The 54,483-nt window shown below is 70.1% G+C and carries 55 protein-coding genes and 1 tRNA gene (2 of these 56 running past the window's edge); 37 read left to right on the top strand and 19 right to left on the bottom strand.

Going from position 1 to position 54,483, the window contains the following annotated elements:
• A protein-coding gene (locus WG922_RS01905) for a hybrid sensor histidine kinase/response regulator (protein ID WP_340280252.1) crosses the window boundary here: on the top strand, positions 1-1,285 show its 3' portion. 851 nt of this gene lie to the left of the window's left edge; 1,285 of the gene's 2,136 nt are visible here — the last part of the coding sequence; its start codon lies beyond the left edge, outside the window; it ends in the stop codon at positions 1,283-1,285.
• A 151-nt stretch (positions 1,286-1,436) separates the two neighbouring features.
• Here WG922_RS01905 and WG922_RS01900 read toward each other — a convergent pair whose 3' ends face one another.
• Both WG922_RS01900 and WG922_RS01895 read right to left on the bottom strand, forming a co-directional pair.
• The gene (locus WG922_RS01900) at positions 1,437-2,420 is read right to left on the bottom strand and encodes a Bug family tripartite tricarboxylate transporter substrate binding protein (RefSeq protein ID WP_340280250.1); all 984 of its coding nucleotides are present in this window, start codon (positions 2,418-2,420) and stop codon (positions 1,437-1,439) included.
• A 36-nt stretch (positions 2,421-2,456) separates the two neighbouring features.
• The gene (locus WG922_RS01895) at positions 2,457-3,662 is read right to left on the bottom strand and encodes a CaiB/BaiF CoA transferase family protein (RefSeq protein WP_340280249.1); all 1,206 of its coding nucleotides are present in this window, start codon (positions 3,660-3,662) and stop codon (positions 2,457-2,459) included.
• Positions 3,663-3,738: 76 nt separating this feature from the next.
• Here WG922_RS01895 and WG922_RS01890 point away from each other — a divergent pair, with 76 nt between their 5' ends.
• Both WG922_RS01890 and WG922_RS01885 read left to right on the top strand, forming a co-directional pair.
• Positions 3,739-4,659, top strand: a complete 921-nt coding sequence (locus WG922_RS01890) for a LysR family transcriptional regulator (protein ID WP_340280248.1) — start codon at positions 3,739-3,741, stop codon at positions 4,657-4,659.
• Between the two features lie 223 nt (positions 4,660-4,882).
• Positions 4,883-6,307 carry an ATP-binding protein gene (locus WG922_RS01885; RefSeq protein ID WP_340280247.1) on the top strand — a complete coding sequence of 475 codons (1,425 nt, stop codon included), beginning with the start codon at positions 4,883-4,885 and terminating at the stop codon, positions 6,305-6,307.
• Here the strand turns inward: WG922_RS01885 and WG922_RS01880 are convergent.
• From WG922_RS01880 to WG922_RS01860, 5 genes are all read right to left on the bottom strand, one after another.
• A complete protein-coding gene (locus WG922_RS01880; RefSeq protein ID WP_340280246.1) occupies positions 6,234-7,442 on the bottom strand; it encodes a PP2C family protein-serine/threonine phosphatase in 1,209 nt (402 codons plus the stop codon). The genes WG922_RS01885 and WG922_RS01880 overlap by 74 nt on opposite strands.
• 56 nt (positions 7,443-7,498) lie before the next feature.
• Positions 7,499-8,386 carry a patatin-like phospholipase family protein gene (locus WG922_RS01875; protein WP_340280245.1) on the bottom strand — a complete coding sequence of 296 codons (888 nt, stop codon included), beginning with the start codon at positions 8,384-8,386 and terminating at the stop codon, positions 7,499-7,501.
• Positions 8,383-8,727, bottom strand: coding sequence for an STAS domain-containing protein (locus tag WG922_RS01870; RefSeq protein WP_340280244.1), 345 nt, complete (start codon positions 8,725-8,727; stop codon positions 8,383-8,385). The genes WG922_RS01875 and WG922_RS01870 overlap by 4 nt, the downstream gene beginning before the upstream one ends.
• On the bottom strand, positions 8,708-9,214 hold the full coding sequence (locus tag WG922_RS01865; RefSeq protein WP_340280242.1) for an ATP-binding protein: 507 nt from the start codon (positions 9,212-9,214) through the stop codon (positions 8,708-8,710). The genes WG922_RS01870 and WG922_RS01865 overlap by 20 nt, the downstream gene beginning before the upstream one ends.
• A 111-nt stretch (positions 9,215-9,325) precedes the next feature.
• A complete protein-coding gene (locus tag WG922_RS01860; RefSeq protein WP_340280241.1) occupies positions 9,326-9,715 on the bottom strand; it encodes a response regulator in 390 nt (129 codons plus the stop codon).
• Between the two features lie 237 nt (positions 9,716-9,952).
• On the opposite strand from WG922_RS01860, the gene WG922_RS01855 reads away from it, so the two are divergent.
• Both WG922_RS01855 and WG922_RS01850 read left to right on the top strand, forming a co-directional pair.
• Complete coding sequence (locus WG922_RS01855) at positions 9,953-10,534, top strand: GNAT family N-acetyltransferase (RefSeq protein ID WP_340280239.1); 582 nt, start codon at positions 9,953-9,955, stop codon at positions 10,532-10,534.
• 103 nt (positions 10,535-10,637) lie between these two features.
• Complete coding sequence (locus WG922_RS01850) at positions 10,638-11,306, top strand: ankyrin repeat domain-containing protein (protein WP_340280238.1); 669 nt, start codon at positions 10,638-10,640, stop codon at positions 11,304-11,306.
• A gap of 205 nt (positions 11,307-11,511) precedes the next feature.
• On the opposite strand, the gene WG922_RS01845 is transcribed toward WG922_RS01850, so the two are convergent.
• Positions 11,512-12,354 (bottom strand): NAD(P)H-binding protein, encoded by an 843-nt coding sequence (locus tag WG922_RS01845; RefSeq protein WP_340280237.1) that lies wholly within the window; start codon positions 12,352-12,354, stop codon positions 11,512-11,514.
• 157 nt (positions 12,355-12,511) lie between these two features.
• Here WG922_RS01845 and WG922_RS01840 point away from each other — a divergent pair, with 157 nt between their 5' ends.
• The 3 genes from WG922_RS01840 to WG922_RS01830 are packed head-to-tail and all read left to right on the top strand — an operon-like array spanning position 12,512 to position 14,597.
• Entirely contained in the window at positions 12,512-12,871 is a 360-nt protein-coding gene (locus WG922_RS01840) for a DUF3703 domain-containing protein (protein ID WP_340280236.1), read from the top strand.
• Between the two features lie 12 nt (positions 12,872-12,883).
• Complete coding sequence (locus tag WG922_RS01835) at positions 12,884-13,309, top strand: FixH family protein (RefSeq protein ID WP_340280234.1); 426 nt, start codon at positions 12,884-12,886, stop codon at positions 13,307-13,309.
• Between the two features lie 7 nt (positions 13,310-13,316).
• Entirely contained in the window at positions 13,317-14,597 is a 1,281-nt protein-coding gene (locus WG922_RS01830; RefSeq protein ID WP_340280232.1) for a cytochrome-c peroxidase, read from the top strand.
• Here the strand turns inward: WG922_RS01830 and WG922_RS01825 are convergent.
• From WG922_RS01825 to WG922_RS01815, 3 genes are all read right to left on the bottom strand, one after another.
• Positions 14,585-15,403, bottom strand: coding sequence for an AraC family transcriptional regulator (locus WG922_RS01825; protein ID WP_340280230.1), 819 nt, complete (start codon positions 15,401-15,403; stop codon positions 14,585-14,587). The genes WG922_RS01830 and WG922_RS01825 overlap by 13 nt on opposite strands.
• 176 nt (positions 15,404-15,579) lie before the next feature.
• Positions 15,580-16,179: a glycine zipper 2TM domain-containing protein gene (locus tag WG922_RS01820; protein ID WP_340280227.1), complete on the bottom strand. Its 600-nt coding sequence runs from the start codon at positions 16,177-16,179 to the stop codon at positions 15,580-15,582.
• 211 nt (positions 16,180-16,390) lie between these two features.
• Positions 16,391-17,083 (bottom strand): GntR family transcriptional regulator, encoded by a 693-nt coding sequence (locus WG922_RS01815; RefSeq protein ID WP_340280225.1) that lies wholly within the window; start codon positions 17,081-17,083, stop codon positions 16,391-16,393.
• Between the two features lie 170 nt (positions 17,084-17,253).
• Here WG922_RS01815 and WG922_RS01810 point away from each other — a divergent pair, with 170 nt between their 5' ends.
• The 5 genes from WG922_RS01810 to WG922_RS01790 are packed head-to-tail and all read left to right on the top strand — an operon-like array spanning position 17,254 to position 21,720.
• Positions 17,254-18,234, top strand: a complete 981-nt coding sequence (locus WG922_RS01810) for a Bug family tripartite tricarboxylate transporter substrate binding protein (RefSeq protein WP_340280222.1) — start codon at positions 17,254-17,256, stop codon at positions 18,232-18,234.
• Between the two features lie 5 nt (positions 18,235-18,239).
• Entirely contained in the window at positions 18,240-19,199 is a 960-nt protein-coding gene (locus WG922_RS01805; protein WP_340280220.1) for a sugar ABC transporter substrate-binding protein, read from the top strand.
• A gap of 27 nt (positions 19,200-19,226) precedes the next feature.
• Positions 19,227-20,630: an MmgE/PrpD family protein gene (locus tag WG922_RS01800; protein ID WP_340280217.1), complete on the top strand. Its 1,404-nt coding sequence runs from the start codon at positions 19,227-19,229 to the stop codon at positions 20,628-20,630.
• Positions 20,631-20,680: 50 nt separating this feature from the next.
• Positions 20,681-21,115, top strand: a complete 435-nt coding sequence (locus tag WG922_RS01795; RefSeq protein ID WP_340280214.1) for a hypothetical protein — start codon at positions 20,681-20,683, stop codon at positions 21,113-21,115.
• Positions 21,112-21,720 carry a glutathione S-transferase family protein gene (locus WG922_RS01790; RefSeq protein WP_340280211.1) on the top strand — a complete coding sequence of 203 codons (609 nt, stop codon included), beginning with the start codon at positions 21,112-21,114 and terminating at the stop codon, positions 21,718-21,720. Before WG922_RS01795 ends, WG922_RS01790 begins: the two co-directional genes overlap by 4 nt.
• Positions 21,721-21,931: 211 nt before the next feature.
• Here WG922_RS01790 and WG922_RS01785 read toward each other — a convergent pair.
• Together WG922_RS01785 and WG922_RS01780 are read right to left on the bottom strand one after the other, a co-directional pair.
• A tRNA-Met gene (locus WG922_RS01785) sits at positions 21,932-22,008 on the bottom strand.
• 34 nt (positions 22,009-22,042) lie between these two features.
• A complete protein-coding gene (locus WG922_RS01780) occupies positions 22,043-22,822 on the bottom strand; it encodes an enoyl-CoA hydratase (RefSeq protein ID WP_340280208.1) in 780 nt (259 codons plus the stop codon).
• A gap of 115 nt (positions 22,823-22,937) precedes the next feature.
• On the opposite strand from WG922_RS01780, the gene WG922_RS01775 reads away from it, so the two are divergent.
• From WG922_RS01775 to WG922_RS01760, 4 genes are all read left to right on the top strand, one after another.
• Positions 22,938-23,741, top strand: coding sequence for an enoyl-CoA hydratase-related protein (locus WG922_RS01775; RefSeq protein WP_340280206.1), 804 nt, complete (start codon positions 22,938-22,940; stop codon positions 23,739-23,741).
• Positions 23,738-24,199: a hydroxyphenylacetyl-CoA thioesterase PaaI gene (paaI, locus tag WG922_RS01770; protein WP_340280204.1), complete on the top strand. Its 462-nt coding sequence runs from the start codon at positions 23,738-23,740 to the stop codon at positions 24,197-24,199. The genes WG922_RS01775 and paaI overlap by 4 nt, the downstream gene beginning before the upstream one ends.
• Positions 24,196-25,500, top strand: coding sequence for a phenylacetate--CoA ligase PaaK (gene paaK / locus WG922_RS01765; RefSeq protein ID WP_340280202.1), 1,305 nt, complete (start codon positions 24,196-24,198; stop codon positions 25,498-25,500). The genes paaI and paaK overlap by 4 nt, the downstream gene beginning before the upstream one ends.
• Positions 25,501-25,592: 92 nt before the next feature.
• Positions 25,593-26,174 (top strand): restriction endonuclease, encoded by a 582-nt coding sequence (locus tag WG922_RS01760; protein ID WP_340280200.1) that lies wholly within the window; start codon positions 25,593-25,595, stop codon positions 26,172-26,174.
• On the opposite strand, the gene WG922_RS01755 is transcribed toward WG922_RS01760, so the two are convergent.
• On the bottom strand, positions 26,138-26,542 hold the full coding sequence (locus WG922_RS01755) for a cupin domain-containing protein (RefSeq protein WP_340280198.1): 405 nt from the start codon (positions 26,540-26,542) through the stop codon (positions 26,138-26,140). The genes WG922_RS01760 and WG922_RS01755 overlap by 37 nt on opposite strands.
• Before the next feature lie 171 nt (positions 26,543-26,713).
• Between WG922_RS01755 and WG922_RS01750 the strand changes: the two genes are divergently transcribed.
• Both WG922_RS01750 and WG922_RS01745 read left to right on the top strand, forming a co-directional pair.
• Entirely contained in the window at positions 26,714-27,061 is a 348-nt protein-coding gene (locus WG922_RS01750) for a four-helix bundle copper-binding protein (protein WP_340280195.1), read from the top strand.
• A 148-nt stretch (positions 27,062-27,209) separates the two neighbouring features.
• On the top strand, positions 27,210-27,569 hold the full coding sequence (locus WG922_RS01745; RefSeq protein ID WP_340280193.1) for a hypothetical protein: 360 nt from the start codon (positions 27,210-27,212) through the stop codon (positions 27,567-27,569).
• Here the strand turns inward: WG922_RS01745 and WG922_RS01740 are convergent.
• Positions 27,555-28,604 carry an AraC family transcriptional regulator gene (locus WG922_RS01740; RefSeq protein WP_340280191.1) on the bottom strand — a complete coding sequence of 350 codons (1,050 nt, stop codon included), beginning with the start codon at positions 28,602-28,604 and terminating at the stop codon, positions 27,555-27,557. The genes WG922_RS01745 and WG922_RS01740 overlap by 15 nt on opposite strands.
• Before the next feature lie 104 nt (positions 28,605-28,708).
• Here WG922_RS01740 and WG922_RS01735 point away from each other — a divergent pair, with 104 nt between their 5' ends.
• The 10 genes from WG922_RS01735 (at position 28,709) to WG922_RS01690 (ending at position 37,677) form a co-directional block, all read left to right on the top strand.
• On the top strand, positions 28,709-30,316 hold the full coding sequence (locus WG922_RS01735) for a carboxyl transferase domain-containing protein (RefSeq protein ID WP_340280188.1): 1,608 nt from the start codon (positions 28,709-28,711) through the stop codon (positions 30,314-30,316).
• 47 nt (positions 30,317-30,363) lie between these two features.
• Positions 30,364-30,912: a DinB family protein gene (locus tag WG922_RS01730; protein ID WP_340280187.1), complete on the top strand. Its 549-nt coding sequence runs from the start codon at positions 30,364-30,366 to the stop codon at positions 30,910-30,912.
• Entirely contained in the window at positions 30,899-31,681 is a 783-nt protein-coding gene (locus tag WG922_RS01725; protein WP_340280186.1) for an enoyl-CoA hydratase/isomerase family protein, read from the top strand. Before WG922_RS01730 ends, WG922_RS01725 begins: the two co-directional genes overlap by 14 nt.
• Positions 31,682-31,692: 11 nt before the next feature.
• Positions 31,693-32,337 carry a DUF4126 domain-containing protein gene (locus WG922_RS01720; RefSeq protein ID WP_340280185.1) on the top strand — a complete coding sequence of 215 codons (645 nt, stop codon included), beginning with the start codon at positions 31,693-31,695 and terminating at the stop codon, positions 32,335-32,337.
• A 4-nt stretch (positions 32,338-32,341) separates the two neighbouring features.
• Positions 32,342-34,342, top strand: a complete 2,001-nt coding sequence (locus WG922_RS01715) for an acetyl/propionyl/methylcrotonyl-CoA carboxylase subunit alpha (RefSeq protein WP_340280184.1) — start codon at positions 32,342-32,344, stop codon at positions 34,340-34,342.
• Between the two features lie 38 nt (positions 34,343-34,380).
• Positions 34,381-35,301 (top strand): 2-hydroxyacid dehydrogenase, encoded by a 921-nt coding sequence (locus tag WG922_RS01710; RefSeq protein WP_340280183.1) that lies wholly within the window; start codon positions 34,381-34,383, stop codon positions 35,299-35,301.
• Positions 35,302-35,376: 75 nt separating this feature from the next.
• Positions 35,377-36,285 carry a hydroxymethylglutaryl-CoA lyase gene (locus WG922_RS01705; RefSeq protein WP_340280181.1) on the top strand — a complete coding sequence of 303 codons (909 nt, stop codon included), beginning with the start codon at positions 35,377-35,379 and terminating at the stop codon, positions 36,283-36,285.
• 2 nt (positions 36,286-36,287) lie between these two features.
• Positions 36,288-36,788, top strand: coding sequence for a YbaK/EbsC family protein (locus tag WG922_RS01700; RefSeq protein ID WP_340280485.1), 501 nt, complete (start codon positions 36,288-36,290; stop codon positions 36,786-36,788).
• Positions 36,785-37,042 carry a DUF1289 domain-containing protein gene (locus tag WG922_RS01695; RefSeq protein ID WP_445322777.1) on the top strand — a complete coding sequence of 86 codons (258 nt, stop codon included), beginning with the start codon at positions 36,785-36,787 and terminating at the stop codon, positions 37,040-37,042. Before WG922_RS01700 ends, WG922_RS01695 begins: the two co-directional genes overlap by 4 nt.
• Positions 37,039-37,677 carry a 2-hydroxychromene-2-carboxylate isomerase gene (locus WG922_RS01690; protein ID WP_340280180.1) on the top strand — a complete coding sequence of 213 codons (639 nt, stop codon included), beginning with the start codon at positions 37,039-37,041 and terminating at the stop codon, positions 37,675-37,677. The genes WG922_RS01695 and WG922_RS01690 overlap by 4 nt, the downstream gene beginning before the upstream one ends.
• A gap of 31 nt (positions 37,678-37,708) precedes the next feature.
• On the opposite strand, the gene WG922_RS01685 is transcribed toward WG922_RS01690, so the two are convergent.
• Both WG922_RS01685 and WG922_RS01680 read right to left on the bottom strand, forming a co-directional pair.
• The gene (locus WG922_RS01685) at positions 37,709-38,356 is read right to left on the bottom strand and encodes a 3'-5' exonuclease (protein WP_340280178.1); all 648 of its coding nucleotides are present in this window, start codon (positions 38,354-38,356) and stop codon (positions 37,709-37,711) included.
• A complete protein-coding gene (locus WG922_RS01680; protein ID WP_340280177.1) occupies positions 38,353-40,281 on the bottom strand; it encodes a DUF294 nucleotidyltransferase-like domain-containing protein in 1,929 nt (642 codons plus the stop codon). The genes WG922_RS01685 and WG922_RS01680 overlap by 4 nt, the downstream gene beginning before the upstream one ends.
• A gap of 180 nt (positions 40,282-40,461) precedes the next feature.
• Between WG922_RS01680 and WG922_RS01675 the strand changes: the two genes are divergently transcribed.
• The 4 genes from WG922_RS01675 (at position 40,462) to WG922_RS01660 (ending at position 43,819) form a co-directional block, all read left to right on the top strand.
• Positions 40,462-40,737: a hypothetical protein gene (locus WG922_RS01675; RefSeq protein WP_340280176.1), complete on the top strand. Its 276-nt coding sequence runs from the start codon at positions 40,462-40,464 to the stop codon at positions 40,735-40,737.
• Positions 40,728-41,312: a tetratricopeptide repeat protein gene (locus tag WG922_RS01670; RefSeq protein ID WP_340280175.1), complete on the top strand. Its 585-nt coding sequence runs from the start codon at positions 40,728-40,730 to the stop codon at positions 41,310-41,312. Before WG922_RS01675 ends, WG922_RS01670 begins: the two co-directional genes overlap by 10 nt.
• A gap of 127 nt (positions 41,313-41,439) precedes the next feature.
• The gene (locus tag WG922_RS01665) at positions 41,440-41,697 is read left to right on the top strand and encodes a DUF4212 domain-containing protein (protein ID WP_340280173.1); all 258 of its coding nucleotides are present in this window, start codon (positions 41,440-41,442) and stop codon (positions 41,695-41,697) included.
• 4 nt (positions 41,698-41,701) lie between these two features.
• Positions 41,702-43,819, top strand: coding sequence for a sodium:solute symporter family protein (locus tag WG922_RS01660; RefSeq protein WP_340280171.1), 2,118 nt, complete (start codon positions 41,702-41,704; stop codon positions 43,817-43,819).
• 338 nt (positions 43,820-44,157) lie between these two features.
• Here WG922_RS01660 and WG922_RS01655 read toward each other — a convergent pair whose 3' ends face one another.
• Complete coding sequence (locus WG922_RS01655) at positions 44,158-44,418, bottom strand: hypothetical protein (RefSeq protein ID WP_340280170.1); 261 nt, start codon at positions 44,416-44,418, stop codon at positions 44,158-44,160.
• A 199-nt stretch (positions 44,419-44,617) separates the two neighbouring features.
• Between WG922_RS01655 and WG922_RS01650 the strand changes: the two genes are divergently transcribed.
• The 4 genes from WG922_RS01650 to WG922_RS01635 all read left to right on the top strand — a co-directional run bounded on the left by WG922_RS01650 (position 44,618) and on the right by WG922_RS01635 (position 54,291).
• Positions 44,618-46,300, top strand: coding sequence for a CHASE domain-containing protein (locus tag WG922_RS01650; RefSeq protein ID WP_340280169.1), 1,683 nt, complete (start codon positions 44,618-44,620; stop codon positions 46,298-46,300).
• Between the two features lie 129 nt (positions 46,301-46,429).
• Positions 46,430-52,279, top strand: a complete 5,850-nt coding sequence (gene uvrA / locus WG922_RS01645) for an excinuclease ABC subunit UvrA (RefSeq protein WP_340280167.1) — start codon at positions 46,430-46,432, stop codon at positions 52,277-52,279.
• Between the two features lie 86 nt (positions 52,280-52,365).
• Complete coding sequence (locus WG922_RS01640) at positions 52,366-53,337, top strand: tripartite tricarboxylate transporter substrate binding protein (protein WP_340280165.1); 972 nt, start codon at positions 52,366-52,368, stop codon at positions 53,335-53,337.
• A gap of 192 nt (positions 53,338-53,529) precedes the next feature.
• Positions 53,530-54,291: a gamma-glutamyl-gamma-aminobutyrate hydrolase family protein gene (locus WG922_RS01635; protein ID WP_340280163.1), complete on the top strand. Its 762-nt coding sequence runs from the start codon at positions 53,530-53,532 to the stop codon at positions 54,289-54,291.
• A 145-nt stretch (positions 54,292-54,436) separates the two neighbouring features.
• On the opposite strand, the gene WG922_RS01630 is transcribed toward WG922_RS01635, so the two are convergent.
• Positions 54,437-54,483: the final stretch of an HAD-IIB family hydrolase gene (locus WG922_RS01630; RefSeq protein ID WP_340280162.1), read on the bottom strand. 757 nt of this gene lie beyond the right edge of the window; only the last 47 of its 804 coding nucleotides appear in the window; its start codon lies beyond the right edge, outside the window — the gene reads right to left on this strand; it ends in the stop codon at positions 54,437-54,439.

Genomic DNA, 54,483 nt, shown 5'->3' with positions numbered 1-54,483 from the left:
CCAGCCGGTGCGCAATACCGACGGCGCGGTGACGGGCATTTTTGCCCAGGGACACGACGTGACCGAGCAGGTGCTTGCCGTCAATGCGCTCAAGGAGGCGGACCAGCGCAAGGACGAGTTCCTTGCCACGCTCGCGCACGAGCTGCGCAATCCGCTGGCACCCATCCGCCAGGCCGTCGCGGTCGCCAAGTCCCCCGCGGCCGACGAGGCCCGCACCGCGTGGGCGCTGGCGGTGATCGATCGGCAGGTGTCGCACATGGCGGTGCTGCTGGAGGATCTGCTCGACGTGTCGCGCATATCGCGTGGGCGCCTGCATCTGCGCATGCAGGGCGTCGTGCTCGCCGAGGTGGTCCAGGCGGCGCTGGAGGCCGTGCAGCCGATGATCGACGCCAAGGGCCATCACCTCGCGATCGCACTGCCCGAGCAGCCCGTGCGCCTCGTCGCGGACCCCGTTCGGCTGGCGCAGGTGCTGTCCAACCTGCTGTCGAATGCCGCGAAGTACACCGATGCCGGCGGCCGCATCACGCTCGAGGCGCACGCCGGGGAGGGGTGCCTGACGCTGCGCGTGCAGGACACCGGCATCGGCCTGAGCATCGACTCGCAGGACGAGATCTTCGAGATGTTCTCCCAGGTCGCAAGCGCGCTGCACCGCTCGGAGGGCGGCTTGGGCATCGGCTTGGCACTGACGAAGGGAATCGTCGAACTGCACGGCGGCTCGTTGCGGGTCCACAGCGAAGGCCTCGGCCATGGTTCGGTGTTCACGGTGTCGCTTCCGCTGCCGGCTGCGGAAGCGGTCGAGGCCGTGGAGGGTGGCGCCGGTGCTGCGCACCCGCAGCCGACCACCCCGGCAGACACCCCCGCGCCCACGCAAGCGCCGGCCGCATCCGACGGAGTGGAAGGTGCGGAAAGTGCGGCCGAAGGAACGCTCGTCCTCGTGGCCGACGACAACGCCGACGCACTCGACAGCCTGGCGGCGCTGCTGGAGCTGAACGGCCATCGGGTGGTCAAGGCGCGCGACGGCCGCGAGGCGCTCGAGATCGCGCGGCGCGTGCGGCCGCGCGTGGCGATCCTCGACATCGGCATGCCCGACCTGAGCGGCTTTGAAGTCGCGAGGCAGATCCGCGCGAGCGCCTGGGGCGCCACCATGCCGCTGGTCGCGCTTACGGGCTGGGGCCAGCCGGAAGATGCGAGGGCGGCGCTCGACGCGGGCTTCACCCATCACCTGACCAAGCCGGTGGCGCCCGCGGTGCTGGGTAGCCTCGTGAGGGCTGTCACGGCGAACTGAATGCTGGCGGGGCTGCGTGTGCTGGTTGCCTGCTGACCGCGTGCTTGCGTGCCGTGTCCCGACGCGCGGCCAAGCTCGGTGGCTCCCGGGGTTCGCTGCACCGCGCGGGCGGCGCAGCGGCGGCGAGCGAGCCGCGCGTCAGCGTCGCGGCTCAGTCCACCTTGACGCCGCTCTCGCGCACCATCGTTCCCCAGCGTGCGTGTTCGGCGCGCAGGAACTCGCCGAAGTCCTGGACGCTCCCGGGGCGCGGGATGGCGCCCATCGCGCGCAGCTTCTGCTGGAATTCGGGCGTCTTGAGCGCCGTTTGCACCGCCTCGTTGATGCGCTGGCGCCACTCGAGCGGCGTGCCCGCGGGCGCGCTGAGCGCAATCCAGGCGACCGCCTCGAAGCCGGGGAACCCCAGCTCGGCGATGGTCGGCACCGTGGGCATGAAGGGCAGGCGTTCGCGCGTGCCCACCGCCAGCATCCGCAGCTTGCCGCCCTCGACCAGCGGGCTGGTCACCGCGAGGGTGTCGAGCCCCACCTGCACCTGGCCGGCCACCAGGTCGGTCATGGCCTTGGCGCTGCCCTGGTAGGGCACGTGCGTGATGGTGATGCCGGCGCGCCGCTTGAAGTCCTCCATCAGCAGGTGCGACAGGGTGCCGTTGCCGGAGGACGGATGCGAGAGCTGGGTGGGATTGGCCTTGGCGTAGGCCACCAGCTCCGCCACCGTCTTGACCGGCAGCGCGGGGTTGACCACCAGCGCGAGCGGAAGGTCCGCGACGGTGCCGATGGGCTCGAAGTCGCGCAGGGTGTCGTAGGCGACGTTCTTGTACAGGTGCGGGTTCACCGTGTAGGCGGCCAGCGCGGACAGCGTGACGTGCGTGCCATCGTTCGGCGCCCGCGCGAGCTGGCCCAGCACGACGCTTCCGCCCTGGCCGGGCTTGTTCTCGACGATGACGGACTGGCCCAGCGCGCTTGAAAGCTGCTCGGCCAGCATGCGCGCGACCGTGTCGGTGGCCTGGCCAGGGGGAAAGCCCACCAGGATGCGCACCGTCTTGCCGGACGGGCCCGTTTGCGCGTGCGCGAGGCCGAGGGCGAAGGTGGCCGCCGCGGCGGCGGCTGCGGCGGTGAATCGACGTCTGCGAGGGTTCATGCGCTTGTCTCCTGGTGGGTGTTCGGACTCAGGCTCTCAGACGACGCCGGCGTCGCGCAGCGCGGCCAGCTGCTCGGGTGTGAGGCCGAGCTCGTCGTAGATCTCTTCGTTGTGCTGCCCGAGCGCGGGGCCGGCCATGCGAACGCTGCACGGCGTTGCGGAATAGCGCGGCACGACGCCCTGCATGCGCACGCTTCCGAGTTCGGCGTCGGGGACGCTGACGATCGCCTCGCGGGCACGGAACTGCGGATCCTCGAACACGTCCGCGGCGTCGTAGATGGGCGAGAAGCCCACCTCGTGGGCGTCGAGGCGCTGGCGCAGCTCGGGCATGTCCAGCGCGCGGATGGCAGCGCCCACGATCTCGTCGATCTCGGTGCGGTGGGCGACGCGCTGCGCGTTGGTGACGAAGCGCGGATCGTGCACGAGCCCGGGCATTCCCAGCGCGGCGCACAGCCGCTCGAAGATGCTCTGCGTGGACGCGGCGATCGAGGCGAGCTTGCCGTCGCGCGTGGGATAGATGTTGCCGGGCGCGGCGTACTGGCTGGTGTTGCCCGAACGGGTGCGCACCACGCCGAGCTGGTCGTATTCGATGGGCAGGAATTCCAGCGTGCGCAGCATCGCCTCGGTGATGGAGCAGTCGATCTCCTGGCCCGCGCTGTCCGGATCGTCCTTGAGCCGATACAGCGCCGCAAGCACGCCGACGGCGCCGAAGAGGCCGCCCACCGCATCGGCGATCGGATAGCCGAGGTGCACGGGCACGCGGCCCGCTTCGCCGCAGATCTGCGTGAAGCCGCTCATCGCCTCGAACACGCGGGCGAAGCCGGGTCGGTCCTTGTACGGCCCGGTCTGTCCGAACCCGGTGACCCGCAGGATGGTGAGGCGCGGGTTGAGCCCGTGCAGCCATGCGGCGGTGATGCCCCAGCGGTCCAGCGTGCCGGGCCGGAAGTTCTCGACCAGCACGTCGGCATCGGCCACGAGGCGCGCGAACGGCTCGCGCGCTTCGGGTCGGCGCAGATCGAGCGTGATCCCGCGCTTGTTGCGGTTCGTGACCTTCCACCAGAGCGGCACGCCGTCCTTGTGCGGGGCGAGGTCGCGCAGGGCATCGCCGGTGCGCGGCATCTCCACCTTCACCACATCGGCGCCGTGGTCGGCGAGCAGGCACGCCGCAAATGGCGCGGCCACGACGGTGGACACGTCGATGACCTTGAGGCCCGCGAGGGGGCCGCTGGGAGTCGCATTCATGAATGGCAGTGTGGTGCGCGCGGGCGTATGCTGGAAGCGCAAATCGGGCAAACCAGATTTGAGGAATGCACAAAGCATGGATCTCCTCGCCTGCCTCCGGGCGTTTGCCGGGGTCGCGGATCACGGCAGCCTCACCCGCTGCGCCGCCGCCTGCGGCACTGCGCCTTCCGCGCTCAGCCGCCAGATTGCCGCACTCGAGGTGCAGGCGCAGGGGCGGCTCTTCCACCGCACCGGGCGCGGGGTGGTGCTCACCGACGTGGGCCGCCGGATGCTGCCCCGTGCGAAGGCCCTGCTGGCCGAGAGCGACGCGCTGGTGGGCGAATTGCGCGGAGAGCGCACGAGCCCGGCGGGCACGGTGGAACTCGCCGTGGTGCCTTCGGTGCGACCGGTCGTCGCGCGGCTGTGCGCGCGCCTGCAACAGGAGTTTCCGCGCATCCGGCTGCGCGCCCATGAGGCCTTCAGCGGACACGTGGAGGCCGGGCTGGCGAGCGGCACGGTGGACATCGGCCTGTTCAATCGCTACACACGCGCTGCGGTGCGCGGAGCCGAGGCGCTGCTGCGCTCGCCGATGGTGCTGGTCGGGCCCAAGGGGCTTGCGGTCGTGGACGCCTCCGAGGTGCCGTTTCGCCAGCTTGCAGGCGTGCCGCTGGCCATGCCGATGCGGCCGAACGCATTGATAGGGATGATGGAGTCCGTCGCGCAGCGGCATCGCCTGGCGCTCGACTTCCGCTTCGAAAGCGGCTCGGAGGCGCAGATCGTGGACGCCGTGGCCGCTGCCGGCCTGTGCACCGTGGTGCCTCATCACGTCGCCCGGCGCGACTACGGCGAGTCGCGCTTCGCGTGGTCGCTGCTGGCGCAGCCCCGCTTCGAGCAGGTGACCTGGATGCTGATCACGAGCGCGCGTCCGATGTCACCGGCCGCCCGGGTCGTGGCGTCGCTGCTGCGCGAGCTGACCCCGCCGCTGGCGAAGGAGGAGCAGGGCGGGCGGGCGACGTAGCGGCTGATGGGGTGCTCGGCAGAAGATCAAAGGTGATCAAAGGTGACTTCAAAGGAAGGATCGGAGCGCATGACGCGCGTGAGCCCACCGCGTAGACTGGCCTGCCGTTCACCCGAGGGATCGCCGTGCCACCAGCGCCACCGCTGCCGACCTCGCCCCACCAGCCTTTCCGTGGCGCAGCCGCCCCAGGCGCGCTGCGGTGCGTGCCCCCACGGAAGCGGCCGTGATCCCCGTCGAAGGCATCGACGCGGACGCCCGGCAAGCCGAGCCGCAAGCCGGGTTCGCGCGGCCAGCCCAGCCGGGCGCCGCATCCGCGCCTCGCCTGCACCCGATCGTCGAACTCGGCTATCGGGTGAGGGTGCCGGCCCACCTCTGTACCTTGGTGCTTCTCGCATCGAGCTTCGCGAACACGGGCGCACCGGCGGGGGTGTGGGCCAGCGCCGTGTTCTATGGACTGGCCTGGCCCCATCTGGCGCGCTGGCTGGCGGTGCACAGCCGCCGTAGCAAGCAGGCCGAGCTGCGCAACCTGCTCATCGACTCCGCCGTCGTCGGCGCGTTTGCCGCCTTCTCGGGCTTCAGTCTCTGGCCCAGCGTGGTGCTGGTCACCGGCATCAATTCGGCGAGCCTGAGCGTCGGCGGCGCGGCCTTTGCGCTGCGGGCGTTCGCGGTATGCCTGGCGAGCGCCGCCGTGGTGAGCGCGGCGCAGGGCTTCCGTTTCACGCCGGAAGCCGACCTCCTCACCTCGGTCATCGGTGCCCTCAGCATCCTGGCCTACACCGCGATCTTCAGCTATCGGACGCACTTCGAAGCCAAGCGCCTGATCCGCATGCAGGGCGAGTTGCGCGCGACCAACCACGACCTCGATGAACAGCGCCGCAAGGTGGAGCATGCGCTCGAACTCGCGGAGACCGCCAACGGCGCCAAGAGTGCGTTTCTCGCCAACATGAGCCATGAGCTGCGCACGCCGCTGAACGTGATCATCGGCTACGCGGAGATGCTGGAGGAGGACGCGCCGGACGACCAGACCCGCAAGGACCTGCGCCGCATCCAGGAGTCCGGCCGGCAGCTGCTCGCGCTGATCAACGACGTGCTGGACCTGTCCAAGATCGAAGCCGGAAAGCTCGAAGCACATGTCGAGACCTTCGAGCTGCGCGGCTTCGTCGAAGAGCTGGAGGCCGCCATGCAGCCGCTGGTGGCCCGCAATGGCAACCGGCTGGCGGTAACCGGGCCGGACCGGCTGGGCCATGTGCGTGCCGACGCAGGCCGCTTGCGCCAGGTGCTCTTCAACGTGCTGTCCAACGCGGCGAAGTTCACGCACGAGGGGGACGTGCGCCTGGCCGTACGCGCGGTGGATCACGCCCGCGGCGAGCTGCTGGTGTTCGAAATCGAAGACACCGGTATCGGAATTGCCGCGGACCACCTCGACAAGCTCTTCCAGCCCTTCGTGCAGGCCGACGCCGCCACCACGCGGCGATACGGCGGCACGGGGCTGGGCCTGGCCATCAGCCGCAGGCTGTGCGAGATGATGGGCGGTGAAATCGGCGTGCGCAGCGAACCCGGTGTCGGCACGCGGTTCACGGTGTCCGTGCCGGTGACGTGGGTGAACCGGGAGCGGGATGGCCTGCAAGCCGGCCCGTCCCGCGGATGACGCATAGCATCGTCACGTCGTCGTGCGCGTCGGCGCCGCAGACGTGCTCGGCCAGACGCGCTTGCACCGTTGCGAGCAGCGCGCCGGCCGGCGGCCCGGATGCGTCGATCGCCCGGACGAGCGCCGCCTCGCCGAAGGCGCCCCCATCGCCCGGCGCCTCGGTCAGGCCGTCGGTGTAGCCGAAGAGGCAATCGCCGGGTTCGAGGGCCGCCGAGGCGACCGAGCCACGCAATCCCGGAAACAGACCGACCGCGCCCCCGGTGGGCAGCAGCCACTGCGGCGCGCCGCCTGTGCGGCGCTTGATGAGAGGTGGCTCGTGCCCCGCGTTCAGGTAGTCCAGATGGCCGCTGGAAGCATCGAGGATTGCGAAGAACACCGAGGCGAACATGTTCTCGTGGCCATGGACCGAGGCGATGTAGTCGTTGGTGAACGCGAGGGTGCGCAACAGGGTCTGCGGGGCCGCTTCCCCGGCCGGCGCGTGGCATGCCATGGCCCGGATCAGCGTCCTGAAAAGTGCCATGTACAGCGCAGCTCCGACGCCCTTGTTGCAGACATCCGCGACCACCAGCGCCAGCCGCCCGCTCGGGAGCTCAAAGGCGTCGTAGAAGTCGCCCGACACCTGCCGGGCGGGCAGGCAGGCGCCCGCCACATCCCATCCGGGCACCGCGGGCATCGCCATCGGAAGGAAGCCCTGCTGGATCTGCTGGCCGATGTCCATTTCCCGCTGGAGCGTCTCCAGCACGATGCGCCGCTGGTCGGCCAGACGCTTCCTGGCCAGCGCCGATTCGACGCGCGCCTGCAGGATCGCCGGCTCGAAGGGCTTGGCCAGGTAGTCGTCCGCTCCGAGCTTGAGGCAGCGCACCACGCTCTCGGTCTCGTCGATCGCCGACACCATCACAACGGGTGTGTCCGCCAGGGCGGGATCTGCCTTGATGTGGCGCAGCGTGTCGTAGCCGTCCATATCGGGCATGGTGATGTCCAGCAATACCAGGTCCCAGCGGGCCGCGCTCAGCTTCAGAAGCGCCTCGGCACCCGTGGCGGCGGCGTCGGCTTCGTGGCCCAGGCGCTGCAGCCGGCGCATCAGCAGATCGCGGTTGCTGTCCAGGTCATCGACCACCAGCACACGCATCTGCATCGGCCGCTCGGCGTTCATCCTCGAAGGCGCCTTACGCTGCCTGGCGGTGCCACGGATCAGGCCTGCACCGGCTCACGCCTGCGTGCCCGCGATCCCAGCAGCTCGCGCAGGTAGGGCAGTTGCTGCAAGGCTGCCTGCTCGCCCTGCTCGACGATGTAGGGAACCTTGGCCGTGTCGAACAGGCGAATGCGCTGCGCGAACTCCGGCAGGATCATGATGACTTCGGAGTGATGGGCCATGCCGTGGAAGGCCAGGCGCGCCTTGAGCAGGTTGTTGGACAGCACGGCTCCCAGCTGGAAAGCGAACCGGCCTGCGCTACGCACGTGCTCCTGGTAGGGGCTCTCGAAGCCCACGCCCACGATCACGCCGGCTCCGTGCTTCATGGCCACGCTCAGCGGCAGGGGGTCGGCGAGGTAGCCATCGACGAGCAGGCGGCCGTCGATCCTGGCGGGTGCGAACGCGAGCGGCAGGGCGAGACTGGCGCGGATGGCATCGACGATGCTGCCCTGGGTGATCTCCACGAGTTCGCCCGTGGCGAAGTCGGTGGCGGTGATGTGCAGCGGGATCGGCGTGTCTTCGATGCGGCGGTCGCCGAACACGGACCGGAACGCCTCGAGCATCCGCCGGTCGTCGCGCAGCGCGAAGGACTCCGCCTTGAAGCCGAACAGCCTGGGTGCGAGAACCTGCAGGTAGCCCAGCCGGTTCGGTCTCGACGTGAGGTCGCGCGTCCAGGTGCGCAGGGTGATGTCGGTGGCGGTATCTGTGTCGTAGCCCAGCGCCACGACCGAAGCGAACAGCGCGCCTGCGCTGCAGCCGACGACACGATCGATTCCGATCCCTGCCTCGTTGAGCACCTTCACCACGCCGAGCGCCGCAGCGCACTTGACGCTGCCCGACCCGACCACCAGCGAGACGGCGGGCTTCGTGCTCTCGGCCGCGCTCATGCGGCCGCCCGGAAGCTGTCCAGAGCGGCTTCGCGGTCGGCGAAGATCTGGATGATGCCGGCGAACCCGGAGATGGACAGGACCCTCTGCACCTGCGCCTGGGGCGCCGCGATGCGCAGGTCGCCGCCGTGCTGGCGGCAGTCCTTGACCGCGGCGAGCAGGGAGCGCAGCCCTGCGCTGCTGGTGTAGGTGACGGCGGCGAAATCCGCCACCAGCATCACCTGCCCCTGCGCGACCGGGCGCGCGAAAGCGCGCGTGAGCTGGTCCGCATTCAGGCTGTCGATGCTGCCCTTGACGGCGATGACGGTGACGCCGCCATGCTCACTGTTCGTTAGTTCCACGCGGGTCTCCAGAGGGGTGGTGGGGGGCGCCACCGATGGGTGGCAGAACTTTCAGGACCGTGAGCGCATTGCCTCGCGCAGGGTCGTGCGTGTAGTGCTGGGCGTGCGACAAACGTCGGATGAGCATGACGCCCAGCCCGCCGACGGGCCGCTCGGCGAGCGGCCGCCGCGCATCCGGGGCGGGCAGGGCCAGCGGATTGAACGGCATGCCGTGGTCTTCGACCGTGAGTGCGACTGCCGGTCGCGTAGGGTGCGCTTGCATGCGCAGCTGCAGCGTGAGCGGACCGGGCGCGCTGGCCGGGTAGGCGTGCGAGATGACGTTCATGCAAGCCTCTTCTGCAATGAGGTGCAGATCGTGCGCGCTGTCGTGGTCGATGCCGTGCCGGCTGCAGAAGGCATCGACCACCTCGAGCAGCGACGCAAGGCTGTCCAGCGTCGCGAGGCAACGCGCCCGTGCGGGCGGATCGAGCGCCGACTGAACGTCCATCCGCACACCGTACGGGATCCGGTCGCCTGGCGCATCGGGGTCTGTCTCGATCACAGCGCTGTGCGGCCCGTCGCATGGATTCTGGAGCGATCCACAAGCGAGCCTTTCGGATCACTGCCCGGAAGCCGATGCGTGCCTTTGCATCAGCAGGCACTCGATCTTCTCGAGCAGGCGATGCAGTTCGATGGGCTTGATGTCGAAGTCGTCGCAGCCGGCTGCGAGCGCACGCTCGCGGTCGCCAGACATCGCATGGGCGGTGAGGGCGAGCACCGGGATCGACTGCAGCGACGGGTCTTGCTTCAGGCGCCGTGTCGCTTCCCATCCGTCCACTGTGGGCAGGCTCATGTCCATGAGAACGAGGTCCGGTCGCGTGCGCGCCGCCTGGGCGAGCGCGTCGGCGCCGTCGGCGGCAACGAGCACGTCGTACCCACGCCGAACGAGGCGCCGGGACAGCATGTCCCGGTTCAGTTCGTTGTCTTCGACGAGCAGGATCTTGGGCATGTCCTCACGACCTTGGACGTGTGCTCGGGTATCCGGCCTTCGGTCCGGCAGAACCGGCGGCGGGACAGAAAACGGGCTCTCGGACGCGCCAGAAAACCACGCGGCATTGTGCAGGAGCATTCCCTGTCGCGCAGGGTCGTTGCGCATGCGGTTACCTGCGCGACCGTGCCTGCTTGCTTGACGCTCGAAGGGGCGCTCGGCACCATCCGTCGATCCCATCGCCCCAACGGAAGCACCATGGCGCAGCCCCCGCACCCCTTTGCCGTGGTCCGTCGCGTGCACCTCCCGGACGCGCGGGCCATGCATGATTTTTTGCTCGGCTTGAGCAAGGAGTCCCGGCGCAACCGCTTCCACAGCTCCTTCGGCAGCGTGTCGCCCAGCTTGCTCGCCAGGCTTGTCTCTGCGGATGACGAACGGCATGCAGCATGGGTTGCGTGCATCTGGGGCGCGCACGGCGAAGAAATCATCGGGGAGGCCGTGTGGTACGTCGTGGACCCGGTAGCCGGCGTGGCCGAGCTCGCCATCAGCGTGCGCGACGAGTGGCACGGCACCGGCGTTGCCGATCAGCTGATGGCCGCGCTCGTCAGGGGTGCGCGACAAGCACGCATGCAGCAGCTGTACGGCGACGTGCTCGTGGGCAATGCGCGCATGCTGGCGTTCATGCGACGGCACGGGCTGGAAGAAGGCGTGTGCGACGACGTGCCCGATCTCGGGTCGGTGAGGCTGGGCATGCGCCTGGGCGAACCGGCTGTTTCGCCGAAGCTCGGGCACCCCCTTCGCGGTCGGCTGCTCGCGCGCCTCAAGGCGGGCTGGCGCTAAGGCCCGACACCGGCGCTGCGGTGTGGCCAGGCACGCGCTCGACGCCCGCGGGGCCGCCAGCGCGCGGGCCGTCGCCGACCTTCGCGCCTGCAACAATCCCGCGATGAACCGCCGCCATCTGCTGCTGATCGGCTGCCTGCAAGCGGCCGCCACATCCACCGCCCTCGCGCAGTCCGACCCGAAGCCGGCTGCGCTGGTGGACGCCGCGGCGCGCGGTGACCTGGCGCAGGTTCGAGCGTTGCCCGAGCGCGGCGCGGACGTCGAGCAGCGCGACGCCAACGGCCGGACCGCGATCGTCGCGGCGACTGCCGGCAACCACCTTGCGGTGGTGCGTGCGCTCATCGCACGCGGCGCCGACGTGAACGCACAGGACCACCGGCAGGACAGCGCCTTTTTGCTGGCCGGCGCGCGCGGCCACACCGAGATCGTGCGGGCCACGCTCGCCGCGGGTGCCGACCTGCGAAGCACCAACCGCTACGGCGGCACGGCGCTGATTCCCGCGTGCCACTACGGCCACGTGGACACCGTGCGCCTGCTGCTGACGACGGCGATCGACGTGGACCACGTCAACCGGCTTGGCTGGACCGCGCTGCTGGAGGCGGTGATCCTCGGCGAAGGTGGCGCGGCGCACCAGGAGATCGTGCGCATGCTCATAGCGCGCAAGGCGGACGTGAACCTCGCGGACCGGCAAGGCGTGACGCCGCTGGCGCACGCCAGGCAGCGAAACCAGGACGCCGTGGTGCGCCTGCTGCTGGCGGCAGGCGCGCACTGATGTCGGCGCTGCATGGAAGGCAGCGCAGCAACTGCTAGGCACTTCGCACATCGCACATCGCACATGGCACATGGCACATGGCACATGGCAAATGGCACTTGGCAGATGCAGTTTCCTCGCATCGCGGTGCGTCTGCGGCTTCCTCGAAGCAGCGCGTCGAAGATCGCGCAGGGGGTCATGGACGTGGGTTACGAAACCGACCCGGCTAGGCCGCTTTCCAGCTCCCCGCTTCGCTCTTCACGAATTCGGACCACGTGCGCAGCGGCCTTCCGAGCAGCGTGCTGGCGTGGTCGTCCGGTTGGCTGCAGAACCCGTTCCGGATCAGGCGATAGAACGCAAGGACACGTTCCACATGGCGAGGGGCGAACCCGCGCGTGAGCATCATCTCCCGGGCCGCCGGCTCGTCGAGTTGGAGGTAACGCACGGGTCTTCCCGTCACCTGCGAGATGCTTGCCGCGATCTGGAAGTGGTTCAGGGCTTCGGGGCCGTTCAATGTGATGCCTTGGCCTGCCAGGGTGTCATCGACCAGCGCGCGGTGCAGGACGGCTGCGACGTCGCGGGCATCCACGTACGCGACGGCTGCACCGGCCAGTGGCAGGCTGAGGGTCCCTCGGGCCGCAATTTCCGTGGCCAGCGGCGGCAGCGCGAGCATCTGCATGAAGAAGTTCGGTCGCACGTGCGTCCAGCGCATGCCGGAGTCTTCCACCAGCAGTTCCACCTTCCGCAGGGAGAATTCCGGCCGCAGTTCGGCACCCAGCGCGGAGAGCACCACCACGCGCTCCACGCCACTGCGCCGCATGGCGTCGATGAACGCGCGCGCATGCAGGTGGGCGTCCTCGTCTCCGGGGCGCGAGATGAGCATGACGGTCGAGGTACCGTCGAGTGACTGCCCGAACGCGGCAGGATCGAGCAGATCGAAGTACACGTCCCGGGGCGAGGTGGGTTTGCGCGTGGCGCACGCGACGTCGCGCCCCTCGTTCACAAGCATGCGTACGACCTGGCGCCCGACAAGGCCGCTGGCACCCAGGACAAGTATTCGCTTCGACATCGACATCGGTTCTCCGTTCAACATGGGGGTGCGAAGCGTAGGAGCGCCGAGGGGTTCGGCGCTTGAATGAAAAGGCTGCGCCTCCAGCCTCTTCGTTCAAGCGCCATCGAAATGCGGTGGGAAGAATTCGCCTGGTCAAACCCAAGGAGCGAATCACATGTCCACCTTCTCCGATCGAATCCGCCCGCACGTCGATGCAGAGCTCGACGCAGCACACGACGCCGAACACCGCGGCGAGTTCACCACCGCCTTCGGCAAGCTCGAGCGTGCGCATGTGCTCGGGCAGTCGTCCACCCGCGAACACGTGCGCGTGCACTGGCACATGCTGCGCTTCGCGTTGCGCAACAGCCTTCGCGCAGAGGCGCTCGGCCAGGCATGGCGCCTCGCTGCAGCGGCAGTCTTCACGCCACTGGGTGTGGTTCCGACCGGAAACACCGGAGGTGCGGACGTCAGTGGCTTGAGGCGGATGCGCATGCCGCAGGACCTGCGCACGACCATCGACGCGGCTCGCACCTGACGGGGGCACACGATGATCTGCCGCACACTTTGCGTGTTCGCCTTCTGCGCCCTGGCCGGCGGCTGCAGCACGCAGCCGCCCGATCTGGACGTTTCATCGCAGAAGCTCACCACCGCAGGCACCTACCGCGTGGCCCTGCAGGCGCCGGCGCAGACGCCCGCCATCAACCAGATGCACGCCTGGAAGGTCACGCTGACCACGCCCGACGGCACGCCGGTGCGCGCGGCAACCTTCAAGGTGGACGGCGGCATGCCGCAGCATGGCCATGGCCTTCCCACCCAGCCTCGCGTGACGCGCGAACTCGAACCCGGCACGTACCTGCTCGAAGGCATGAAGTTCAGCATGACCGGGTGGTGGGAGCTGAAGCTGGCCATCGATGGCGCGGCCGGGGCCGACAAGGTCATCTTCAATACGGTGGTCGAAAGTGCGAGAAAGTGAGGAACGCGTGAACACGGCACTTGCAGCGGCAGCAGCCGCAGCAGCCGGCGTGGCACTCGCGGCCATCGCGCTGACGGTTGGGGCGGCGCAGGACGGCAAGCCGCGCGACCGGTGGTCGGCCCAGGAGACGGCAACCCTGGCTTCCATGCAGCTGGGCGGAGCCGGCCCGTTGCCGAGCGACCCGTCCAACGCGTACGAGAACAAGGCAGAGGTCGCGGCGCTCGGACGGGCCCTGTTCAACGATGTGCGCCTCAGTCGCAACGGCACGGTGTCCTGCGCAAGCTGCCACGCGGCCGATAACCAGTTCCAGGACGGCCGGAAGCTCGGGCAGGGCCTGGGCACGGGCCGGCGCCGGACCATGCCGGTCATGGGCGCGGCGCGTTCTCCCTTTCTGTTCTGGGATGGCCGCAAGGACAGCCTCTGGTCGCAGGCGCTGGGCCCGCTCGAGGATGCCGCCGAGCACGGCACCAACCGGGTGGCGGTAGTGCAGGTGCTCGGGCGCGCCTATCGGCAGCAGTACCAGGAAGCCTTTGGCGCGTTTCCCGCGCTGGAAGGTCTTCCGCAAGCCGCCTCTCCGAACGGAGACGCTGCAGAACGGGTGGCGTGGCAATCGATGCCGCCTGCGCGCCGGGATGCGGTGAACCGCGTGTTCGCCAACGTGGGCAAGGCCATCGCGGCCTACGAGCGCCAGGTGTCGTTCGGCGAAGGGAGATTCGACACATATGTGGCAGCGACTGCCGCGGGCGATGGCCGCGGGCAGGAGGTGCTCACCCTCCAGGAGGTCCGCGGCTTGCGCCTGTTCCTCGGCAAGGGCCAGTGCGTCACGTGCCACAACGGGCCCCTGATGACCGACCACGCCTTCCACAACACCGGTGTTCCGCCGCTGAACCCGATCCGGCCCGACCGGGGGCGAGCAGACGCCCTCGACAAGCTCATGCGGGACGAGTTCAACTGCCTCGGTCCATACAGCGATGCGAAGCCCGAGCAGTGCGGCGAGCTTCGGTTCCTCGCGACGGACGACCCGGGGCAGCTGGCCGCCTTTCGCACGCCGAGCCTGCGCAATGTCGCGCTGCGCGCCCCGTACATGCACGCCGGACAGTTCGCAACGATCGAGGAGGTGCTGGAGCACTACGCCCGATCGCCCCAGGCGGCACTCGGCCACAGCGAGTTGGCCCAGCCCGGCGAGAAGCACGCCGACCGGCAGACGATCAGGCTGTCGCAGGCGGATATCCAGGATCTGGCGGCTTTCCTGGGAACGCTGACCGGGCCAGTGCTTCAGCCCAGGTAGTGCTGCGGCACCCGAAGCCGGGTGCTCAGTGGGCCGGTCATCTGCATCGCGGAGGGCGGCAGGCCGAACATCGTGCGAGCCGTCCGCGACAGGTGGGCCGAGTCGGCGAAGCCGGACGCGTGCGCCGCGCTCGAGAGCGTCTCGCCCTGCATCAGCAGGGTCCAGACGTGCAGCAGCCGGCGCCAGAGCAGGTACGTCCGCAGCGGCATGCCCGTCTCGGCAACGAACAAGTGCCTGAACCGGCTCGGCGAGAGGTTCGCCAGTGCGGCGAGCTGCTCCAGGGTCAGCTTCTGGTCCACCCTGTCGTGGATGACCTGGATGGCAGCCAGCACCCGCGGGTCCGTGGGCTCGCGGGCGCTCGCTTGTGCCAGCTCCTGCACGAGCTGCAGGCACACGGCCTTCACCTTTTCGGCGTCTTTCTCGATGCGCCACGCCTGCTCCAGCCTCCTGGCCGGGGCAAGCACGGTCTCCAAGGGCAGGTAGCGGGCTTTTCCCTCGAGCATGCGCGTGAGCGCCTTGCCCTCGGTCGTCTCTGGCTCCACGAACAGCACAGCGGTCCACTCGCAGTCGTTGACGTCGATGGTGTGGGGGGCGGCCGAAGGAATGAGAGCCCCGGCGCACGCGGTCAGCGTGCCTTGTCGGCCGAACTGCACCTTGAGCCCGGACGGCGCGCCGATGGCCAGCTGAATCGCGTAGTGCGAGTGCGTATCGATCGTGCCGCGCCCGCCGCAGCCGAGAAATCCGCAGCCGCCCCGCCAGGCAACGAAATCTCCTGTGTAGCGTGAAAGGGTGGGCTGCGAGTTCACGCGCTCATCTTAGAAGCGCGGTAGGGCGACGCAAGCAGGCGCCTGCGCCGCGCGCGCACGGAGTGCCTGCAGCCGAGACCTGCAACGAGGGGGCCGCGCCGCGTGTTCCGCCGTCGAGCCTTATGTCTGCCGGGCGGCTCGTGCAGGATGAGGGGTGCAGACCAGGAGGCCGGCGTTCAGCGCGCCTCCGGCGTGATGGACACGCGAATCGGCAAGGTCGAGCCGGGCTGGTCGCGGGTGAAGGCAGTGGCTTCATGGCCGTGGTAGTCGTAGGTGACGCGCCACCCGGTCAGGCGCTGCTGCTGGTCATAGACCGTGCGGCAGCTGCGCACTTCACGCTGGACCATCTGGGGCGGCGCGGCGGGCGCGGCCTGGCTGTTCGCGATCCGGTCGCCCACCAAGGCGCCGGCCACGGCGCCCACGGCGGTGGCGGCTTCACGCCCGTGGCCCTTGCCGACCCGGTTGCCCAGAAGGGCGCCGGCAACGCCGCCCACGATGACGCCGCCGTAGCCGTTGGCCCCGATGCCGCCGCCGGTCGCCGGTGGCTGCTGCTGCTCCGTCACCAGCTGGACGCCGCATTCCTCCCGTGGGATCTGCACGGTCTCGTACTGCGGCTGCACGGAACGCACGCGCGCCATGTCGGTGAACGAGGCTCCTGCGCCCACAGGGACGGGGGCGGCCACGGTTGCCGGTGCGGGTGGAAGTGCACCGTAGGTCTGGGCACCGGCGGTTGCGGCGGCGAAAAGAACGGGTGTCATGAGGGCGATGCGGATCATCAATGGGCTCCTTGTGGCGATCTGCTGTCGAGCTTAGCGTGCCGCGCCGAGCAGACGCGTGGAGGTCTTTGCAAAGCTGCGCGCAGGCGATGCGCGCATGGCTGTTGCGATGATTTGTACGCCGGGTGTTGCCAGGTGCGAACACGAGCTTGCGTGCAAGGCCTGACCGGCAGCACGCGTTTGCGTGCGATCCGGCGCGGTCACCTCCCATTCAACCGATCGACTCGTCGTCCAGGCTTCCCAGGAGCCGCTGCCGGCCTGCGAGCACGTGTCGTTCGGCCAGGGTTCGGGCGCGCCCGCCCAGCCCCTTGACGATGGCCTGCACCAGATGCCGGTGCTGCTCATTGGAGACCCGCATGTTCCCCGGCCCGTTGAAGTAGCGCCGCCGGAACACGTGGAGCTCCTTGACGTACTCGTCGTATGCCTGCCGTGCCCGCCGGTTGCCCGACAGATCCATGATGGTGCTGTGAAAGCGCAGGTTGACCTCGTAGTAGCGCGTGCCGTCGCCGCGCGTGCTGGCCTCCTCCATTTCGTCAAGCAACTGCTCCAGGCCGCGCTTGTCCGCTTCGTTCGCGCGCTCTGCGGCCATCTCCGCCCCGTAGCCGAACAGCACCGCGCGCAGCTCGTATACCTCCAGCATCTCGCGCACCGACAGCTTGCGCACGAACACGCCCCGATTGGGTACCGAGGTGACGAGCCCCCAGCCGGTAAGCACCCGCACCGCCTCCCGGATAGGGCCGCGGCTGGTACCCATGCGCAGGGCCAGGGCAGCCTCGTTGAGCCGGTCACCGGGGGCGAACTCACCTTCGTAGATCAGCCGCTTGAGGTCTTCGGCGATGCGGGGCGCCAGGTCCGAGGTGCGGACGGTCTTGCGAGGGGGAGGAGAGTCCGGAAGGGTGCTCATGAGGGGAGACTGAGGGTCAGCAAAGGTGCCGACGGTCGATGGTAGCAAGCCGACAGGGGGGGTGGAACAGCAGGCAAACGGACGTTGAATTGTTGGCAAAGCTTTATGAAGTGTTGACAGTTTTCGCCATGTCCTTCCATCATGGGACTCCCTTTCCAGGAGACATTCCGATGATCCAGCGTCGCCAAACCCTGATCACGCTCGCCAGCGCCCTCGCCGTTGCGGCCTTGCCCGGAATGGCGGGTGCACAGACCGCCTACCCCAGCAAGCAGGTGCGGCTGATCGCGCCGGCCTCACCCGGCGGCATCTCCGACGTGCTGAGCCGGCTGATCGCCCAGCGGCTGTCGGAGGTCTACGACCAGCCCGTGGTGGTGGAGAACAAGGCCGGCGCCGGCGGGCACGTGGCGGGCGCGGAGGTCGCGAAGGCATCGCCCGACGGGCACACGCTCATGCTCAGCCACATCGGACACAACGGCGTGTCGGCGATCTATCCCAATCTGACCTACAACCCGGTGAAGGACCTGCAGCCGGTGGTGCTCCTGGCCGAGAGCGCCGGCGTCCTCGTCGTGCCTCCGTCCTCCCCGGCGCGCAGCGTCGGCGACCTCATTGCCCAGGCCAAGGCCCAACCGGGACAGATCACGTACGGCTCGGCCGGTCCGGGCTCCGCGATTCATATGGCGGCGGCACTGTTCGAGCACATGGCCGACGTGAAGCTCACCCACGTGCCATACAAAGGCAGCGGCCCCGCGCTGAACGATCTGCTCGGCGGGCAGATCAACCTGATGATCGACAACCTGGCCAGCGCGCTGCCGCACATCCAGGCCGGCAAGCTGCGTCCGCTGGGCGTGACCAGCCCGCAGCGGCACCCGAGCCTGCCCGAGGTGCCCACCATCGCCGAGTCCGGGGTGCCGGGCTATGCGTCGGTGCCGTGGTACGCCATCTCGGCGCCGAGCGGGGTGTCGCCCGAGATCATCCGCAAGCTCAATGCCGACCTCAACACCGTCATCCGCTCACCGGAAATCAAGGCGCGCTTCGAGGGGCTGGGGGTGACGCCGCTCGGCGGCAGCGTGGACGACGCCCTCAAGCGCAATGCCATCGAGACGGAGCGCTGGAACAAGGTCATCAGGGCGGCCAACATCACGGCGCAATAGAGACGATGCTCCTGTCCGAACAGCGTCCCTCCGGTGATCCGCAGGTCGCGGTGTTCACCAAGAACCGGCTCAACCCCGCGTACGAAGCGGCTCGCATCGGCGCCGAGCGCGCGGCCGGGCGCCTCGGGGCGCGCATCGAGCACTACGTGCCCGAGATCGCCGACGACCCGGACCAGCAGACTGCCCTGGTGGCTGCGGCGCTCGCCCGCCGGCCGGACGCCTTCGTCTTTACCGCGGTGCACCTGACGCGCATGGAGCCTGCGATCGCTGCGATACGGGCCGCCGGCATTCCGATCTTCAGCTTCATCGGACGCCTCGGCGAAGGCCAGGCGATTTCGCATGTCGGCGCGGCCGATTTCGACCTGGCCAGCGGCATCGCCCGCCGCCTGTTCCAGCACCTGGGCGGGCGTGGGCGCGTGGTGATCGTCGAGGGACCGCCCGCGACCGCCACCAACGTGCGGCGGCTGCGCGGCTTCGAAGCCGCGGCGCTCGAATACCCTGGCATAGACATCGTCGCGCGCTGCTGCGGTGCGAACCTGCGGAGTCCGGGGCAGGAGGCGTTTGCCGAGGTGCTGCGCAGTCAACCGGCCATCGACGGGGTGCTCGCCGCCAACGACGACATGGCCATCGGCGTGCTCGCTGCGCTGCAGGCGGTTGGCCGACAGGCCGCCGTGGTCGGCGTCAACGCCATCCCGGAAGCGATCCAGGCGATCCGGGAGGGCCGGATGGTGGCCACCGCCGATTTCAACGCCATGCAGTTGTGCCACCTGGCTACCGAATGCGCGATCCGCCACGTGCGGGGGCAGCGCGTCCCGGTCGAGATCGAGCTGCCCGCCGCCGTCGTGGACCGCGGCAACTGCAGCGCCTGGGACCGACCGTATCTGGAGCAAAGGCTGCTGACGCTCGACGAAGTCGGCGGAAGATTCCCCACCGCCATCACCTGGCCCGAGGCCCCCGGGCGCTAGCCGAACCGATCACTCTTCCTGTCCCCCATGACCCCACTCGTCACGAACCCCGCCACCGCCCACGAACCCGGTCGCGCCGCGCCTCTGGACGTCACCGGCCGGCTTGCTCGCTACATGGCGGGCGCGGCCGACGCCCCGCTGCCCGAGGAGGTGGCCCAGGCCTGCAAGCACCGCATCCTCGACACGCTCGCCGCCATCGTTTCGGGCGCTCGCATGCGGCCGGGAGCGATGGCGATCGAGTACGTGCGCTCGCTCGGCGGCACGGCCCAGGCCGCGGTGCTCGCCTCGGACGTGTGCACCACGGCGGCCAACGCCGCGCTGGCCAACGGCATGTGCGCGCACGCGGACGAGACCGACGACTTCGAGCCTTCCACCAAGGCGCATCCGGGTTCTTCGGCCGTGCCGGCCGCGCTCGCCGTGGCCGAGAAGAACGGCAGCTCGGGCGAGGCCCTCATGCGGTCCGTCGCGCTGGGCTACGACCTCGGCTGCCGCCTGCTGATGGCGCTCGGGCCGGCCCATGTGCGCGCCAGCCACCGCAGCGCCGAGGGGACGAGTTCCACGTTCTGCGCCCTCGGATCCGCCGCCCTGGCCGGGCTGGACGAGCAGCGCATGCGCTTCGCGATCTCGTACGCCGCCCAGCAGGTCTCGGGCCTGTGGAGCTGGGTCAAGGACGAGGACCACATCGAGAAGGCCTTCGACTTCGCCGGCATGGGCGCGCGCAATGGGGTCACTGCCGTCACCATGGTGGAGGCGGGCCTGACCGGCGTGCACGACGTGCTCGACGGCACGCACAACCTCTTCATCGCCTTGTCCAGAGAGCCCCAGCCCGAGGCCATGCTCGAGGGGCTGGGGAGCCGCTTTTTCGTCACCGAATCGTCGATCAAGACCTTCTCGGTGGGTTATCCCAACCAGTCGGCACTGGACGCCATGCTGCTGCTGCGCCGCCAGCACGGTCTCACGCCCGCGCAGGTGCGCGCCATCCACGTCCGGATCCCCACCGATGCCGTGGGCATCGTCGGCAACAGCGCCATGGCCGACGTCAGTTGCCAGCACCTCGTCTCGCTGGCGCTGCTCAAGGGCGAGGTTTCGTTTGCCGACAGCCATGACGCGTCGCTGATGCACGATCCGGCGGTGCGGGCCGTGCGCGAGAAGCTCACCCTCGCAGGCGACGCCGCGCTGATGGATCCCGCGGCGCCGCGCGGCGCGATCGTCGAGCTGGAGCTGCTCGACGGGCGGCGCGTCGCCCACCACACCCGGTTCGCTCCGGGCACCAAGGAGCGACCGCTCACGACGGAGCAGGTCAATGCCAAGGCGCGCGACCTCATGGCACCCGTGCTCGGACAGCAGCACACCGACGAGCTGATCGCCCGCATCAACCAACTGGAGCAGGTGCGCGACGTGCGTGAGCTGCGGCCGCTTTGGACGACGTGAGCCAGTGGCACCATCGGCCGACGGCCTGCAACGATGCCCCAGGAGGATCGATGAAGTTCCAAGGTTTCCTGCACGTGAATATCCGCTGCTCGACGGACGACCTCGCCGACATCGAGCGGTTCTATGCCGAGGTGCTGGGCCTGAGGGTCGGCTTCCGGCCGGCGTTCGATTTTCCCGGTGCCTGGCTCTACGATGGAGACGATCCCATCGTCCATGTCCAGGCGCGCTATCCGCGCGGGTCCTTCGTCAAGAACGACCACAACGCGAGCGTGGACCACATCGCGTGGCGGGCCTCCGGCGCGGCCGCGTTCCGCCAGCGCATGACCGCCCTGGGCATCGAGTTCCAGGAACAGAACATTCCGGGCGCCGGCTATCAGGTGTTCCTGCACGACCCCGTGGGGACCAAGCTGGAATTCAACTTCATGAACGAGTACGTGGAAGACGCCGTGCCCCTGGGCACGGTCGCGAAAGGACCGGCGGCATGAAGCTGTTCATCACCAAAGGTTCGCCTTTCGCACGCAAGGCCAGGATTCTCGCGCGGGAGAAGGGGCTGTCCGGGCGCATGGAAGAGGTCGTGATCGCGGTCTCGCCGGTAGAGCCCCGGCACGATCTGGCCGCGCACAACCCGCTGTCGAAGCTGCCGGTCCTGCTGCTGGACGACGGCACCTCGCTCTACGACTCCAGCGTGATCTGCGCCTACCTGGACACGCTGCACGGCGGCACCCGTGCGCTTCCGGATGCCGGTTGGCCGCGCATCTCGGCCCTGCGCCGCGAGGCCCTCGCCGACGGCATGCTCGAGGCGGCCATCCTGTGCCGCTACGAACTGGCGCTGCGTCCCGAGCCGCTGCGCTGGGTCGAGTGGGTGCAAGGGCAGCAGCGCAAGGTGTTTGCCGGCCTGGCCGAGCTCGAAGCCGAAGTGGATGGCTGGGGCGAGGACTACGCCTTGCCGCAGATCGCCGTCACGTGCGCACTCGGCTATCTCGACTACCGCTTCGCCGATTGGCAATGGCGCGGGGGCTTTCCGCGGCTGGCCGCATGGTTCGAGCGGATCGCGTCTCGTCCTTCGGTGGTGGAGACGATTCCTTCGTGAGGTGTATTCAGGTGCGTTCGCCCGGGTGGTCGCGCCCGGAACGACCGTGTCGGGCTCTCTTTGCGTACGCGGGCGGTGCGTTGGCGCGAAACTCGGTGCGCGGGTGGTTGACAGGATGTAAGCGGGCGAATTTCCCCGGCGTTGCATCGCGCAAAAAAAAAGCCCGCTAACTTTTCAGTAGCGGGCTTTCGTCGCCTGTCGAGGCTTCGTATGGTGGCGCTTCACGGACTCGAACCGCGGACCTGTGGATTATGATTCCATCGCTCTAACCGACTGAGCTAAAGCGCCGAGAGACCGAGATTATAGCGGCCCGCGGAGCGGCTCAACGGTGCTGGAATTGCGGCTTGCGCTTGTTTACAAAAGCGTCCATGCCTTCCTTCTGGTCGGCCGTGGCGAACAGGGCGTGGAAGAGGCGGCGCTCGAACATGACGCCGTCCGACAGGCCGGTCTCGAAGGCGCGGTTGACCGACTCCTTGGCCGCCATCACCGCCAGCTGCGAGAACTCGCAGATCGTGATCGCGGCGGCCACGGTTTCTTCCATCAGCTTGTCCAGCGGCACCACGCGGCTGACCAACCCGGCGCGCTCGGCTTCGGTGGCATCCATCATCCGCGCCGTGAGGGCCATGTCCATGGCCTTGGCCTTGCCGACCGCGCGCGGCAGGCGCTGGGTGCCGCCGGCGCCGGGGATGATGCCCAGCTTGATCTCCGGCTGCCCGAACTTCGCGTTGTCGGCCGCGATGATGAAGTCGCACATCATCGCCAGCTCGCAGCCGCCGCCCAGCGCGAAGCCGCTCACCGCGGCGATCACCGGCTTGCGGATCGAGCGGATGGTTTCCCAGTTGCGCGTGATGTAGTCGCGGCCGTAGGCGTCGGCGAAGGTGTACTGGGCCATCGCGCCGATGTCGGCGCCGGCGGCAAAGGCCTTTTCGCTGCCCGTGACCACCATGCAGCCGATGGCCGGGTCGGCATCGAACGCGCGCAGGGCCGCACCGAGCTCGTCCATCAGCTGCTCGTTCAGCGCATTCAACTGCTTGGGGCGATTGAGCTGGACCACGCCGACCTTGCCCGCCTCGGTGCGCACCTCGATGAGTTCGTATGCCATTCGCCGTTCTCCTTCTGGACTGGGATGAGGCGGCCAATGTACAAGGGAAATCCCAGGGAAAACGTTCACCGACCGCGTGGTCGGCCAATGCTAGAGTCGCCCGAGGAGACCACGAATGAATCAGCAGGACGTCCTCTTCGAGACGCGCGGCGCCGTCGCGCTGATCACCCTGAACCGGCCCCAGGCGCTCAACAGTTTTACCTGGCAGATGCACCGCGAACTCGGCGCTGCGTTGGATCGCATCGAGGCCGACCGTGCCCTGCGGGCAGTCGTGCTCACGGGAGCCGGCCGGGGCTTTTGCGCGGGGGCGGATCTGTCCGAATTCGACTTCGAGCCCGGACCCGACCTGGTCCGCCGCGCCGATCCCGGTCCGGTGATCGACAAGGCCTTCAACCCCACCGTGCGCAAGCTCGTGGCGCTGCGGGTGCCCACGGTGGCCGCCGTCAACGGCGTCGCGGCCGGCGCCGGCGCCTCGCTGGCCATGACCTGCGACCTGGCGGTGGCGGCACCGGGGGCCAGCTTCATCCAGGCTTTCAGCCGCATCGGCCTGGTACCCGACGCCGGCGGCACCTGGTTCCTCGCGCGCAAGCTGGGGCTGGCCCGCGCAATGGGCTGCGCGATGCTGGGTGACAAGCTGTCCGCCAAGGATGCGAAGGAGTGGGGGCTGATCTGGGACGTTGCCGCCGAAGGCCAGGACTGCGTCGATGCGGCGCTGGCGCTCGCGCAACGGCTGGCGCAACTGCCCACCCGCGCTCTGGTGGAGACGCGGCGGCTGCTGCGCGCGGCCGGCGCGAACGACCTCGACACACAGCTCGACCTGGAGCGCGACACGCAGTCGGCGCTCGGCGCCACCCACGACTACATCGAGGGCGTGACCGCCTTCCTCGAGAAGCGGCCGGCCCGCTTCAAGGGCGAATGAACGTGGACGCCGTCGCCCTGGCCGCCCGCGTCGGCCGCCAGATGTTCGAAGGCGACCGTGCCTCGCGCGACACCATGGGCATGGAGCTGCTCGCCTGCGAGCCCGGCCGCGCCGTCATGCGCATGCAGGTGCGCGAGCTGCACCTGAACGGCCACCGCATCTGCCACGGCGGCTTCATCTTCACCCTGGCCGATTCGACATTCGCCTTCGCCTGCAACAGCCGCAACCGCGTAACGGTGGCGGCCGGTTGCAGCATCGAATTTCTCAAGCCGGGCCAGCTGGGCGATGTGCTCACCTGCGAGGGTGTCGAGCAGGTGCTGCAGGGGCGCCACGGCATCTACGACATGACCGTGCGCAACCAGCAGGGCGACGTCGTCGCGGTGTTCCGCGGCAAGAGCGCCCAGCTCCAGGGCACCGTCGTACCCGAGGACGCACCGGACTCCCAGGACCAGCCATGAATACCGTGAATGCCTTCCCCCTCGAGCCTATCGAAAAGGCCAGCATCGACGAGCTGCGTGCACTGCAGCTGCAGCGCCTGCAGGCGACGCTGGCCCACGCCTACGCCAACTCGCCGGTGTACCGCGCCAAGTTCGAGGCGGCCGGCGTGCACCCCGACGACTGCCGCAGCCTGACGGACCTGGCCAGGTTCCCCTTCACCACCAAGCAGGACCTGCGCGAGCACTATCCCTTCGGCATGTTTGCGGTGCCGCGCGCCCAGTGCGTGCGCATCCACGCCTCCAGCGGCACCACCGGCAAGCCCACCGTGGTCGGCTATACCCGCCGCGACATCGAGACCTGGGCGCAGGTGATGGCGCGCAGCCTGCGCGCCAGCGGCGCGCGGCCCGGCGACCTGGTGCACGTGAGCTACGGCTATGGGCTCTTCACGGGCGGGCTGGGCGCGCACTACGGGGCCGAGCACCTGGGCCTGACGGTGGTCCCCTTCGGCGGCGGACAGACCGAGCGCCAGGTGCAGCTGATCCACGACTTCCGGCCCGACATCATCATGGTCACGCCCAGCTACATGCTGGCCATCGCAGACGAGTTCGAGCGCCAGGGCCTGGATCCGCGCGAGAGCAGCCTGCGCCTGGGCATCTTCGGCGCCGAGCCCTGGACGCACGACATGCGCGCGAGCATCGAACGGCGCCTCGCGCTCGAGGCCGTGGACATCTACGGCCTGTCGGAGGTGATGGGCCCGGGCGTCGCCAACGAGTGCGTCGAGACCAAGGACGGACCCACCATCTGGGAGGACCACTTCTACCCCGAGATCGTCGATCCGCAGACCGGCGAGCCGGTGGCCGACGGCGAGATGGGCGAGCTGGTGTTCACCAGCCTGACCAAGGAGGCGCTGCCGGTGATCCGCTACCGCACGCGCGACCTCACCCGGCTGCTGCCCGGCACCGCGCGCACCATGCGCCGCATGGAAAAGATCACCGGCCGCAGCGACGACATGATGATCGTGCGCGGCGTGAACGTGTTCCCGACGCAGGTCGAGGAGCTGATCCTGCGCCACGCCGAGCTGGCGCCGCACTACCAGTGCGTCCTCACCCGAGAAGGTCCGCTCGACTGCCTCACCGTGGCGGTCGAGGTGCGCAGCGGGCTGGACGCCGGTGGTGAGGTCGCGCGCGGCGCCGCGGCGGGGCTCGAGCACGAGATCAAGGCCTACATCGGCGCCAGCGCGCGCGTCGAGCTGCGGCCCGCCGGCGGTGTCGAGCGCAGCCAGGGCAAGGCCAAGCGCGTGCTCGATCTGCGCAAGCTCTGAGCCTCGGCTCCAGGCCCTGTACGCGGCAACGCGGAACCCGGCCACCCGGGCACCTGCGGAAAGCCCCCGCGTGTCAGCGACAATCGCGCCCCATGAAATTCAAGATGGCACCCAACTCGCTGTTCGCCATCCTGCTGCGATCGCCCTGGTGGATCAGCATCGCGATCGCGCTGGCCTTCACGCTGATCTCGACGGCCTTGCTGCCGGCCGAGCTGCGGGCTTTCGGCGCGATGGGGGGCTTCCCCTTCCTCGTGATCGGTGCGATCGCATTGCGCCGCCAGTGGAATGCGCCCTCGGCGCGCCAGGTGGAAGCGGTGCAGCAGGCGCTTGCCGGCATGGGCTGGCCGGCCTTCTCGCAGGCGCTGGTGCAGGGCTTCGAGCGCCAGGGCTATGTGGTCGAACGGCTCACCGGCGCGGCCGACCTGCTGCTGCTGCGCAACGGCCGGCATACCGTGGTGGCCGCCAAGCGCTGGAAAGCAGCCCGCATCGGTGAAGACGCCCTGCAGGCACTGCAGCAGGCCACCCGCGAACGCGATGCCAGCGCCGGCGTCTACGTGGCGCTCGGCGAGCTGACCCCGCAGGCGCGCCGCTTCGCCGAGCAGCACCGCATCGAGCTGCTGCAGGGGCCAGCCCTCGCTCAGCTGCTGCGCGGCGTGTCCTTGCCCTCGTCCTGAAGCGTTCGGGCGCCCGCTCCGCCGCCGTGCGCCGCATCGCCGCGGTCCAGCAGCAGCGTCACCAGCACCGCGCAGTCGGTGCGCGCGCGCAGGCTGTGGCGCTGCTTGGGCGGCAGCACCACCAGGGTGCCGGGCCGCAGGGTGCGGGTGCCGCCAGGCATCACCACTTCCACCTGGCCTTCCAGGCAATGGATCACGCTCTCGAAATCGACGTGGTGCTCGGGCTGGTCCTGCCGCTGCGGAAGCACCAGGTGCAGCAGCTGGATGCGCTCGGTCTTGATGAGGCTGGTGCTGAACGCGTCCACCAGGTTCGGCCCCAGCGGATTCACGTTGATCACGTCCAGCAGATCGGCGTGTGGCAGGGCCATGGGTCAGTCTCTCCTCGATGTGTCGTGCATGAGGCCATGATGGCTGCCGCCGCGGCGCCTCGGGTTACCAAGTGCGTGGGCCGTAAGAGATCGCGCGGCAGGCACCGTGCGGCGGGGGCGGGTGCCTAGACTGGCTCGCATCGCGTTCGCGCATGCAGAGGAGCCCGACCCATGCCAGCCCAGGATCCCCTTCGCCGTTACGCAGACTGCATCGCCGCCTGCAATGCCTGCGCCATGGAATGCCGCCACTGCGCGGCCGCCTGCCTGCAGGAGCCCGACGTGCAGCACATGGCCCGATGCATCGCGCTGGACTTCGATTGCGCCCAGGTGTGCCAGCTCGCGGCGGCCCTGATGGCCGGCGGCAGCGACCACGCGCCCGCGTTGTGCCGGGTCTGCGCGCAGGTGTGCCAGGCCTGCGGCGACGAGTGCGCGCGCCACGACGCCGACCACTGCAAGCAGTGCGCCGAGGCCTGCCACCGCTGCGCGCGCGAGTGCGAGCGTATGGCCGCCGCGGCATGAATGCGCCGATGGCCATGGCAGGACGCTGCCGTGCGCCGGGTGCGCCCGGTCCGGGTGCGCCGGGCGCGCCGGTCGCGCCAGCGCGTCTCCGCCACTCCGGTGCCCCGAGCGAATGGGCGCCGATTGCAGAGCCGGCTTGCCCGCGCCCATGATCGCGGTCTTCTGGCTCGCAGGGCAGCAGGGTTCCGGCCCGCAGTCGCAGCACCGCAGCTTCGCCGCCGACCAGCTGGCCCAGGCCCTGCAGTTCGCCGAGGACCTGCGCCGCCGCCGCCGGGCCGGCGAGTCCATCAGCCATGTGGCGATCCAGTCCGAACCCATCGACTCGGTCGGCGAGGCCGGTGTCGCGGATGCGGCCGCCGACTACGCGCACTACAAGCGCCGGCTCGACCCCTCCGTGCCGCTGGGCCGCGCGTCCGCTGTCGCAGCTGCAGGCGGGCGCGACCGCGAGCCGCCGAACGCCCCGCATGCGCCGGCGGCCGCACCTGCGGGCAACTCAGGCGCGGCCTGACCGAAATGCCGCAGGCGTGGTCCCCGTCCAGGCGCGAAACGCGCGAATGAAGCTCTTCTCGTTGCGAAAGCCGGCCGCCGCGGCCACCTGCTTGACCGGTTTGTCGCTGCGCCACAGCAGCTCCCGGGCGCGTTCGCAGCGGACCTCGTCCTTCAGCTGCTGCAGGCTGCTGCCGGCCTCCCGCAGCTGCCGGTGCAGGGTGCGCGCGGACAGGTTCAGCAGCGCCGCGACTGTGGCCGCATCCGGTGCGGCGCCGGCCGCCGGCGAACGCAGCGCCTGCCGCACCTGCTGCGCCAGCAGGCGGTCGCGCCGGTACTGCAGCACCGTGAGCGGCAGCGCGCGCTGCAGCATCTGGGCCAGGGCGCGCTCGTCGCGGCGCAGCGGCAGGGCCAGGTACCGGGCGTCGAAGACGATCTCGGCGTGCGCCGCGCCGAATTCCAGGGCGCAAGGGAACATGTGGGTGTAGGTGTCGGCGTGCGGCGGCGCTGCGAACGGAAACCGCGCCATCTGCAGCGCGATGCGCGAGTCGATGTACCAGCTCGCCAGGCCGTGCACATTGCGCAGCAGGTGTACCAGGCTGAACTCCCGGGCGGCTGGCGGCAGCGCCCGGTGGCGCGCGCCTTCCTCGAGCTCGATGCCGGCGCTGCTGCCGCCGGTTGCGACGCGCAGCGTGAGGTCGTCCGCCAACAGACCGTGGTGGCGGCACCAGCGCCGCAGCGCCAACCCCAGATCGGGCGCACTGATCGATGCCCGCGCCAGCATGCCGTAGCTGCCCCAGGGAAGCCGCCGTCCGAAGGCGCCCAGCGCCTCGTCGTCGAGCGCCTGCATGGCGGCGCCGGACAGCAGCTCCATCTGGCGCGGCGTGATGTGCGCGCCGGAATCCGTGAGTTGCGTTGGCGCGATCTGTGCCAGCTCCAGGGCTTGCCGCGGGTCCAGCGCGCGCTGACGGAAGGCCTGCACCACCACCTGTGCGTAGGCCATGGGTACGGTGGCAGCGGAGGCCGGGACGGGCAGGAGCGAGGCGCTGCGGGGCATCAGCACAGTGTCGCGATGCTTGGCACGATTTGCAACCTTGCTGGCAGGCCGCGGGACCGCGATTGTTCCTAAGCTTGCGCATTCACAGCCGTGCGAGGACTTCCATGCCCCAACTCGAGTCGCAGCTCAACGCCCGTTCGGCGCAGTTCCAGGCCAACGCCGCCGCCATGCGCGCGCTGGTCGATGACCTGAACGCGCAGGTCGCGCGCGCCGCAGCCGGCGGCGGCGAGACCGCCCGGGCCCGCCACACTGCGCGCGGCAAGCTGCTGCCGCGCGAGCGCGTGCAGATGCTGCTGGACCCCGGCACGCCCTTCCTCGAGATCGCCCCGCTCGCCGCGCACGCCATGTACGACGGCGACGCACCTTGCGCGGGGCTGATCGCGGGCATCGGCCGCATCGCCGGCATCGACTGCATGGTGGTGTGCAACGACGCCACGGTGAAGGGCGGCACCTACTACCCCATGACCGTGAAGAAGCACCTGCGCGCCCAGGAAGTGGCGCAGCAGAACTGCCTGCCCTGCGTCTACCTGGTCGATTCCGGCGGTGCCAACCTGCCCAACCAGGACGAGGTCTTTCCCGACCGCGACCATTTCGGCCGCATCTTCTACAACCAGGCCACCATGTCCGCGCAGGGCATCCCGCAGATCGCGGTGGTGATGGGCTCGTGCACCGCCGGCGGCGCCTACGTGCCGGCCATGAGCGACGAGACCATCATCGTGAAGAACCAGGGCACCATCTTTCTGGGCGGCCCGCCCCTGGTGAAGGCCGCCACCGGCGAGGTGGTCACCGCCGAAGACCTGGGCGGCGGCGACGTGCACACCCGGCTCTCGGGCGTTGCCGACCACCTGGCCCAGAACGACCTGCACGCGCTGGCGCTGGCGCGCCAGGCAGTGGCCAACCTGAACCGCAGCAAGGCGCACGGGCAGGCGCTGCGGGCGCCGCAGCCGCCGAGATACCACCCGGCCGAGCTGTACGGCGTGGTGCCCACCGACACGCGCAAGCCCTTCGACGTGCGCGAGATCATCGCCCGCGTGGTCGATGCCTCCGAGTTCCACGAATTCAAGGCGCGCTACGGCGCCACGCTGGTGTGCGGCTTCGCGCACATCGAGGGCATGCCGGTGGGCATCGTCGCCAACAACGGCATCCTGTTCTCCGAATCGGCCCAGAAGGGTGCGCATTTCATCGAGCTGTGCGGCCAGCGCAAGGTGCCGCTGGTGTTCCTGCAGAACATCACCGGCTTCATGGTCGGACGCAAGTACGAGAACGAGGGCATCGCGCGGCACGGCGCCAAGATGGTCACCGCCGTGGCCACGGTGAACGTGCCCAAGTTCACCGTCATCATCGGCGGCAGCTACGGCGCCGGCAACTACGGCATGTGCGGCCGCGCCTACTCGCCGCGTTTCCTCTGGATGTGGCCCAACGCGCGCATCTCGGTCATGGGCGGGGAGCAGGCGGCCAGCGTGCTCGCCACCGTCAAGCGCGACGGCATCGAAGGTCGCGGCGGGCGCTGGAGCGCCGACGAAGAGGCGGCGTTCAAGCAGCCCCTTCTCGAGCAGTTCGCCCATCAGTCCCACCCCTATTACGCCAGCGCCCGCCTGTGGGACGATGGGGTCATCGACCCCGCCGACACCCGCCGCATGCTGGCGCTGGGGCTTTCCGCCGCGCTGAACGCGCCCATCCCCGAACCGCGCTTCGGCGTGTTCCGCATGTAGCGTGCAAGCGCACGAGGACCGAGCAACGCCGCAGGCAAGCGCATCCGATGGACCTGAGCACCTACTTCCAGCAGCTGGCGCACTACCACGTGTGGGCCACCGAGCGGCTGCTCGGGCCGCAGCTGCGCGCGCTGCCCGAGGCGTCCCTGCGCGGCGATGCAGGGCTGTTCTTCGGCTCCATCCACGGCACGCTCAACCACCTGCTGGTGGCCGAGCGGCTGTGGCAGGCGCGGGTGATGGACGGGTGTTCGCCGCGCATCGCCCTGAACGCCGAGCTCGTGGCCGGGCGCGACGCACTGGCCGACGCGTTGCAAGAAGCGGCCCGGCGCTGGTCCACATGGCTGGCGGCCACGCCGCCGCAGCAGCTCGCCGGCACGCTCACCTACACCCGCAACAACGGCCAGGCGGTGGTCGTGCCACTGGCTGGCACCCTGGGACACGTGTTCAACCACGCCACCCACCACCGCGGCCAGATCACCGCGGCGCTCACGGCCCAGGGCCGCGAGGCGCCCGAGCTCGACTGGATCATCCTGATGCAGGAGCAGCAGGCGCGCAGCCGCGCCGAACCCCCGAGGAGCGTGCATGAAACATCTTGAACTCGGCTTCGCCGACGGCGTGGCCAGCGTCACCCTCAACCGGCCCGAAGTGCGCAACGCCTTCAACGACGAAGTCATCGCCGAGCTGGGGGCCGTGTTCCTCGAACTCGGCCACCGCCCCGAGGTGCGCGCCGTCGTGCTCGCGGCCAACGGCCCTGCCTTCTGCGCGGGCGCCGACCTGCGATGGATGGAGCGCATGGCCACCTTCAGCCGCGACGAGAACATCGACGACGCCAGTGCCCTGGCGCGCATGCTCGAGCTGGTCTGGCGCTGCCCCAAGCCCACCGTGGCACGCGTGCAGGGCGACACCTACGCCGGCGGCCTGGGTTTGGTCGCCGCCTGCGACATGGCCGTGTCGGTCGAGGGCGCCGGCTTCTGCCTGAGCGAGGTGCGCATCGGTCTCATACCGGCCACCATCAGCCCCTACGTCGTCCGTGCCATCGGCGCGCGCGCCGCGCACCGCTATTTCCTCACCGCCGAACGCTTCGACGCGGCCGAGGCGCTGCGCATCGGTCTCGTGCACGAGGTCGTCGCGCCCGATCAGCTCGACGCGCGCGTCGCCCACATCACGCGGCACCTCGTGCAGGCGGGGCCGGAGGCGGTCAAGGCCTGCAAGCAGCTGCTGCACGACGTGGTTGGTCGCGAGGTCACGCCCGCACTGGTGCAGCGCACGGTGGAGGGCATCGCCGACAGCCGCGCGGGCGCCGAAGGCCGCGAGGGCGTGCGCGCTTTCCTCGACAAGCGCAAGCCCGGCTGGCTGCAGGGCTGAAGGGAGGCGCCATGCCCACCATCCCCGGCCTGCCCGACACGCCCCCCGAGCTGCTGGCGCTGGCCGCCGCGCTCGGCTGGACCAGCGGCATCCGGCTCTATGCAGTCGTCTTCCTCACCGGCCTGGCTGGCACCACGGGGTGGATCGAACTGCCGCCGGGCCTGCAACTGCTGGAGCATCCGGTGGTGCTGGCGGGAAGCGCCACCATGCTGCTGGTCGAGTTCTTCGCCGACAAGCTGCCGCTGGTCGATACGCTCTGGGACGCGATCCACACCCTCATTCGCATCCCGGCCGGCGCCGCGCTGGCGGCGGGCGCGCTGGGCGCCGACGGCTCGACCATCATGTGGCTCGCCGCATTGATGGGGGGCGGGCTCGCGGCCACGAGCCACACCGCGAAGATGACCACGCGCGCCGCGGTGAACACCTCGCCCGAGCCGTTCACCAACGTCAGCGTCTCGCTGCTCGAGGACGGCTTCGTGATCTTCATGCTGTGGCTCTCGGCCACCTATCCGATCGCCTTCGCCGGCGTGCTCGCCGTGAGCATCGTCATGGCCGTGGCCCTGGTCATCGTGCTGTTCAAGTTCCTGCGCACGGTGATGCGCGAGGTCCCCAAACTCTTCGCGGGCCGTCGCCCGCCCGCCCAAGGAAGCCGCTAGAGCCATGTTCAAGAAGATCCTGATCGCCAACCGCGGCGAGATCGCCTGCCGGGTCGCCGCCACCGCCCGACGGCTCGCCGTGCGCACTGTCGCGGTCTATTCCGACGCCGACGCACAGGCCAAGCACGTCGATGCCTGCGACGAGGCCGTGCACATCGGCGGCAGCGCACCGCGCGAGAGTTATCTGCAATGGGACCGCATCATCGAGGCGGCCCGTGCGACCGGCGCCGAAGCCATCCACCCCGGCTACGGTTTTCTCAGCGAGAACGAGGAGTTCGCCCAGGCCTGCGCGCAGGCTGGCATCGTCTTCATCGGCCCGCCCGCCGCGGCCATCCAGGCCATGGGCCTGAAGGCCGAGTCCAAGCAGCTCATGGAACGGGCCGGCGTGCCGCTGGTGCCCGGCTACCACGGCAGCCGCCAGGAGCCCGATTTCCTGCGCGCCGAGGCCGAGCGCATCGGCTATCCGGTGCTGATCAAGGCCAGCGCCGGCGGCGGCGGCAAGGGCATGCGAGCGGTCGAGCGTGCCGCCGATTTCGACGAGGCCCTCGCCTCGTGCAAGCGCGAGGCCGCCAGCAGCTTCGGCGACGACGCCGTGCTGATCGAGAAATACGTGCAGCGCCCCCGCCACATCGAGATCCAGGTCTTCGGCGACACGCACGGCCAGTGCGTCTGGCTGTTCGAGCGCGACTGCTCGGTGCAGCGGCGCCACCAGAAAGTGCTCGAGGAGGCGCCCGCACCCGGCATGACGCCGGCGCTGCGCCGGCGCATGGGCGAGGCGGCGGTGGCGGCCGCGCGCGCCGTCGATTACGTCGGCGCCGGTACCGTGGAGTTCATCGTGGAGCAGGGCGCCGACGGCGCCATGGAGTTCTTCTTCATGGAGATGAACACCCGGCTGCAGGTGGAGCACCCGGTCACCGAGGCCGTCACCGGGCTCGACCTGGTCGAGTGGCAGCTGCGCGTCGCCGCGGGCGAGCCGCTGCCGCTCACGCAGGAGCAGCTGCGACTGGACGGCCACGCCATCGAGGCGCGCATCTGCGCCGAAAACCCCGACAACAACTTCCTGCCCGCCACCGGCACGCTGCACGTCTATCGCAAGCCTGCGGCTGCCAGCTTCGAGCGGGCATCGGTGCGCATCGACGACGGCGTGCGCGAGGGCGACGTGATCTCGCCCTTCTACGACTCGATGGTCGCGAAGCTCATCGTCCACGGCGCCACGCGCCAGGAAGCGCTGGCACGCCTGGACGATGCGCTGGCGCAGCTGCACATCGTCGGGCTGTCCACCAACGTGCAGTTCCTGCGCCACGTCGTCCGCACCGACTCGTTCGCCCAGGCGCGGCTCGACACGGCCCTCATCCAGCGCGAGCAAGCCGCGCTGTTCCACCAGCAAGCCGTCGAGCTGCCGGTGGCCGCGGCCGCGGTCGTCGCGTCCACGCTGCTGTCCGAGCGCGCGGCCGAAGGCGCCGATCCGTTCAGCCGCGCCGACGGCTGGCGCTCGCACGGACTCGCCACGCGCCGCTTCGCCTTCGAGTTCGGCGGGGAGCCGGCGCAGGCCGAGCTGGCCTACCTGCACGACGGCGCGCTGCAGCTCCAGCTGGCAGACGGGGTATCCGAGCCGCTCGCCTTCGAGGCCCTGCCCGACGGGTCCATCGACCTGCGCTATGCCGGCCGCCGCGAACGCGTGTGGGTGTATGCCCAGGGCGAGACCGACCACGTGTTCACGCGCCGCGGCGCTGCCGACATCGTCTCGCTCGACTTGCTGGCCCATGCCGGCGAGGCGCAGGCCGAGGGCGGCCGGCTGACCGCGCCCATGCCGGGCAAGGTGGTCTCCTTCGCCGTGCGCGCCGGCGACGCCGTGCGCAAGGGCCAGGCCCTGGCCGTGATGGAGGCCATGAAGATGGAGCACACCATCGCCGCGCCCGCCGACGGCACCGTGGCGGAACTGCTGTACGCACCGGGCGACCAGGTCGCCGAGGGGGCCGAGCTGCTCACCCTGACCGCCGGCTGATCCGCTGGAGGGTGTGACGCGCGACGCACAATTGCGCCATGCGAATCAGTTTCTGCTGCACCGACACGCGGGCCGAGCCCTGGCTGCTCGGGCTGCGTGCCGCCCTTGCCGGAGCCGAGGTGGCCGAATGGAGCCCCGGCGCGCCGCAGGCCGACTACGCCGTGGTCTGGGGGCCTCCCCAGCAGTTCATCGACGAGCAGCCGGCGCTGCGCGGCATCTTCAACATCGGAGCCGGGGTCGATGGCCTGCTCAGGCTGCGGCTGCCCGCCGGCGCACGCGTGGTGCGCCTCGACGACGCCGGCATGGGCGTGCAGATGGCCGAGTACGTCTGCCACGCGCTCATCCGGCACTTCCGCGAATTCGACGGCTACGAGCGCGACATGGCCGAGGGACGCTGGTCCTTTCGCAAGCCGCGCAGCCGCAGCGATTTTCCCGTCGGCATCCTCGGCATGGGCGTGCTGGGCCAGCGCGTCGCCCGCGCCGTGGCGCAGTTCGAGTTTCCGGTGCGCGGCTGGAGCCGCAGCCCGCGCCAGGTGGAGGGCGTGGACTGCTTCGCCGGACCTGCGCAGCTCGACGCCTTCCTCGCGGGCACCCGGGTGCTGGTGTGCCTGCTGCCGCTGACGCCGGCGACCGAAGGCATCCTGAACCGCGACACGCTGGCGCGCCTGCTGCCCGGGGGTTACCTGATCAATGTCGCCCGCGGCGCGCACCTGGTGGATGCCGACCTGCTCGCGCTGCTGGATACCGGCCAGCTCGCAGGCGCCACCCTGGACGTGTTCCGCACCGAGCCGCTGCCGACGGACCATCCGTTCTGGCGCGAGCCGCGCCTGACGCTCACGCCCCATACGTCGGCGCGCACGCTGCGCGACGAAAGCATCGCGCAGATCGCGCGCAAGATCGCTGCGCTGGAGCGGGGCGAACCTATCGCCGGCATCGTCGATCCCGCGCGCGGCTACTGAACGCCCGAACGCCCGAACGCCCGAACGCCCGAACCCCCGAACGCCCGAACGCCCGAACGCCAGAGGATCGAACCCATGCAACTCCCATCCCGTGTCCAGCTGGTCGAGGTCGGCCCGCGCGACGGGCTGCAAAACGAAAAGCAGCTCGTTCCTGCCGAGGTCAAGATCGACCTGGTCCACCGTCTGCAGGATGCCGGCCTGACCGAGATCGAGGTCACCAGCTTCGTCAGCCCCAAATGGGTGCCGCAGATGGCCGACGCCGCCGCCGTCATGGCTGGCATCGAGCGTCGCAAGGGCGTGCGCTACGCGGTGCTCACCCCCAACATGCAGGGCTTGGAAGGCGCACTGGCCAGCGGCGCCGACGAGATCGTGGTGTTCGGGGCGGCGAGCGAGGCCTTCAGCCGCAAGAACATCAACTGCTCCATCGCCGAGAGCATCGAGCGCTTCGCCCCGGTGGCGCAGGCCGCCCGCGCGCGCGGCATCACGGTGCGCGGGGCCATCTCCTGCACCGTGGGATGTCCGTACGAGGGCGAGATCGCGCCCGAGCGGGTCGAGCTGGTCGCGCGGCTCATGAAGGAGATCGGCGTGCAGCACGTGGGCGTGGCCGACACCATCGGCGTGGGCACGCCGCGCAAGGTGCAGCGCGCCCTCGAGGCGGCGCTGCGGCACTTCGAGCTGGACGCGGTCTCGGGCCACTACCACGACACCTACGGCCAGGCGCTGGCCAACACCCTGGCCTCGCTCGAACTCGGCATCTGGCACTTCGACACCTCCATCGCCGGCCTGGGCGGCTGCCCCTATGCCAAGGGCGCCACGGGCAACGTCGCGACGGAGGACGTGGTCTTCCTGCTGCACGGTATGGGCATCGAGACCGGCATCGACCTCGACCGGCTCGTCGATGCCGGCGCCGCCATCAGCAGCCACCTGCAGCGCCCGCCGAACTCGCGTGCGGCGACGGCGCTGCTGAACAAGCGGGCGTCATGAGCATGTGCGGCGCCGAACTCCAGTCGCTGCCCGAAGGCATGCAGCGCGTCGCCCGGCTGCTGCAGTCGCGCGGCCATCCGCACATGCCGCGCATGCTCGATGCCGCCGCGCGCACCGCGCAGCAGGCCGCCGACGCCCTGGGGGTGCACGTGGGCCAGATCGCCAAGAGCATCATCTTCCGGCGCCGCCACGACGAGGCCGCGGTGCTGGTCGTCACCTCGGGCGACCGGCGCGTGGACGAGCGCAAGGTCGAGGCGCTGGTCGGGCCCATCGGCCGTGCCGACGCCGACTTCGTCAAGAGCCGCACCGGCTTTTCCATCGGCGGAGTCGCACCGCTCGCGCACGCGCAGCCGCCCGTCACATTGATCGACCGCGAGCTGTTTCGCTTCGACGAGATATGGGCCGCCGCCGGCCACCCGCATGGCGTGTTCCTGCTGCGGCCGGCCGACCTCGAACACCTGACCGGTGCGCCGGTCGCGGACGTCGTGCAGGAGGCGCCGTGACGCCGGCCCCGCTCGCGCAGCTGCTGGCACGCGCGCAGGCCGTAGCCGCCGCCGGTGCCGGCTCCGAGGACGTGCCCTCGCCCTGCAGCTCGGTGTGCCGCATGGACCCCGCCAGCGGCTGGTGCGCAGGCTGCCTGCGCACGCTCGACGAGATCGCGTCCTGGGGCGGCATGGACGCAGCCGCCAAGCGCCGCGTCTGGCACACGATCGGCGCGCGCGCGCGCCACCTCGAAGACGCGGAGGACGCGGCGTGAAACACATCACCTTCCATCTCGACTTCGTCTCGCCGTATGCCTATCTCGCATTCGAGCAGCTGCCCCAGGCGCTGCTGGGCCTGAGCTATCGCATCGACTATCGGCCCGTCCTGTTCGGCGCGATCCTGGCGCACTACGGCCAGCTCGGCCCCGCCGAGGTGCCTGGCAAGCGCGAGTGGACCTATCGGCAGGTGCAGTGGCTCGCGCGCCAGCACGGCATTCCGCTGCACCTGCCGGCGACGCACCCGTTCAACCCGCTGCCGCTGCTGCGCCTCGCCCTTGCCTGCGGCGATGGCGGGCTCGTGAACCGCTGGGCGTGCGAAACCGTGCTGCGCCACGTCTGGCTGTCGGAGGCGGACGCCGTCGATCCGCAGCGCCTCGCGCAGCTGCGCGCCGAACTGGCGCCGCGTCGCGACTCCGGGGACGCCGAGGTCAAGGCCGAACTGCGCGCCAACACCGATGCCGCCATCGCCGCCGGGGTGTTCGGCGTGCCCGCCCTGGCCGTGGACGACAGGCTGTTCTGGGGCTTCGATGCGCTGCCGATGCTGCGCGCCTATCTCGAGGGCGATGCCTGGTTCGACACACCCGCTTGGCACGAGGCGGGACAGCGGCCCGGCGTGCAGCGCGCCCGCTGAGCGGCCGGCAGGCTGCGGCCATCGGGCTGGCTCAGGGCTGCCGCAACCACGCGTGCCGCGAGGCGTAGGCCTGCAGCGCGTCCCATGAGCCGCATTCGGCGGCCACGCGCGGCCACACGCGCTGCAGCAGTTCGCTCTCGGCGAGCACGTCGGCTTCGGCCTCGTGGCGTGCGAGGCAGGTGATGCCGAAGTGCCCGAGCCAGTCGTCCAGCGAGCGCGCACGCACGCTCGGGAAGGCGCTGGTGCAGAGGTGCGCGATGTCCAGCCAGGCGTGCGCCATGCGCCTGCCGCCCTGCGCGCGCACCTGCCGTTGCAGCAGCGTGCGGTCGAAATCGGCATGAAAGGCGAGCAGGGGGGCGCCCTGTGCGAACTGCAGGAAAGCCTGCAGTGCGTCGCGCGGCTGTGCGGCCCGGTCCTGCGCGCCGAGCCCGATGCCGTGCACCAGCACGTTCTCACGGCTTCCCGGACGCGACGGGCGCAGCCGCACCGAGAAGCTGTCGCCGGGACACAGCGCCAGGCGCCGCGTGCGCCAGTCGCAGCGCAGGCCGACCGCGGCGATGGCAAGCAGCTCGGCCCGATGCGGATCCAGCCCGGTGGCCTCCACGTCCAGGACCAGCCAGCGCGCTTCTGCGCCTTCGGGCGTCGGCGCGCGCCGGCCGGGCCAGCGCCACCAGCTCATCGCATCGTCCAGTCCAGCGCCAGCCGCTGCTGCAGCGCGCGTGCTTCGCGCAGGCTGGCCGCCAGGATGCGCCGGTCGATGTCGCTGAGGCTCGCGAGGCGCAGATGGTTGGGCCGCTCCCCGGTCGCGGCGGCCGCGTCGAGCTGCACGCGCAGGCGCAGCCCCTGCAGGAACTCGAAGGCACCGACCCAGCTCTCGTATTCGCGCGGCTGCAGCTGCAAGGCACGGCCCGACTGCAGCAGCCGCTCGCGCGTGCCCGTGGCCTGCACGCCCTGGCCGAGGGCCAGGATGCGCGCCGCATCGACGAACAGCGCGGTGCCCTGCAGCTTCAGGTCGATGCAGCCCTGCGCGTCGGCTTCGATGCGACCGGCCCAGTCGAGCGGAGGGCGGTGCGCCAGCGCGTTGGCGGCGAGCTGGTGCAGGAAGCGCGGCGTCGTGCGCACCCGGGTCGCGATCTCGTGCCCGAGCTGCGCGGCCAGGCGCTCGTCGCCCGCCAGCGGGCGCAGGTCGAAGTAGATGCTGGCCTGCAGCAGGTCGTGCGGGCTTCCATGCTCGATCCAGCGGCGAAAGCGCGTGAGCCAGTCCGACACGGTCAGGCAGCAGGCGGGCTGGCCCGCCATGATGCCGCCGCGGCACCAGTCGTAGCCGCAGGCATCGAGCGTGCGGTTGACGCCTTCGGCCCAGGCCCGTGTGCGCTCGCGCTCGGCGCCGTCGCTGTCGTCGGGCAGCACCAGCGCATTGTCCTGGTCGGAGGCGAGGGTCTGCTCGCTGCGCCCCTCGGAGCCGAGCGCGAGCCAGCACAGGCGCTCCAGGGCGATGGCGGCGCGGGCGGCGTGCAGCGTCAGCACGCGCCGCGTGAGGACGTCGTTGAGCCGGCTGGTCAGCTCGGTGATCTGGCGTGCCTGCACGCCCTGCGCGAGCAGCTGGCGGGCGAGGGCGCGGATGCCCTCGGCCGCCAGGCGCAGCGCGGCGTCGTCCTCGGCGCGCCGGATGTGGGCGCTGACCTGCTGCACGCTGGTGCGCTGCAGCGCGAACAGGTCGCGCTCGGACACCATGCCCACCAGCGTGCCCTCGCGCGTGACCGGCACGTGCCGCACGGCGTGCTCGCCCATGAGGAGCGCGGCGTCCTGCGCGGTGTCGCGCACGCCCAGGCTGTACACCGGGGAGGTCATCACGCGCCCGATCGGCGTGTCGAGATCGAAGTCCGGCGCCAGCACCACCCGCAGCAGATCGTGGCGGGTGAAGATGCCGCGCAGCGCGCCCGTGTCGTCGGTGACCAGGATCGAGCCGATCTGCCGCGCGTGCATGGTCTGCAAGGCCTCGCGCAGCGGCGTGCCCGGGGCACAGTGCACCGCACCGACGCTGGCGAGGCTGCCGAGCGGCATTTCCATGGCCTGCTGCGCCAGCGCCTGCGAAGCAAGGGTCTGGTGCAGCTCGTTGCGCGAACGCGCGAGCAGCGCCTGCATGCGCGCCTGCAGGTAGTCGGCGAAGGGCGGGCTGCGCCCGGCCACCGCCTCGACATCGTCCGCATCGAGCGCCAGCACGAACACGTCGTCCAGCGCGGTGTAGGTGCCGCGCACCGGCCGATGCGCGAGCAGCGCCGCCACCGGCATGAACTCGCCCGCCCCGAGCGCCGTCGCATCGCCGCCTCCCGGCGCCTCGTGCCGCACGGTGCCCTGACGCACCAGCAGCAGCGTCCGCGCCGCACCCTGTGCGGGCGCCAGCAGCACCTCGCCCGGCGCCGCGTAGTGCTGGCGCGCGCGGGTGAGAAACGCGTCGATCGCCTCGTCGTCCATCGTGCAGAACGGCGGCCAGGCCCGCAGCTGTGTGCGCAGGTGCGCCAGCAGGGGGGCCGAAGGCGCGAGTGCGCCCTGCGCGGCGGCCGTGGCAGCGGCGGTCAGGGGCGTTTCGGCGGGCTCTGGCATGGCGGCGGCCGCACGCTAGCACGCAACAGCGCGCTTGCCCATGGGGTGCCGGCGTGCGGGCGCATCGAGTCGGTGTTAACCCTTGCCGTGGTGCAAAACCGTCGCTGTGTAAGAAACGGGTAAGCCGCACTTTTGACAGTCCGCGCAACACCTGCGCACATGCTCACCGCACTGACCCTCGTGAAACTCGTCGCCGAGATCGCCCTCATGGCGCTGCTCGGACGTTGGGTGCTGGGCCTGCTGGCAGGGGCCAAGCGCGAGCAGAACCTGTTCTATCAAGTGCTCGACATGACGGTGCGCCCCTTCACCTGGGCCGCGCGCCGACTCACGCCGCGGGTCGTGCTCGACCGGCACGTGCCGCTGGTGGCTTTCCTCGCACTGGGTTTCGCCTGGATCGCCGTGACGATCTGGCGTATCCAGCACTGTGTCCAGATCGGAGTGCACCTGTGTCGCTGACCTTGCGCCTGCAGCTCGCCCTGCTGCGCTGGCAGGGCCGCCTGGCCCTGCTGCTCGGACGGCGCGCCCGTGCCCTCGAGCTGTTCGAGGCGCTGAGCGCAATGGTTCCGGACGACGCCCACGCGCTCGCCAGCCGCGCCCAGATCGAAGACCAGCGCGGCGACAGCGCGCGCGCCGTCGCACTGCAGCAGCAGGTGGTGCGCTGCGCGCCGGCGCATGCGCCGGGCTGGTTCAACCTCGGATTCATGCTCGAGAAAGCGGGGCGGCTCGAAGAAGCGCTCGCTGCCTTCCGGGAGGCGACCCGCCTGTCTCCCAAGCTCGACCGGGCCTGGTACGGCCAGGGCCTGGTGCTGATCCAGTTGCGCCGCTTCGACGAGGCCGTCGAGGCGCTGCGCAAGAACACCGAACTGCAACCCATGAGCCCCTACGGCTGGTACCAACTGGCCCGGGTTCATGTCGATCGGCAAGAGCCCGACGAGGCTGCGCGGATCATCCGCCACCTCCGGGGGTTCGAGCCGAGGGTGGCCGCCCAGCTCGAACGTGAGACCGGACTGCGCAGCGCGCAGTCGGCCTGACGTCCGCGCCGTGTGCCGCACCGGCGGGGCCGGGCGGATGCCGCTGAACGCCGTGACCGGCTGCAGGCCCGCCCATCCGCGGGCGGTCGCGAACCAGCCCGCCCGGGCGCACACTGAGGCAGGAGACATGCAGCTATCGGAATCGCACCGCCACTACTGGCGCAAGAACCTCAACATCACCGCCATATTGCTCGCGATCTGGTTCGTGGTGACCTTCGTCGTGAGCTACTTCGCGCGCGACCTGAGCTTCAATTTCTTCGGCTGGCCCTTCAGTTTCTGGATGGGCGCGCAGGGGGCATTGATCATCTACTGCCTGATCATCTGGTTCTACGCCCGCTACATGGCGAAGCTGGATATCGAGCACGGCGTCGCCGAGGAGGAATGACACCATGGCTGGAATCTTTGGCGCCGACGGCGCCGTGACCACTGCGGAAAGCAACCGGGCCTTCAAGTCCAACCTGAACAAGGTCTATACCTGGTACGTCGGGGGCTTCCTGATCTTCGTGCTGGTGCTCGCGGTGCTCGAATCCATGGGGCTGCCGCGCCGCTGGATCGGCTACACCTTCCTGCTGGCCACCATCGGGCTGTACGCGGGCATCGGCATCATGAGCCGCACCAGCGACGCCGCCGAGTACTACGTCGCCGGACGGCGCGTGCCGGCGGTCTACAACGGCATGGCCACGGGCGCCGACTGGATGTCCGCCGCCTCGTTCATCGGCATGGCCGGAACGCTGTACCTCACCGGCTACTCGGGTCTGGCCTTCATCATGGGCTGGACCGGCGGCTACTGCCTGGTGGCGCTCTTCCTCGCGCCCTACCTGCGCAAGTTCGGCCAGTTCACCATCCCCGACTTCCTGGGCGAGCGCTATGGCGGAAACCTGCCGCGTTTCCTGGGCATCGCGGCGGCCATCCTCTGCTCGTTCACCTACGTGGTGGCGCAGATCTACGGGGTCGGCCTGATCACCTCGCGCCTGACGGGTGTGGCTTTCGAGCTGGGCATTTTCCTCGGCCTGGGCGGCATCCTGGTGTGTTCCTTCCTGGGCGGCATGCGGGCCGTCACCTGGACGCAGGTCGCGCAGTACATCGTGCTGATCGTGGCCTACCTGATCCCGGTGGTCTGGCTGTCGGTCAAGCAGACCAGCGTGCCGGTGCCGCAAGCCATCTACGGCGTGCAGCTGCAGAAGGTGACCGAGGCCGAGAAGCGCCTGGTGGCCGATCCGAAGGAACAGGAAGTGCGCCAGATCTTCGCGCAGCGCGCCGCCGCACTGGGCGACAAGCTGAAGGATCCGGCCGCGGCCCTGAACACCGACCGCGACGCCATCACCAAGCGGGTGAACGATCTGCGCGCGAGCAATGCGCCGGCCGCCGAACTGGCCGACGCCGAGAAGGAGCTCGCCGCGCTGCCCAAGGATCCGGACGCGGCGCGGCGCTCCTGGACCGCTGCCAAGGCGGCTGCCGAGAACAAGGCCAAGCCCCTGAACGGCATGCCCCCGCACGCGCAGCAGTACTCGGGCAATCCGGACGGCGACGCCGCCGCCCAGAAGGCCTACAACGAATCGCGCCGCAACTTCCTGGCGCTGATCTTCTGCCTGATGGTGGGCACGGCGGCCCTGCCGCACATCCTGATGCGCTACTACACGACGCCCAGCGTCAAGCAGGCGCGTGAGTCGGTGACCTGGTCGCTGTTCTTCATCTTCCTGCTGTACTTCACCGCGCCCGCCCTGGCGGTGCTGGTCAAGTACGAGGTGTTCAACGTGCTGGTGGGTACGCCCTTCGACCAGTTGCCGCAGTGGATCGGGGCCTGGAACCGGGTCGATCCCTCGCTGCTGTCGGTGACCGACGTGAACAAGGACGGCATCTTCCAGCTCAACGAGATGAGCATCGGCGGCGACATCATCGTGCTGGCCACACCGGAAATCGGCGGGCTGCCCTACGTCATCTCGGGCCTGGTGGCCGCCGGCGGCCTGGCCGCTGCGCTGTCCACCGCCGACGGCCTGCTGCTGACGATCGCCAACGCGCTGTCGCACGACCTGTACTACAAGATGCTGGACCCGAACGCCTCGACGGCCCGCCGCGTGACCATCTCCAAGGTCCTGCTGCTGGTGGTGGCGCTGTGTGCCGCGTATGTGGCCGCACAGAAGCCGGCGGATATCCTGTTCCTGGTGTCCGCAGCGTTCTCGTTCGCCGCCGCCGCGTTCTTCCCGGCGCTGGTGCTGGGCATCTTCTGGAAGCGCGCCACCGGCATCGCGGCCTCGCTCGGCATGGCCTGCGGCCTGGGCGTGACCTTCTACTACATGGCCACCACGCAGCCCTGGCTGCGCGGCATATTCGGCGTGACCTCGCCGATCGAGCTGTGGTGGGGCATCCAGCCGATCTCGGCCGGCCTGTTCGGCGTGCCGGTGGGCTTCGCGGTGATCATCCTGGTGAGCCTCATCACGCCGGCGCCCAACGCCCGCATCCAGGAACTGGTGGAGCACGTGCGCTATCCCAGCCTGAAGAGCGCCTGATCGCGGCGGCGCCGTCGCTCCGGCAGGGGCTGCGGCGCGGCTGCGCAGAATTGACCGCCCGCACGCTGCGGGCGACACGCAAGGCAGACCCTCGGGTCTGCCTTTTTTCGTGCGCCCCGCATGGTGCACGCCTGCGGGTGCAAGCCCCGACCACCTCTCGATCGACTCCAGTGAATCGAGACGCGACTGCATGAGGGCCGGGGCGAGCCAAGACGCCTGCGACGCGCGGAACGAGTCGGGGCGGTCCACGAATACCGCTTGACTTCGCGGACCACTGCCGCCGCAGCGACCCGCGCGGCGCAGTCCTCCCCGCCCGGCAGGCGGACACGCGAGTCGCCTCAGTGGCCGGTGTAGCGCGGCGCCCGCTTCTCCATGAAGGCCCGGCGCACCTGCTGCGCCAGGCCGGCGTAGTCCCAGCGTTGCGGCGGCGCGGCGGGATCGGCCGAGGTCAGGTAGGTCAGGGCAGGGCGCTGCGCGTGGCTGCGGGCGACGTGTTCGAGCGCCTGCCAGACGCCGGGATAGGGCAGGTACTCTGCGTAGGTCTGCCGCTCGAGCGCCGCGAGATCGTCCGGCGAGCGGACGCATGGCGGTGCGGTCATGGACCGAGCGTACGGCGCGTGGCGGGCGGCACCGTACCGCGACCGGTGAGGGAAAACCCTCGCGCGCGAACCCCGCAGGCGGGCCCGTTGACGCAAAATCGCGTCGCATGAATAGACGATTCGGCCCGGTGCCGCGATCCGGCTGGGGCCGTGGCGTGTCCGGCGAGCGTTTCCGCGCAGGGCAGCCGCCGAGGTGGCGGTGAGCTGGTTCGCGCCGGTGCGCGCGCGGTCCTTCCTGAGCGGGCTGCGTTTGGGCCGCGCGGCGATGGTGCTGGCCGGCTGCCTGCTGCTCACCTGCATGGCTTCGCTGCTGTCGCTGCGGGCGGTCCAGGTGCGCACGTCGGCGGAGGTCGAATCGCAGGTGGACGATGCGATGGGCCAGCTCGAGAGCCGGCTCGCGGCGTACCTGGCGCTGCTGCAGGCCACGCGGTCCTTCGTGCTGGCCGAAGGTCCGAAGCTCGACCGCGACGGCTTCGCGGTGTTCGTGTCGGGCCTGCAGATCGCCACCGACTACCCCGGCATCCAGGGCATCGGATGGAGCCCGCGCGTGGGCTCGGAGGACACCAGCTTCCGCATCGAGTACCTGGAGCCGCTCGACCGGCGCAACCAGGCCGCCCTCGGCTTCAACATGCATTCGGAGCCGGTGCGCGCCGCGGCCATGGACCGTGCGCGCGACCGCGCCAGCCACGCCATGACCGGCAGCGTGGTGCTGCGCCAGGAGATCGAGCCCGTCAAGTCGGCCGGTTTTCTCATCTACACCCCGGTCTATGCCTCTGGCGAGCCGCCGGAGGCGGTCGAGCAGCGCCGGGCCCTGCTGCGCGGCTTCGTCTATGCGCCCTTCCGGTCCAACGATTTCTTCGGTCCCGCACTGGCCGAGGGGGCGCCCGAGGTGGTGCTGCGCTCGGTGCACACGACCGGCTCCGCGGGCGACGCCGACCTGCTGTACGGCGCGCCGCCCGGCGGCCGCGAGCGCGCGGTGGTCGAGCGCACCCGTGCCGTGGCGGGCCAGGAGTGGACACTGCGCTTCACGCCGGCGGCGCCGGCCTCGCCGCTGCGGCTGCTGCGCCCGTTGCTGGTGTTTTCCGTCGGCCTCGTCATCAGCGCGCTGCTGTTCGCCCTGACCAGGGCCCAGGCGCGCGAGCGCTGGCGCGCCGAAGACCGCACGCAGGCGCTGCGCCAGCAGGTCCAGTTCACCGAAACACTGGTGGGCATCGTCTCGCACGACCTGCGCAACCCGCTCAACACCATCCAGCTCAACGCTTCCATGCTGGAGCGGGCGCCGCTCGCGCCCGAGTTCGCGCGCAGCGTCCAGCGCATCCAGTCGAGCTGCGGGATGAGCACGCGCATGATCCGCGACCTGCTCGATTTCACGCAGGCGCGGCTGGCGGGCGGCATTCCCGTGGTGCGCACGCCGGGCGACATCAACGACATCGTGCAGCAGGCGATAGACGAGCTGCGGCTGGCCCATCCCCGGCGCGAGATCGCGCTGCACGTGCAGGGCGACGGCTCGGGCACCTGGGACGCCGACCGCATCGCACAGGTGGTCGCCAACCTCGTCAACAACGCGCTGGTGTACGGCGCCGCCGATGCGCCGATCACCGTGCGCCTGCACAGCAGCCGCGCCCGCGTGCGGCTGTCGGTGCACAACGAGGGCGAGCCGATCCCGCCGGCGCTGCTGGGCGAGCTGTTCGAGCCGCTGAGCCAGGGCTCGCGTGCCGGCAGCGCCGGACGGAACATCGGGCTCGGGCTCTACATCGTGCGGCAGATCGTGCAGGCGCACGGCGGCACCGTGACCTGCCGCTCCAGCGCCGAGCAGGGCACGCGCTTCGTGGTCGAGATGCTGCGCACCGACGAGGGCCAGGGCACGGTGGCGCGCAGCTGAAGCGCCCCGGCTGCACGGCCGCAGGCTCCTTGGCGCGGCGCGGCTATATCCCCAGGCACCCAAGGCCGCAAGCCTCATCCCTAGAATGTTTGCCCTCCAGCCTCCCTCCCCCTCCCGCTCCACCTCCCTATGACCCACGGTCTGATCCGCATCCGCGGCGCCCGGCAGCACAACCTCAAGAATCTCGACCTCGACCTGCGCACCGGCGAGCTCACCGTGGTGACGGGCCCCAGCGGGTCCGGCAAGTCCAGCCTGGTCTTCGACACGCTCTATGCCGAAGGGCAGCGGCGCTATGTCGAGACCTTCTCGGCCTACGCGCGGCAGTTCCTCGATCGCATGGACAAGCCTGCGGTGGACCGCATCGAGGGCGTGCCCCCGGCCATCGCCATCGACCAGACCAACCCGGTGCGTTCCTCGCGTTCGACGGTGGGGACGATGACCGAGCTGAACGACCACCTGAAGCTGCTGTTCGCGCGCGCGGCCGAGCTCTTCGACCGGCGCAGCGCGCGCCGGGTGCGCCACGACACGCCCGAGACCATCTACGCCGAGCTGATGGAGCGCACGCGCTCGGACGATCCGCGGCTGGTGCTCACCTTTCCCGTGGAACTGCCCGCGGGCACCACGCCGGAGGAGATCGAGCAGTGGCTCGCGGCCAGCGGCTTCACGCGCGTGCAGGCGCAGCGCGAGGTGGCGGCACCGACCGGGCCGCGCAAGGTGCTGGACGTGGTGGCCGACCGCTTCCGCATCCAGGGCGTGGAGAAGGCGCGCGCCATCGAGGCCATCGAGGTCGCCCTCAAGCGCGGTGCGGGGCGCCTTGCGGTCTACGTGCAGCAGGCCGGCGACGAGACGCAGGCCGAGCCGGCGCTGTGGCGCTTCTCGACGGGCCTGCACTGCCCGGACAGCGACATCCGCTATGCCGACCCGATCCCGTCGATGTTCTCCTTCAATTCGGCCGTGGGCGCCTGCGAGACATGCCGCGGTTTCGGCCGGGTGATCGGCGTCGATTGGGGCCTGGTGATTCCCAACGACAAGCTCACGCTGCGCTGCGGCGCGATCAAGCCGATCCAGACCCCCGCGTGGTCCGAGGCCCAGGACGACCTGATGCGGCACGCCGAGGCGGCCGGCATCCCGCGCGACACACCCTGGAGCAAGCTCACGCCCGCGCAGCGCGACTGGGTGCTGGACGGCACGCCCGGCTACAAGGAGGGCAACTGGAGCACGCAGTGGTACGGCATCCGCCGCTTCTTCCAGTATCTGGAGAGCAAGGCCTACAAGATGCACATCCGGGTGCTGCTGTCGAAGTACCGCAGCTACACGCCCTGCGACAGCTGCCGCGGCGCGCGCCTGAAGACCGAACCGCTGCTGTGGCGCCTGGGAAGCAAGGAAGACGCGGACGCGGTGCTGGAGCCGGCGCGCCGCTTCCTGCCGGCGGGCGTGGACTGGACGCGGGCGCAGCTCGAAGCACTCCCGGGACTGTGCCTGCATGACCTGATGCTGATGCCGATCGATCGGCTGCGCGTCTTCTTCGCCCGGCTGCAGCCGATGGCCGCCGCATCGGCGGGCGGAGCGGCCGAGGGCGAGCTGCAGGCGCTGAAGCTGCTGTTCGAGGAGATCTGCACCCGGCTGGCCTATCTCGTCGATGTCGGCATCGGCTATCTCACGCTGGACCGGCAAAGCCGCACGCTTTCGGGTGGCGAGGTCCAGCGCATCAATCTGACCACCGCGCTGGGCACCTCGCTGGTGAACACGCTGTTCGTGCTGGACGAGCCCAGCATCGGCCTGCATCCGCGCGACATCCACCGCATCACCGAGGCCATGAAACGCCTGCGGGACGCCGGCAACACGCTGGTGGTGGTCGAGCACGACCCGGCCGTGATGCTCGCGGCCGACCGCATGATCGACATGGGCCCCGGCCCGGGCGAGCGCGGCGGCCAGATCGTCTTCGACGGCGCCACCGACGCGCTGCGCCGCGCCGACACCCTGACCGGCAACTACCTCGGCGGGCGCAGGCAGGTCGGCATGGGGCTCAAGCGCGCCGTAACCGAGGCCACGCCGCGGCTGATCCTGGAAGGCGCCGCCGAGCACAACCTGAAGGACGTGACGGTCGAGTTCCCGCTGCAGCGCATGGTCTGCGTGACCGGCGTGTCCGGCTCGGGCAAGTCGAGCCTGGTGCAGGACATCCTCGCGCCGGCGCTGCTGCGCCAGTTCGGCAAGGCCACCGACACGCCGGGGCGCCACGCGCGCCTGCTCGGCGCCGACCACCTGTCCGATGTGGTGTTCGTCGATCAGTCGCCCATCGGCAAGACCGCGCGCTCCAACCCGGTGAGCTACGTCGGCGCCTGGGACTGCATCCGCGAGATCTTCGCCAACGCGCCGCTCGCGCGCCAGCGCGGCTACACGGCGTCCAAGTTCAGCTTCAACAGCGGCGACGGCCGCTGCCCCACCTGCGGCGGCTCGGGCTTCGAGCACGTCGAAATGCAGTTCCTCTCGGACGTCTACCTGCGCTGCCCCGATTGCGACGGCCGCCGCTACCGCCCCGAGATCCTGGAGGTCGCCATCGAGCGCCATGCCGTCGGTGCGCCGCGCCCGCGCGTGCTCTCGGTGGCCGACGTGCTGGACCTCACCGTGAGCGAGGCCGCCCAGCTTTTCGCAAACGACCGCGACGTCATCCGTTCGCTGCAGCCGATCATCGACGTCGGCCTCGACTACGTGAAGCTGGGCCAGCCGGTGCCCACGCTCTCGGGCGGCGAGTCGCAGCGGCTCAAGCTGGCGGGCTTCCTGGCTGAGGCGGCGGGCCGGCGCAGCAGCCAGAAGCTCGCGACGCGGGGCACGCTGTTCCTGTTTGACGAGCCCACCACCGGCCTGCACTTCGACGACATCGCCAAGCTGATGCGCGCGCTGCGCCGGCTGCTCGAGGCCGGACATTCGCTGATCGTGATCGAGCACAACCTCGACGTGATCCGCGCGTCGGACTGGGTGATCGATCTGGGGCCCGAAGGCGGCGACGCGGGCGGCCTGCTGGTGGCCGAGGGCCCGCCCGAGGAAGTGCGCAAGCACCCGGCCTCGCACACCGGGCGGGCGCTGCGCGAGTACGACGGCACGCTCGGCGTGCGCGAGCTGGCCGAGCCCATGGGCGCGCCGGCGACGCGGCCTTCGGATCTGCCGGAGCCGGGCGGCGCGATCGAGATCATCAACGCCCGCGAGCACAACCTGAAGTCGATGACGGTGCGCATTCCGCACAACCGATTCAGCGTCGTCACCGGCGTGTCCGGCTCGGGCAAGAGCACGCTCGCCTTCGACATCCTGTTCAACGAGGGCCAGCGGCGCTACCTGGAATCGCTCAACGCCTACGCCCGCAGCATCGTGCAGCCGGCCGGGCGGCCCGAGGTCGATGCGGTCTACGGCATCCCGCCCACCGTGGCGATCGAGCAGCGGCTCTCGCGCGGCGGACGCAAATCGACCGTCGGCACCACCACCGAGGTCTGGCATTTCCTGCGCCTGCTCTATGTCAAGCTGGGGGTGCAGCACTGCGTGCACGAGGGCGCCGAGGTGCGGCCGCAGACGCCGGACAGCATCGCGGCGCAGATCCTGCGTCGCTACCGCGGCCAGCACATCGGCCTGCTGGCGCCGCTGGTGGTGAACCGCAAGGGCGTCTACACCGAGCTGGCCGAATGGGCGCGCGCGCGCCGCTACAGCCATCTGCGCGTGGACGGCAACTTCCTGCCCACCACCGGCTTTCCGCGCCTGGACCGGTTCAAGGAACACACCATCGAGCTGCCGGTGTGCGACCTCGATGTGAAGCCCGAGAACGAGTCGCTGCTGCGCGACCACCTGGCCGTGGCGCTGGAGCACGGCAAGGGCGTGCTGCACGTGCTGGCGCCGCTGGACGGGCTGCGCGAAGCCATGGCCGGAGAAGGGGCGACGCACGCGCACGTCGGCGCGGTGGCGGTGTTCTCCACCCGCCGCGCCTGCCCGGTGTGCAGCACTTCCTATCCCGAGCTCGACCCGCGCCTGTTCTCCTACAACAGCAAGCACGGCTGGTGCCCGGACTGCGTGGGCACCGGCGTCAAGCTCACGCGCGATCAGCGCAAGGCGCTCGACGACACGGTGCAGGCCGAGGACAGCAAGGGGCGCGAGCAGACCTTCGGCGAGCCGGACATCGAGGGCCTCGCCGACGAGGCCTGCCCGGGCTGCCACGGCACGCGGCTGAACGGCCAGGCGCGGGCGGTGCGCTTCAACGGCGTCGGCATCGCGGACATCGCCGCGCTGTCGGTGCTGGACGTGCGCCGCTGGATCGAGACGCTGCAGGCCGAGGGCACGCTGAGCGAACGCGAACAGGGCATCGCGCGCGACCTGATCCCCGAGATCCGCAGCCGCCTCGAGTTCCTCGAGGAGGTGGGCCTCGGCTACCTCACGCTCGACCGGGGCGCGCCCACGCTCTCCGGCGGCGAGGCGCAGCGCATCCGGCTGGCCGCGCAGCTCGGCTCCAACCTGCAGGGCGTGTGCTACGTGCTGGACGAGCCGACCATCGGCCTGCACGCGCGCGACAACCAGATCCTGCTGAACGCGCTGCACAAGCTGGGCGACAAGGGCAACACCCTGGTGGTCGTCGAGCACGACGAGGACACCATCCGCCGTGCCGACCACGTGATCGACATCGGCCCCGGCGCCGGCGTGCGCGGCGGCCGGGTGGTGGCCGAGGGCAGCGTGGCCGATGTGACGGCGCAGGACACATCGGTCACGGGCCGCTACCTGCTGCACGCGATGCGCCACCCGCTCAAGCCGCGCCGCGCGGTGGCGGGCGGGGAGGGGGGCGCAGGCATGTTGCGGGTGCGCGGTGCCAGCCTGCACAACCTGCAGGCAGTGGACGCCGACCTTCCGCTTCAGCGCCTGGTGGCCGTCACCGGCGTTTCGGGTTCGGGCAAGAGCACGCTCGCGCGCGACGTGCTGCTGCACAACGTGCAGCGGGCCGTGCAGCAGCGCGCCACCAAGGCCGGGCGCGACGCCGACGACCGCGGCAAGCACCCGGCGTGGAGCGGTTGCACGGCGGTGGGCGGCTACCAGGGCCTCGACAGGGTGCTGGAAGTCGATCAGACGCCGATCGGCAAGACGCCGCGCTCCTGCCCGGCCACCTACATCGGCTTCTGGGACACCATCCGCAAGCTGTTCGCGGACACGCTCGAAGCCAAGGCCCGCGGTTATGGGCCGGGCCGCTTCTCGTTCAACACCGGCGAGGGCCGCTGCCCCGGCTGCGAGGGGCAGGGCGTGCGCACCATCGGCATGAGCTTCCTGCCCGACGTGAAGGTGCCCTGCGAGTCGTGCCACGGCGCGCGCTTCAATCCGGAGACGCTGGCGGTCACCTGGCGCGGCAAGAGCATTGGCGACGTGCTGCGCATGGAAGTGGACGAGGCGGTCGAGTTCTTCGCCTCGATGCCGGTGATTGCGCATCCGCTGCAGCTGCTCAAGGACGTGGGGCTGGGCTACCTCACGCTCGGCCAGCCCTCGCCGACGCTCTCGGGCGGCGAGGCCCAGCGCATCAAGCTCGTGACCGAACTGGCCAAGGTGCGCGACGACATCACCCGGCGCGGGCAGAAGGCGCCGCACACGTTGTACGTGCTGGACGAGCCGACGGTGGGCCTGCACATGGCCGACGTGGAAAAGCTGATCCGCGTGCTGCACCGCCTGGTGGACGGCGGCCACAGCGTGGTCGTGATCGAGCACGACCTCGACGTGATCGCCGAGGCCGACTGGATCATCGACCTCGGTCCCGAGGGCGGCAGCGCCGGCGGCCGCGTGGTGGCCAGCGCCGCGCCGGAAGACGTGGTGCGGGCGGGCACCCACACCGGCGCCGCGCTGGCGCCGGTGCTGGCGCGCGGCGCCGCGAGCGCGCCCATGCCTCAGCAGGCTGCGGTGGCAGCGAGCGTAGCTGCGGCTGAGGTTCATCCGCAGGAGGTCGCGATCGACGAGACCCGCAGGTGACAGGAATGGGGCTTCCCCTCTTGCCGGGGGCGCCTGCGCCGACTTGAATGCGGCTTTCGCATAGCACCCCTCAGGAGAAAACACCCATGCGCCGTCGCCATCTCGTGCAAGCCGCCGCCGCCGTCCTCGCCACGCCCGCGCTGTCGAGCTTCGCGCAGTCCGCGAGCAACTTTCCGACCAAGCCCATCCGCCTCGTGATCGCATTCCCGGCGGGTGGCCCGACCGACGTGACCATGCGCCAGCTGGCCGAGAACGCGTCCAAGATCCTGGGCCAGCCGGTGATCGTCGAAAACAAGCCCGGTGCGGGGGGCACGTTGCCGGCCCAGCAACTGCAGACCGCGCAGCCCGATGGCTACACGCTCGCGCAGATTCCGCTGGGCGTGTTCCGCCTGCCCTACACGACCAAGATCAACTGGGATCCGGTCAAGGACATCACCTACGTGATCAACGTCACCGGCTACGCCTTCGGCATCGTCGTGCCGGCCGATGGCCCGATCAAGAACTGGAACGATTTCGTCGCTTACGCGAAAGCCAATCCGGGCAAGCTGAGCTACGGCTCCACGGGCAACCTCACCAGCCCGCACCTGACCACCGAGCTGATCGCGCAGCGCCTGGGCCTCCAGCTGAACCACGTGCCCTTCAAGGGCAGCGCCGACCTGATGCAGGCCATCGGCGGCGGCCACATCATGGCGGCGGCCGACTCCACCGGCTTCGCGCCGCTGGTGCAGGCCGGCAAGCTGCGCGTGCTCAACACATGGGGCGAGAAGCGGCTGGAGAAATTCCCCGACGCGCCGACCCTCAAGGAACTCGGCATCGACATCGTGCAGAACTCGCCCTTCGGCATCGGCGCGCCGCGCGGCACGCCGCCCGAGGTGGTCGCGAAGCTGCACGAGGCCTTCAAGAAGGCCATGGAAGACCCGAGCTACGTGCAGGCCCTGGCCCGCTACGACATGGTCCCCATGTACATGGGCCCGCAGGCCTACGCCAAGTTCGCGCAGGAGACCTTCGCCACGGAAAAGGCGCTGGTCGAGAAGCTGGGGCTGGCCAAGGGCAGCTGATCGCGCCAGCCGAGGCCGGCGCGCTCGCGTCGGCTTCACGGCAGGTTCCGGGCACGGCTCAGCGGGCGGCGCAGCGGTTTCCATCCGGCCGTCGTCCGTCCGTGTTTGCAACCGCGCTTGCGGCCGGTTGCGGCAGGTTGCCGCCAGTTGCGGCGGGCCCACGCGATGCGGCCCCTGCGGCAATATCGCGGCATGCAGAAACCGCTGGTGTGGCTGCCTGCGTGCCACCGCAACCTCGACCTGTCCGACCCCGGCGGCTACATCGTGCTGGCAGACCGCTATGCCGAGGCGGTCGATCAGCTGGACCTGCAGCCGGTGCTGTTTCCGTTGGCAGGCGCGGACGACGTCGATGCCCTGCTGCCCCTGGTCGATGGCGTGCTGCTCACCGGCTCCCCCTCCAACGTAGAGGCCAGCCACTATGGCGGCACTGCGCTGCCCACCGACCTCCTCGATCCGCGGCGTGATGCGCTCACCATGCGTCTGGTGCGCGCCGCCCTCGCCGCCGGCGTGCCGCTGTTCGGTGTCTGCCGGGGCCTGCAGGAGATGAACGTCGCCCTCGGAGGCACCCTGCACCAGCAGGTGCATGCCGAGCAAGGCCACCTGGACCACCGCGAGCCCGATGACCAGCCGATGGAGGTGCAGTTCGCGCACCGCCACGAGGTACGGCTGGTGCCGGGCAGCGCCTTCGCGCAGTGGGCCGGCGCCACCACCGCACAGGTCAATTCACTGCACGGCCAGGGCATCAAGCGGCTCGGCCAGGGGCTGGTGGCCGAAGCCTTTGCGCCCGACGGGCTGGTGGAGGGCGTGCGCTACGAGCGCAGCGGGGCCTTCGCGTTCGGCGTGCAGTGGCACCCCGAGTGGCGTTATGCCAGCACGCCGTTCTACGCACGTACTTTCGAAGCCTTCGCGCAGGCGTGCCGCGTGCATTTCGCGCGCCGCCGAAGCAGCCCTTGAACCCCGCGTCGGCGGCGCGCGTCCCCTGCGTATGGGTGGCGGCCAGGCACCGGGAGCTTGGCAACGGGCATGCGCCCGCATTGCTGCGCCGTTGGACGGCGGCGGAACGCGTGCGCTGATCAACGTCGGGCTGTCGCCCGTACCGTTACGGCGTGGCGGTCGCGCGGGCCTGCAGCACGGCGGCGGCCACTT

Origin of the sequence: Ramlibacter sp. AN1015, assembly GCF_037726105.1 — a bacterium.
In the GTDB taxonomy this organism is placed as follows: domain Bacteria; phylum Pseudomonadota; class Gammaproteobacteria; order Burkholderiales; family Burkholderiaceae_C; genus Ramlibacter.
Note: the sequence above shows the minus strand (reverse complement) of the source record. Positions and strands in the feature narration are given on the sequence as shown.

Excerpts from the sequence above, each read along its gene's own strand:
- WG922_RS01635 (WP_340280163.1), top strand. The coding sequence starts at position 53,530 with ATGCAGAAACCGCTGGTGTGGCTGCCTGCGTGCCACCGCAACCTCGAC.
- paaK (WP_340280202.1), top strand. The coding sequence starts at position 24,196 with ATGAATACCGTGAATGCCTTCCCCCTCGAGCCTATCGAAAAGGCCAGC.
- WG922_RS01855 (WP_340280239.1), top strand. The coding sequence starts at position 9,953 with ATGGCGCAGCCCCCGCACCCCTTTGCCGTGGTCCGTCGCGTGCACCTC.
- WG922_RS01810 (WP_340280222.1), top strand. The coding sequence starts at position 17,254 with ATGATCCAGCGTCGCCAAACCCTGATCACGCTCGCCAGCGCCCTCGCC.
- WG922_RS01725 (WP_340280186.1), top strand. The coding sequence starts at position 30,899 with ATGAAACATCTTGAACTCGGCTTCGCCGACGGCGTGGCCAGCGTCACC.
- WG922_RS01655 (WP_340280170.1), bottom strand. The coding sequence starts at position 44,418 with ATGACCGCACCGCCATGCGTCCGCTCGCCGGACGATCTCGCGGCGCTC.
- WG922_RS01805 (WP_340280220.1), top strand. The coding sequence starts at position 18,240 with ATGCTCCTGTCCGAACAGCGTCCCTCCGGTGATCCGCAGGTCGCGGTG.
- WG922_RS01745 (WP_340280193.1), top strand. The coding sequence starts at position 27,210 with ATGATCGCGGTCTTCTGGCTCGCAGGGCAGCAGGGTTCCGGCCCGCAG.
- WG922_RS01895 (WP_340280249.1), bottom strand. The coding sequence starts at position 3,662 with ATGAATGCGACTCCCAGCGGCCCCCTCGCGGGCCTCAAGGTCATCGAC.
- WG922_RS01900 (WP_340280250.1), bottom strand. The coding sequence starts at position 2,420 with ATGAACCCTCGCAGACGTCGATTCACCGCCGCAGCCGCCGCCGCGGCG.
- WG922_RS01860 (WP_340280241.1), bottom strand. The coding sequence starts at position 9,715 with ATGCCCAAGATCCTGCTCGTCGAAGACAACGAACTGAACCGGGACATG.
- WG922_RS01750 (WP_340280195.1), top strand. The coding sequence starts at position 26,714 with ATGCCAGCCCAGGATCCCCTTCGCCGTTACGCAGACTGCATCGCCGCC.
- WG922_RS01740 (WP_340280191.1), bottom strand. The coding sequence starts at position 28,604 with ATGCCCCGCAGCGCCTCGCTCCTGCCCGTCCCGGCCTCCGCTGCCACC.
- WG922_RS01715 (WP_340280184.1), top strand. The coding sequence starts at position 32,342 with ATGTTCAAGAAGATCCTGATCGCCAACCGCGGCGAGATCGCCTGCCGG.
- WG922_RS01760 (WP_340280200.1), top strand. The coding sequence starts at position 25,593 with ATGAAATTCAAGATGGCACCCAACTCGCTGTTCGCCATCCTGCTGCGA.
- WG922_RS01700 (WP_340280485.1), top strand. The coding sequence starts at position 36,288 with ATGTGCGGCGCCGAACTCCAGTCGCTGCCCGAAGGCATGCAGCGCGTC.
- WG922_RS01815 (WP_340280225.1), bottom strand. The coding sequence starts at position 17,083 with ATGAGCACCCTTCCGGACTCTCCTCCCCCTCGCAAGACCGTCCGCACC.
- WG922_RS01665 (WP_340280173.1), top strand. The coding sequence starts at position 41,440 with ATGCAGCTATCGGAATCGCACCGCCACTACTGGCGCAAGAACCTCAAC.
- WG922_RS01735 (WP_340280188.1), top strand. The coding sequence starts at position 28,709 with ATGCCCCAACTCGAGTCGCAGCTCAACGCCCGTTCGGCGCAGTTCCAG.
- WG922_RS01865 (WP_340280242.1), bottom strand. The coding sequence starts at position 9,214 with ATGGACGTTCAGTCGGCGCTCGATCCGCCCGCACGGGCGCGTTGCCTC.
- WG922_RS01780 (WP_340280208.1), bottom strand. The coding sequence starts at position 22,822 with ATGGCATACGAACTCATCGAGGTGCGCACCGAGGCGGGCAAGGTCGGC.
- WG922_RS01850 (WP_340280238.1), top strand. The coding sequence starts at position 10,638 with ATGAACCGCCGCCATCTGCTGCTGATCGGCTGCCTGCAAGCGGCCGCC.
- paaI (WP_340280204.1), top strand. The coding sequence starts at position 23,738 with ATGAACGTGGACGCCGTCGCCCTGGCCGCCCGCGTCGGCCGCCAGATG.
- WG922_RS01640 (WP_340280165.1), top strand. The coding sequence starts at position 52,366 with ATGCGCCGTCGCCATCTCGTGCAAGCCGCCGCCGCCGTCCTCGCCACG.
- WG922_RS01890 (WP_340280248.1), top strand. The coding sequence starts at position 3,739 with ATGGATCTCCTCGCCTGCCTCCGGGCGTTTGCCGGGGTCGCGGATCAC.
- WG922_RS01755 (WP_340280198.1), bottom strand. The coding sequence starts at position 26,542 with ATGGCCCTGCCACACGCCGATCTGCTGGACGTGATCAACGTGAATCCG.
- WG922_RS01660 (WP_340280171.1), top strand. The coding sequence starts at position 41,702 with ATGGCTGGAATCTTTGGCGCCGACGGCGCCGTGACCACTGCGGAAAGC.
- WG922_RS01720 (WP_340280185.1), top strand. The coding sequence starts at position 31,693 with ATGCCCACCATCCCCGGCCTGCCCGACACGCCCCCCGAGCTGCTGGCG.
- WG922_RS01680 (WP_340280177.1), bottom strand. The coding sequence starts at position 40,281 with ATGCCAGAGCCCGCCGAAACGCCCCTGACCGCCGCTGCCACGGCCGCC.
- WG922_RS01880 (WP_340280246.1), bottom strand. The coding sequence starts at position 7,442 with ATGCAGATGCGTGTGCTGGTGGTCGATGACCTGGACAGCAACCGCGAT.
- WG922_RS01875 (WP_340280245.1), bottom strand. The coding sequence starts at position 8,386 with ATGAGCGCGGCCGAGAGCACGAAGCCCGCCGTCTCGCTGGTGGTCGGG.
- WG922_RS01685 (WP_340280178.1), bottom strand. The coding sequence starts at position 38,356 with ATGAGCTGGTGGCGCTGGCCCGGCCGGCGCGCGCCGACGCCCGAAGGC.
- WG922_RS01705 (WP_340280181.1), top strand. The coding sequence starts at position 35,377 with ATGCAACTCCCATCCCGTGTCCAGCTGGTCGAGGTCGGCCCGCGCGAC.
- WG922_RS01800 (WP_340280217.1), top strand. The coding sequence starts at position 19,227 with ATGACCCCACTCGTCACGAACCCCGCCACCGCCCACGAACCCGGTCGC.
- uvrA (WP_340280167.1), top strand. The coding sequence starts at position 46,430 with ATGACCCACGGTCTGATCCGCATCCGCGGCGCCCGGCAGCACAACCTC.
- WG922_RS01840 (WP_340280236.1), top strand. The coding sequence starts at position 12,512 with ATGTCCACCTTCTCCGATCGAATCCGCCCGCACGTCGATGCAGAGCTC.
- WG922_RS01790 (WP_340280211.1), top strand. The coding sequence starts at position 21,112 with ATGAAGCTGTTCATCACCAAAGGTTCGCCTTTCGCACGCAAGGCCAGG.
- WG922_RS01820 (WP_340280227.1), bottom strand. The coding sequence starts at position 16,179 with ATGATCCGCATCGCCCTCATGACACCCGTTCTTTTCGCCGCCGCAACC.
- WG922_RS01730 (WP_340280187.1), top strand. The coding sequence starts at position 30,364 with ATGGACCTGAGCACCTACTTCCAGCAGCTGGCGCACTACCACGTGTGG.
- WG922_RS01795 (WP_340280214.1), top strand. The coding sequence starts at position 20,681 with ATGAAGTTCCAAGGTTTCCTGCACGTGAATATCCGCTGCTCGACGGAC.
- WG922_RS01845 (WP_340280237.1), bottom strand. The coding sequence starts at position 12,354 with ATGTCGAAGCGAATACTTGTCCTGGGTGCCAGCGGCCTTGTCGGGCGC.
- WG922_RS01710 (WP_340280183.1), top strand. The coding sequence starts at position 34,381 with ATGCGAATCAGTTTCTGCTGCACCGACACGCGGGCCGAGCCCTGGCTG.
- WG922_RS01775 (WP_340280206.1), top strand. The coding sequence starts at position 22,938 with ATGAATCAGCAGGACGTCCTCTTCGAGACGCGCGGCGCCGTCGCGCTG.
- WG922_RS01835 (WP_340280234.1), top strand. The coding sequence starts at position 12,884 with ATGATCTGCCGCACACTTTGCGTGTTCGCCTTCTGCGCCCTGGCCGGC.